This is a genomic window from Haloarcula mannanilytica, assembly GCF_005406125.1.
Classification (GTDB): domain Archaea; phylum Halobacteriota; class Halobacteria; order Halobacteriales; family Haloarculaceae; genus Haloarcula; species Haloarcula mannanilytica.
In genome coordinates, this window is the sequence record NZ_BIXZ01000010.1 from 55,794 (window position 1) to 106,269 (window position 50,476).

Sequence of the window (50,476 nt, forward strand, 5' to 3'; positions counted from 1 at the left end):
GCACCTGCGCCGCGTCGATCACGAGATCAAACGGGGCCGCGTTCCCCGACCAGACGGCCGCCTTCCCTCCCCGTAGTCGTGGTCAGACTACTCCACGGGACGGACTGTGTCGCCATCCCGACGGACCCGGTCGAACGTTGAGAGATACGCAATCCGGTCGTAAACCTCCTCGTCATCCAGCTCCAGTTCCGCGGCCAGTTCGTCGACGGTCATCGGTTCATCGAGTGCCTGGAGGACTTCGAGCCCCCGGTAGTACCTATTCGTGAGCTCTTGGACGTGGCCCTCGATCGGCGTGGTCACTCCGTACCGCTCCTCGAGTTCGACCAGGGCCTCGTTCGCGAACGTGGCGAACTGATCGTCACCTAGGCGTTCGATCTGGGCTTCGAGCTCAGCCTGGACGACGTCGTAATCGAGGCCGGCCTGCACGAGCATATTCATGTCCTCGATGTCGTCGTCGCGGCCTGCGATCGCCTTGAACAGGAAGATATCCTCGTTGCTGACCAGCCGGACCGTCAGTCGATCCGTGTCGAGGAACTGCTCGCTGCGCTGTTGCATCCCGTCGGTGAGCACGAGCTTGTTCGCGACCTGCTGGTTGAAGATGTCGAGGCGACACCCATCGTCGTTCTCGACGCAGCTCGTCGCGCCAAGCGCCCGGTAATCTGGATCCAGCGACTGGACCTCCGCATACCCGAGGTCCATCAGGACCGCCCACAGCTGACCGTACGCGTCGCCATCTGGGACGACCAGGTCGATATCTTTCGTCGCCCCCTTGAGGTCGCGCAGCGACATCGCGCCACCACCGATCAGGTAGACCGTGAGCGGTTCAGATAGCCCGTTCCCGATTCGCTGGAATTCGTTCTCGATGTACTCGCGTCCGAATGTTGGTCTCATTGTGGTAGTGGCACCTCGTAGTCAGCCGCCAGTTTCTGAAACTCGTCCCACTCCGGGAGCCGGTCGTCGTCGACCTCGCCGTGCGTCTCGAGGTAGCGGAGCAGGGCGCCGATTTCGTCTTCGAGACCATACTTCGCCGCCTGCTCTCGGAGGTCCGCCTCGTCGACGTCGACGTGGCTGAGCAGGAGGAGACAGTACGAGCGGTGGCGGCTGCCGTCGTCGATCAGTAGTGTGTGACAGCAAAGTTCCGCCGGTGAGACTGCGTCGAGATCCTCGGAGTAGAAGTAGTAGCGGTGGCCGGTGAGTAGGAACTGGAGGTCATAGGCTGCAAATCGAGCGAGGCCGGTTTCGTGGAACGCCTCCGCGTCGATCTCCGTCTCGGTCTGGGTGAGGAATTCGTCGTAGTCTTCCCAGAGAATCGTGCCCTTCGGGGCGACGGCTTCGAGGCGCTGGCGATGTAGATGGTGTGCGAGTTCACGGGCGAACTCGTGGAGGCGGTCGAAGTCGGCGTTGAAGTCATAGTGACCGTCGGCTGTCCCGACGAGACCTCGGTCGCGAAGCCGCTTGAGGACGCGGTTAACCGTGTTGCGGTAGTTGTCGCTCCGGTCGGCGAGCTCGGAGACGGTTCGCGGCTGGTCGAGGTAGTACAGCACCTCGAGTGCCTTGCCGGTCAGCAGCTCGGGGAACTCGATGTGGGAGTGCTGGCGGACGAGGTCCTGATAGAGTTCGACGGCGCGAGCATCCGACGGGACGACTCGTTTTCGCCGGCCGTCGCGTTCCGTGTAGACGAGCCCCCTCTCGACGAGGTCGGCGACGGCACGAGAGAGGTAGCTCTCGCTGTGGTCGAGCTTCGCCGCGAGTTCGGAGATCGTGTCGCCGCGGTCGACCGTGGCGAGGACCTCGAGTTCGATGCGCCGGAGCACGGTGTAACATAGTAAGAAACTTACATATAAAGAAGTTTCGAGTAGTGTTACAGACAGAGAAGAACAAGAGCTTGCTCCATCGTCTTAACCAACAAAACTATGGGAAGAGAGACCGTGTTGGTTAACACGGAGAGAGTCGATGTCCTACGAACCACCGTCCCCACCGGCGAACCTCCCGGCGGAGCTCGTCAACACGCTCAACGAAGCCACATCGGAGCATCTTCGGGACGTTGCCAGCTACGCCGAGGCGTTGGCCGAATACAAGGAGCGTGAAGCTCGTCTCGAGGAGGAAGCGGACGACGCCGACGTCGAGGAGCGCCCCGATGACCTCCCAGACGACGTGCCGGCCAAGGCGACGATCACGATCAAGGAGATCAACGACAACCGCTACTACTACTGGCAGTGGCGGGAAGGCGATTCGGTGACGTCGAAGTACAAAGGGCCGGTGAATCCCGACGAGTAGACGAGATGGAACTGTAGCCTGATGTTCGTTTCAATGTGATTCGTAGCGTAGCAGATGACACCCCCCAGAGTGTGAATGGGATTGATTTACCCGACACCCCTCGGTGTGAATGGGCTACCAACCGTCGCTCTCTGAGGAGGTTTCTCGTCGAAAGAACCCATAGAAACACATGGATAGATTACGCCTCGTTTACCCCCACACCCCTCAGTGTGAATGGTCCACCACCCAAGGTACCGCGATTAAGAAGCCCTTAACACCAGAAGTCCTCACGCCGTAGGGCGGGTTCTCGCCTCAGTGGCGAAGCTTCGGCTTCGGTACAAGGCCTCGCCTTTCAAAATACGTCTACTCGGAGGGCTGTTTCAACTGCAGTATAATAAAGATAACTACAACTGCGGTGCGGTGCAGTAGCGGAGCGGGTCAGCTACCGTGGCAGAACGTGTAAGCCGCTCTCCGTCCATGATAGGTCCTCAGACGGACGACACAGCTTCTACGGGTCGAGTCCGGCTCCGTCTTTACAACAGTCGTGACCTATGGGGGACCATTCACACCGAGGGGTGGGGGTGTCACCATCCCATCAACGTCTGGAGTTCCGGCGTCGAGTTGATCAGTCCAGTTCGTGTACTCTCGACGTCTCCTTGGAGCGAATACGACCTGAACTTCCCCTGATCTCCACCTTCCTTCTTTTTCGATTCGAGAACTCCTGTCGTCACGTGTTTGTTCAGAAGCTCAAGCGCACGATTATACCCCTTGGGCTCTACTTCGACATCCCGTGCTACTGTTTGGTATACCTCGTGAATCTCTGACGTCCGGAACCATTCTTTCTCCGGGTTATTCCGGTCAAGACGTGTGAGAGCGAACAGGAGTAATTTCCCGGACAACGGAGTCCCTTTCACCATCTCCATAAAGAGTTCAACTTCGACGAGTTCGTCAGCCTCGAGAACGTGATCCGCGGTCACGATATCGTCGCCTTCTTCGTCGGCGATCTCGCCCGCATTCCGGAACAATCGGACTGCGCGTCGAGCGTCTCCGTGTTCTTCAGCTGCGAGTTCAGCTGTAGTTGGAATCACCTCGTCATCAAGGACACCGTCGTAAAATGCGTCCCGTCGATTTTCGAGGATTGCGATGAGCTGGTCTTCTTCGTACGGTGTGAACGTTCGGTGTTCTGGCTGGAGAGTCGATTGAACCCGTGATTCGATTTCTCCTTTGAATTCGATGTCGTTCGAAATCCCGATTGTTACGACTGGGAAGTCAACGTCGTCTTTTGATTGTGTCCGGGATAGCGTGTAGAGGACTTCGTTGACTTCTCCGTGCTTGTCGATTTCATCGATGATGACGACAAGACCGCCAGAGAACTCCCTCTGAACAACGGGCCACAATTTCCGATCCCGATAATGTTCAGCTGAGAGACCTTGATAAGGGACATCGAGCGGGTTCTCTGCTTTCGCGTTCACCTGCTCTGCGATCTTTCGGAAAGTGGAGGTATACGTAGAGATGGGGTCCGGGTTAATGTAGGCAGTAACGATCGGGGAGTCCGTTCCTTCGGTTGCTGCTTCGAGCCGCTCACAGACGTGTCTTGCAACTAGTGTCTTCCCCGTCCCGGTTTCGCCCCACTCCAAGACGTTATCCGGGACGCTATTTGTCCGCATCTTTCGGAGATTCTTGGCCAGGAACGTGATATGGTCGTCTCGTCCGACAATTCGATTGGCGTCAGGAACGTTATCGATCTCGAGCAACCACGGTTTCTCAAAAATATCCGATTCGTCTTCCTCATCCCCTTCATCGACGTTTAAAATCTCGTCGACGGTTGTTTGCGTGGAATCGTCGTTTGGCATGAGCGGACCAATTCGCCCCATTCACATATAGGTTGTCCACCCTCGGTGTGATTGATTAACCTCCATTCACACTCCGGGGGGTGTTCCATTGAGCAAGGCCCCCCCAGAGTGTGAATGGGATCAACCTCGTCGCCCACTTGTGGTTTGCTCGTCTCAAGTGCCATCTGAGACTACTCATCCGTTCCGGGCTGCTGTAAACTCCGTCAGCTCCACCTCTCGTGTCTCTGCGAGTCTCCGTCGAATGTCTGTACGATCCCACCCGAGGGGCAACAGTACGCTCTCAACCGCTCTGACCAGCTGCGTCTCGTAGTAGGTAGCGTCGTAGGTCTCGATCTCCTCGTGCGCGAGGGCGACCCGGTCTCGCGAGGATTTCTCGTCGTCGACGACTACGTACTCGATATCTTGGCCCGGGTGGACTGCCAGGTCCTGCTCGCGAGCTCGCTTCAAAGCCGCCACGTTCTGGGTATTCTGTGAGTAGCCTTCCAAGGGCTTGGAGACACGATTCCGTTCGACGAGCCGCTCTACTGCTACGTTGCCCGCCTGCAGTTCGTCGATTGCTCGTTCGAGACGTCCGAGCACCGCGTCCGGTGACCGCGTAGCATCGAGCCGGTCGAGACAGTCCCGCTGGATGTCCTCGATGAACGGCGGGGTTGAGCGTTGCCGAGCTTCGATACCGCGTATCTTGAAGTCGTCGTCGCCGGCGACCTTCCCGAAGTACTTCGTCAACGCCCCGGCGTCGCTCTCGCGCTGCGGGACGAACGCGACCCAGCCGTAGTGGGCTTCGTGTTCGAGCCGAATCTCGACGGTCTCCGTGATCTCTGTCGCAAGCGCCTCGAGGTCCTCGCGATCCTCGTCGTCGACGTCAGGATCGGGCGTCACCCAGATGGAGTCGACAATACCATGGACGACGCGCCAACCGCCGGCTTCCAGCTGCTGTTTCGCAGTCAGCAGAATTTCGCGAGCATACGCGTTGATCGCCTCGTGACACTCGATGCGACCGAACTTCGCATTGCTGAACCCCTGATACCCGAAGCAGGCGACGAGGATCCACTTCAGCGCACCTGACCGCCCTTCGAGTTCGGCCAGTCGGTCCTCGTCGGGGTCGTCTCGCTCTTTCTCGCGACGGATGGCCGCCTTGATCTCGTCACGAGCGTCGATGATGGGTTGGAGGACGTCGACGAGATAGCCGCGGTCGTCGCAGATCGAGTACCCGAGGCCGGGAACATCCTCGCGGTCGTCGTGGCAGTCACATCGAATGACGTCGGGTGAGACGTTTCGCGTACAGATGATGTTCGGGTACAGCGAGGAGAAGTCGAGCTCGTGGACGTTCTCGTGGACGCCGACCTCGGGCACGAAGATGAAGCCGCCACGGTCGGCGTCGTGGAGCGTCCCCATCGGCTTGTAGCACTCGTGGCGCCAGGAGTTCCACGGTACGAGGACACCACGTTCGTGGGCTTCACAGATCTGGATCGCCGTCAGCACGTTCCCGATCGACGCCCACGCGAGCTCCTGAACGGGCTTTTTCGAGCGCGACACGAGGTCGAGGACGCCGTCGAGGTTCGTCTCCCCGTAGAAGAACGTGTTCGACTCGTCGATGATCGCCCGCCCGGGGACGTTGTACCGTGCCGGCGAGTGACCGACGCGACCGTAGCTTGCGTAGGTCGACGCACCGGCGAGTTGCTGATAATCGACGTCCGGCCACCGACTCAGCGAGAAATCGTCGACGCCGGAGTCCGTCGCCATCTCGTACAGCGTCGGGATAATCTCACTCGTCGAACAGACCAAGATGTCCGGATTGTGCTTTTCGAGCGCTGCTTGCACGGCATTCAAGAGCTCTGTCGGCGAGCCAGTTACAGTATTGCCGGCCACCGTCAGTTCTTCATAGATGTCGTTGCTCGTTTCGGTCACCGGAACGCTGAGCCGGAGCGTCGACAGTTCGCTGGCTGGCGTCGGATCGGCGCCGGTCTCCAGACAGTACCGGAACTCTCGCGAGAAGTCGACGTTGAAACAGGCGATATCCCCGACTGGATAGGCCGACAGCTGACGCGCTTGCCGGGCGAGTGGAGTGACGCGGTCGATGTGGACGACGTCGACGGCGAGGACGGCCTCCTCGTCCCGTCGAAAGCCCGGCCGTCGCGCAACCATCTCGGTCGCGACGACATCTGGGTGCTGGTCGTACACCGACTGGAATGTCGTGAGGTCGAGGTCGGACGCTGGGTCGCGAGCGGCGACGTAGAAGCGTGGGGTGTAGTCATCGCGCTCGGTCGCGACGGTGCCGTCGGCGGTTGCCTCCCACTCCAGGACGCGGCCGTCGTCCAGAAAGTCGATACTGAACGGCATCGTCACGGGTTCGCGTCCGGTGGGGCACTCTCTTGATCATCGCGTGCTGCGACCGCAGCTTCGAGCTCCTCGAGGCGTTCCTCGTGGTCGTCGAGGCGGGCCTCCTGTTCGAGATCGATGCTGAGCAGCGCCGGCAGCAGCGGATTTTGGTGGTTCAACAGCCCGCTCGCGTCGGCGTGCTCGCGGGCGTACTCGAACAGCCGGTCGAAGCGCGGCTGGTCGCGACGCCGCAGTGCCCGGCGGAACTCCGCCCACCGCTCTTCGATGGCCCGGAGCGCATCCCGGTACGTCGGGTTTGTGCGCCCCATCGCTATCGGCCTCCTGTCCCGGTCGCGGTCCACGCATCGAGCAAGGGATTCGCGGTGGCCGTCACAGTCTCACCGTCAGCGGTGACGCCCGTCCCGACACCCTCCGGCGTCGGCGTTGACGGCGCCGGTGTCGTCGGTTCCACGCCGACCTGCGTGGCGCGTGCCGCGAGCAGCTGCCGCCAGTACGCGAACGTCGTCTGGTAGTACGCGCCGTCGTCAACGGGATAGACGAGCGTCTCGAAGTCCTCACCGACGACCCGTGGCCCCATCCGCGTCTGCTCGCACTCGAGGTGGTGGTCGGCGACCGTCGCGACTGGCTCGGTGAATTCGTTTCGTTCGTTTCGCGTAACGAGTACCGGGATATCGTACCCCTCGGCGTAGGTCGCCAGCCGGGCGAGAGTTCGAGCCTGGAGAGTTTTCGCGTGGGTCTCGCTGAGGGTATCGTCGGCGCGGTACTGGGCGTCGACGGCCGGCGCGACGATGAGGGCGGGTGTATGGGGCGACGTGCCCTCGTCACGACTTGGTGCCCCTCGACCGGTCGCCCCGGCGTCGGTGGTGGACATCTGGATTGACTTGTTCACTGCCGTCGGAAGATCACAGACAGCGCCGTAGTGCTGGTAGGCGGTGAATCCGCGTGCCACGTGGATTCGGTTGAGCAACCGTTGACTGGGCGCGATCTGAGCGAGTGTCGTCGTCGTCGCGTGTCCGTTTGCGTCGACCCAGAAGGCGGGTCCGTCGTGCAGGAGGAGATGGTCGAGCACGAGCGACTGCAGGATCGGGACACCGCGGCCTCCCTCGACGTCGAGCAGCGTGATGCCGTCGCCGAGTGACGGCAACAACATCTCGTTCGTAGCTGGATCGGCCTGGTCAGCGAGGGACCGATTGCGGTCAGCACCCCGAGTTGGCTGGTCCACCGCTAATCGGTTCGACGTTGTGTGTTCTCCCATATTCGATTAGAGGTCAACGTTCCCGATAAGCCGCGGCGTGTCGCTTCCGCGTTTCAGGGAACTCGACTTGATCCCCTCCAATCCCGGTACAGTCCCGAGTAGTCTCCGTTTGGATCCTGTTTCCGAGAATAGTTCCTGAATCCAGCGTTCTCCGTGTTAACCAACAACCGCCCGATTGACGCCGGCGTGTTGGTTAAACCTCCACAGCTGTAGTCTCGAGCCTGACTGCTCGGAATGTTAATGCTCAACGCCACGTTGGAAGAGGTGCTCTATGAGCTACCCACGAACCCACGTCGACCACCGAAACCCCGATCACCACGAGTCAATGCACCCAACTCGAAATATCGTGAATGCCCACGTTGTTGCCGGGGAATTTCTCACTTCGCGGTACCACGAGGCGCTTCAAACTGTTCTCCATCCCCTCGGCGAGTCTTTGGACACCAAAGACCAACATGCGCTCAACGACCTTGGCATCGTCCATGCTACTGGTTCCTTGAACGAGCTATCCCCGATCGTTCGCACATACGTCAAACTCGAGGAGTATTGGACACGCACCCATCGTACTGCGCTCAACGAACTATTCGCTGATCGACGTGCTCACGTCCTGAGTTGCTGTACGCGGTTCCTTTCTGAGTTCCCTCGACACACTCTTGAAGCCGAATCCGGCCGTTCCGGAACTGCGCTGGATACTACCCTTGCTCCGCTTCTTGAGTGCGGATTTCTCTCACACACAGATGATGAGAAAACCCCATACTCTGTTGATGAACACCACGCGCTATATCGACCGACTGAACGGCTCTTCGACGCACTTCTTGAACAAGCAGCTGTTCTCTGTGAGCTTCTGCCGCCGACCGAGCTCTAATCGACGATTCAGAGCCGTTCACATTTCCAGATACGTTGAAGACTCTCCCGGCCGGACCCGGATGTATGTGTGGCCGGAACTCGCTCTTCATCGACCAAGCAGACCTCGAGGCCCGCTTCGACGCCGAGGTCGTCGCTGACGGCGGGTATACACCCCGATACAACATCGCGCCTGGCGACGACCTCCACATCATCACGAACGAGGCTCAAGACGAGATCGACGTCTACCACTGGGGGCTGATTCCGTTCTGGGCGGACAAGCCCGAGGAGGGCATCATCAACGCTCGCTCCGAGACTGCCGACGAGAAACGCGTCTTCGAGCGGGCGTGGGAATCACGTCCCTGCCTTGTCCCCTCGTCAGGGTTCTACGAGTGGAAATCGCCGAACGGCGGGTCGAAACAGCCCTATCGGATTTACCGGGAGGACGACCCCGCATTCGCGATGGCTGGGCTCTGGGATGTCTGGGAGGGCGACGACGAGACGATCTCGTGCGTCACGATTCTCACGACGGAGCCGAACGACTTGATGAACTCAATCCACGACCGGATGCCGGTCGTCCTCCCGCAGGACGCGGAATCCGACTGGCTCGCCGCAGATCCGGCCACCCGAAAGGAACTGTGCCAGCCGTATCCGAAGGACGATCTGGACGTCTACGAAATCTCGACGCGGGTCAACAACCCCGGCAACGACGATCCCCAGGTCATCGAGCCGCTGGACCACGAGCAATCGGGCCTCGGCGAGTTCAGTTCGGGATAGTTGACGGCGTAACGGTTACTGCATCGGCGACGCCGCTGCCGAATCGACGAGCGAATACTCTCGATCCCGACTCGTCCCTTCCGCCTCGAGGAGGTTGTACTGCTCCATCTTCGAGAGGTACGTCCGAACAGTCCGTTTGGTCCGTGGATCATCGACGGCCTCGGAATAGCGCTCGTGGATCTCGCTCGGTCCGACCGGGCCGTGCTCGCGAACGATGTCGTAGACGACGCGCTGGTGCGGCGTGAGCGAGTCGAGGCTCTTCTGCTTGATTTGGGCCCGAGCATCCTCGGCGGCGTCCAGGAGAATGTCGTCGGTGATGCGCTCGTGGTTCTCGCGATCTGCCTTGCCGGCGGCCGTTCGAAGGATGCCGATTGCGAGGCGGGCGTCGCCGGCGGCCGCGTCGGCGATCCGGTAGAGCTGGTCGTCGGTGATGACGTCCTCGTCGAGCCCCCACTTTGCCCGAGCACTCAGGATGTCGTACAGCTGCTCGTCGTGGTACTTGCCCATCCGGACATGTTCGCTGGAGCGTAGCCGGCTCACGAGGCGGTCGTCGACGCGGCTGAACAGCTCCTCTTCCTTGTTCGCGATGCAGATGATCGCGAACTGCGGGAGGCTGTGGAGGTCGTAGATGACGCTGGGGTCTTCGAGCTGGTCGACCTCGTCGAGGATGATGACGGTTCGCGGGCCGTCGTGTTGTTGGAGCCGGTCGACGAGTTCGTCGTGGGGCGTCGACTGCCGGTGGATGTCGATGGTGGCGCCGAGGTCGTCGAGGATCTGGTAGAGCGTCCGAAATCGGGTGTAGTTACGCCAGCAGTTGACGTAGGTAGCCTCGACGTCGAGAACCTCTTCTCGAAGTCGTTCCGTGACGAATTTCGAAATACACGTCTTCCCTGTCCCGCTGGGTCCGGTGACGATAGCTGTGTCGGCTGGTTCTCCGTTCGTGATGGGTTCGAGAACGCTGGAGAGGTGGTTGACTTCGGCGTCGCGATGCTCAACTTCCCGAGGGACGAACCCAGCGCGGAGTACGCGAGCATCGCGGATCATCTGTATCTGGTAGACTACTTTCTGGTCATAAAAGTGTAACTGGGGTGTTTCCGGAAACGCTCTTGCCTAGGAGATTGGTTCGAAGATTCCGTTCCATCGGTAGTTATTCGCAATTTAGGCGTTTCTCTAGTCAACACGATTTTCAGCCGACTTAAGCGGGAAATTGAGATGACACAATAAACGATGCGCCGGTCTATTGAGCACTTCGCCAGAGCGCTCGATACGGTTGCCCTCGATCTGGTTAGACCTGTCTAAATCGACGAAGTGTGCGTTTTTGTTGGGAAGAAAGGCCGCGAGCGTGAAGTTCCCACAATCACCTGTTCCAGTTAACGCCGCTGGTATCATTTTGCTGGGAGTCTGTGACTGCCAGTGTGATTCTTCCTTTACCTGGGATCCTGGGAGGCTCTTTACTGAGAGCGATCTTGCCGTCTTGCTCGAGTCCACTTACGTAACGACGGGCTGATTCGGTTGCACAAGCGAATTTGTCGGTGTTCCGGGTTACATACTGACTGAGTTCAGACTGAAGGTAATCCCAGACCTCTCTCCCATCTGAAAAACCCCAACGGTCGGATAATTGTCCGTTTGATGTGGGTTGTTGCTCTACAATATCGATTACTCGACGGTCAAAGGTATCTATACTTCTGTCCTGAATCGTGATTTCGAACGGTCGCCAAGCGGTTGATCCGCCTGGCCAAAGATTCCCGTACAGGCACCGATAGAGAACCTGTCCTCCCTGCGTAACTAACTCCCGTAGCTGACTGTCGTTCTCAATTGATGCATATTCGCTGACATCCATCAAAAATAGACTGAACGACTGAAATGCACCTAGTGAGGGATTGCGCCGGCAACGAGATTTGTGGAAGCTAATGCTCTTTTTAACGCTCTGGACTGTATGCTGTTTCCGGCGGTAACTGTCCTCAGTGCTCTGGAATCGCTCTATAACGCGTTCTGCGTCCGACAAATCGCTAATAATCGGCAAAGGTCCGAGGGTTGATTTTGCGAATCCGACTTGATCATCGAGATCCATCTTTATCTCGTCTTCTGGGATTCCCCAGTAATCGATTGCTTGATCTACGTATTTATTCCGAGAAGTAGAGTTGCGCTTCGTTGTGATTTCAGGACGGGAAATCGGACATCGATCGTTAGCGTCTAACAAGTATCCACTTAGAGTTGGGTCGATACACCGTGCCGAAAATGGTATTGCTTCTACAGTATAGACATATTCTGCACCCTCGGTATCCACGACCCTTAGTACACCGAAGTGGTCCGTAAGAAGGTCCATTGGCTCATATTTCATCCAATTGAACAAATCATCTAGCTCTTCCTTGTCGATGGGGAAGTCTGGAGCGAGTTCATTTGCGGTGTATCGGGCACCCTTGAGGCGATCGACAACGAGATCGGTGACTGGTTCCTCAAAAACGTGAATTCCGCCACGTCTGTTTGAAGGTACTGTTTCTGCAATCTTGCCGTCGGTCACGACGTGGCCCGCGTCCACAAGCTCTTGCCTTTCTACCTCGGGCTTGTCATAGAATTCGTCTGTCGGAATCATAGCTTTCGGGTGTATCGGTTGGTTATTCTCTGATCCAGTTCGTACATTATTGGTATTCGTGCCGGTAAGCGCTCAGGTAGATTCAATCAACCGGCTGATGAGTGAGTTCCGTTCCAAAGTTTCTCGATCGCCAACTAATGTAACGTCTTGTGCACAGTTGAAGCAGGTGTAGAGTTGCTCAATATCACTCACGGGCGGAGTGACCACTCGTTCTTCGCCTGTAACGGCGATACTGACTACAGCTGAGTCTACATGAGCTCCAGATAGCTGATCGGGGAGACGAACCGCTATGTCTTTCCCAATTTCTTCTAACTCTTCTTGAATGGCATTTGCATGGGCGACAAAGGGAGTAACAACCAAATCTGGAGAGACGTTTGTACAAACTTCAGCTACCTTTTCAGCTTCGGCTTTATTCTGTGTCAGGCGCTGATGAAGGTATGGTGTCGCATGTACGGGGATACTGACCTTCAGACGATGATGATCGCTATCAATAGGATTACTGGTCCGGACTTTGAATCTGATGTCCTGGATTGTGTATGTCTCGCCGAACGTTAGTGCGCTCGCGTCAAGGGTTCTAAGTTGTTGTAGAGACTGAGAGATATGGACTGCATCAACTTGTTCGACTGGTTCCAGCCGGATGAAGCGGGTTTCGTCTTCTTCAGTGGATGTTGGTACTTGATACTCTAGTGAGGTTTCACCGATGGCCGTTGCTATTGCTCCATCCGTATCTCTAAATTCGAAACTTCCGTCAATAGTCTCAGCGTCAAGTTCCAGCCCCGAAAATGCAGATTGCATTGTACGAGTGAGTTCTGCTTTCACCTGAATGCTCTGACTGTCGTCGCTCTCAACATTCGCGAACCGCCGGTATAGACGGTTAAAATACGCCTCGTCAAGACGGGCCTCTCTAGCCTCCCCACTGACAATCTCAGGACCAGACCGTCGAGTGTCACCAATTGCCGCTACTCGATCGCCGAGAATCTGGAGGAAATGGAACTGGGGTTCTGCAAGACTTTCCGCACCCACAATTACGATTGTGTCGAAGAATTTGTCAGTATGGGGCCGAACCGACTCATCACCATCTCGCATAGCGTGGAATACCTGTTCACTAAGCGCATAGCGTGCCGATGAAACCACGACAGATGCGTCGCGAAGCCCCTCATAAATCTCGTGCCCATCAGACGTTCCAGTAAGACCCGTCGTCGCTCCACCAGCGAATCCGTCCATTCTAGTCGCCCCTTCGACTGATGAAAGTCGCTCTTCGACCGAGTCGGTTATTTCAGGCCGCGTACAGAGAATTAACGCGCGTTGTTCATCGTCAGGTATCTCTTCGCCACCAGCGGGGCTTGGATACTGCTGCGTGGCAAGTTTTGTAACAATATCAGTAACGAGCGTAGTCCGCTCGCGACGGACTGGAACATCCAGATATAATTCCTTTGCGTCGGTGTACTCGGAAAGAGAATTTAGGTCCGAAGGGTCAAGACTGTCCTCGTTATCGCCGGCCTTTCCTGTCGTTTCAAGGAGGGGTGATACTTCTCCTCGCTGAGCGTAGTCCAGTTGTGACAACAGCTCACGTGGTAGAGAATCAGCGGCGACGGTACGGACGGCTTCATACGTCTCCGTAGGATCAAGGAAGGCTGAATTGGGCGTTGATTTCAGCTGGAAGACATACTTGTTCTCAACCCGGCCATAGTATGTGGCTTCTTGATAGTATTCTGTGCCGGTCTGCATGAGACGCACGCCCGAACCTGGGGTAAAGGACGGAACTAGCCCCGCATCTGACGTGAAGACCATCCTTCGTTGCCCCTCTAAGGCGTTAAGCTTGAGATCAGGGATTCGTAACCCTGCCTCTGACAGTGTTTCTGGAGCTAATTGCTCAAGTTCGTAGCCTAATCGTTTCCGATGGTCTCGCTCAGTGTTCAGTCCCTGACGAAGCCCCGTGTAATGGTCGGTGACAGCGGGATCTCGGAATTCGAGTCGTTGGTCACAATCGTCGAAAAGCGGACACTGGGATATGATGTTCCCTTCATCGTCTGATTCAAAGCACGGCCAACGGCGCTCAGACTGACAGTAGTATTGACAAGGTGATGGAAGAATCTCATTTTCCTCTTGGTCGGTTGTCGGTGACTTGAACGTACAGCCAGTACAATCCCGACCGTAAGTCGTCGGCACACCGAATCCATCGCGAAGAACAGATGCCTCATTCCGGAGAGAAAGAATGTCTTCTACATCGCGGCGCCGTAATTCGACTTCTTCCAACACGACGCTCGATTCGTTCGCAAGGTTCGGATACACGAGATAGCCGCTGACCCCTTTGTCAATTCGATCATGAAGACGCTCTCCCGTCTCAAGAGTTTCGACGAGGAATGCTAGGAGATAGACCCGGAGCTGAAATCGGTGATGATTCCGTGTTTTATCGGTCAGCTTGTAGTTGGTTTTGAGATCATAGGGGGTCCCATCGATGATTAGGTCAACGCGGCCATTAAAGCCGACAGAGGCAGATAGGCCTACTTCTGCACTAACGTTAGTCGCTGAAGCGATTCGATTTGTAAACTCGTCGTCTGTCAGAAGACGAGTAGCAGCATCTAACGCGTTCTCCCGAATTCGGTTGGGGCTCACCCATGCCAACCGACACAGAGCCATCTCGATAGAATACTCTGACTCAATTAGCTCTTCAAGAGACGCCTCAACTTGAGCTTCCGACCATCCACCTTTGAATTGACCTTTGCCCCCTTCTTCGATGGCGTGTTCTACTAATGTGTGGACAATTCTACCTTTGATTGCTCCGGGAGAAAGATCGTACCTACCGGGTGAATATACGTTCTTCTCGTAGAGAAGGTCGTAAATACGGGGGCACTCGCTAGCGGAGCGCATCTCACTTTTGCCGATTGCGGTATCCGGGTCTCGGATTATGATTCCGGTGACGTTGAAATACCACTTGCCGTTGTGTGTGTTAGGGATCCCCCTGACGACGACCGACTCGTCTTGCTGTAAAGGCACCTCGTCGATTATTTCACGAAGATACGATGCGGTTCGCCCGAACGAGTCCGTCCAAGCAGGATCCTCATGCCAGATCGAGAGGAAGGCATCACCTTCGAACTGACCAGACACCCGAACTGGATACAGTGTCTTGTCTCCGCCTTGTTGCCCTCTTCTTGGGTCACCAACGACTGTACATCGGATAGTGACTTCCTGGCCATAGTGCGTCTCGTCGTCAACGATGTCCTGAATCGGATAGATCATCTTCATTTGCCTCCATCAAGTACCGCTAGTGCGCGTGCGAGGAGACGGCGGTCGAGCATCTGTTCTTGATACCGATACTGGTGTGTGCAGGAATCCCGTTTTAGACAGTCCGGGCATGCATGAATACACTGCTTGGTTACCTCTTCTATCCGTTCAGCCAACTCACTGAGATCGCGGCGCTGGGAACGTCTATTCGCAAACCGACGATACGTTTCTCTGACCCGGGTGTCGAAGAACGTTCGGTCCTCCAAAGCAAATACTAAGTCTACCGGCCGTGGTGTGCGGTTTAGTTGTTCCTTTGTTGTCGTATATGTCTCAGCAACAACGCTATAGAAGCGGGCCATTTCCCGAGTTTCGGCAATTCGGTTAAGGCGTCGGTGAAGTAGCGGTTTGACGTCATCGTACCGAGCGTACGAGAAGTCGACTCCAAGGTCCTGAAACACATCATTGAACTCGGGTACGTCGCGCCCAGATGCAATCTCGTTCGTTTGGGCGAGGTCAAACACGTACTCTCCAGAGTATTCCTTCAGCAAGGAAACCAACGTCTCTTCTGTAGCACCAATATGGCAGCTCGACTGTTCAGCAAGCCCGCTTAGCAGTTCAGTATCGGATAGCTCGCGTAAGTCATCGAAGACTTCACGGCTCACACCAGCACCGCCTTGAATTGAATCATAGATACCGATCTCAACGGTTTCGCCGCTCGTCTCTACGAAGTTCACGTCATACCAAGCTTCGAAGTCACCACCTCCGGCACTGTATTCTGCCGCCCACGAAGCAAGTCCATGTTTGAGTGAATGGATAAAGACATGCTCAGCAAATTGCCTCACTGACTCGCCGTCAGCACACTCCTCAATGATGGATTCCAACGAATCTCCATATTCATCCAGAAGCGTCTCATAAGTCGAGATTTCCCCGTCATCGTAATCAAGCAACCCTAACCGCCGGTCCTTAGACGGTAAGAGGCTCGGAAGACGTGCTTCAATGTCGTTAACACTGGCCTCAAATAGCGAGTCTGGCCCGTCAGACCCCATCGAAAAGAGGTAGTCAACCGCAATTAGGGCACGATAGAACGGGGTAACGCTAAATGCGTGCTCGAGAGCCTCCTCTTGGAAGAACAGGCGATCCCATAATCGACGGTATAAGAGCGAAAATTGGAGGTCTCGGAAAAGTGGCGTTTCTTTCTGGAAGACTTTGTCAAGTAACTCAGTGACTATCGACCGGTCTATATCAAACATCAGAACCTGGCTTTCCTCACGGCTACCGACGAATGCAGTGGCGTCATCTTCCTCGTGACGATAGCGAATTACCTCAGAGAATGTCCTCTCTTCGCCGTATAACGTCAACAGGGTGGCATAGTACGATTTAAGAAATGTCGCGTCGCTGTTGAACTCTCCCTGCTCAATAAGGCCACCGGTCATCGTCGACAAATCCAGTGACTCTGGACTGTCACCTCGTCCAAGGGGGTGCTTAAACCAGAGGAACTGCGAGGTCGGATCACTTTTCAGCGTCGTGAGCTCCTCTTCCGGGACGTCCTCTGGTTTCTGGTTCCTTACAACCCCGTTCGCAGAATCCCAATAGTAGTGCGTATGCTCTCCGTTCTCACCCACGCTCGGATTCCAGACGATGAACTGTTGGGGAATATAGACGCTTACCTCATCTACAGGGTGCTCAAACGGTGTGTACCGCTCTTCTTCACTCTGTGGTAGAATCTCGGACAGTTGGCTGGATGTTCGAATGCGCAGCCCGTCGTTAATATCTGCAAATCCTCTTCTCGATGAAGGCCCGAAATCGCCAGTCCATAGGTCGAATTCCCATCGACGTTTGTAGCCGCCGGGCAGAAAGCTCCCCAACATAAGATCGAGCGGCTCATTCGCCAAAAAGCCGCCATTCGCGTTGACAACACTGATGTTACCGCCGACCTGCTCAGAGATGAACGTACCAGGAACGCTAAATGGCCTTGTTGCCTCTGGATCAAGTTCGAAGAGGTCTGGTATATGGCAATATGGACGGAAACGATTACGCTGGACCTTATCGAGTAGGTCAGATTGGTATTGAATCAGGCCATTAAGTCGTGCCAGCAATCGCTCTTCTTGCGTTAGGTCATCTGCTTCCGAGAGAGGAGTTTGATCGCTCATTTGTTGGAAGTGTTCTCCAAGTCGAGATTCCCCGCCGCAATCTCCTGGAAAAGCCGGCGCTTGAACTTCAGATCATCAAGGCTCTCCTCGAGATCGGCCTGACGAGTCCCTCTAGGGAAGCGTGCTGCCTCCCAGAATTCTTGGATGTCCCCTCCACCTACACTTGCAGGTGTTAACGGGGCCTGTGTTAGATTGATGTAGTCTCCAATTTCATCAATCACGGCAGTAATCTGCTCCTCGGGCACCATCGGGAACGCCTTGCGGAGCCAGTTAGCGATCTCATCCTGCTCATGTGTGAATTTCTCGTCTAACTCCTCAATGTCTAATCTTCGGTATATCTCGTCCGCGGTTTCGTTGTCAGTGACGTTCAAGTAATCGAAGATGGCAGAGACGAGGTGCTCTGTTCGAACAAACCTGTTCTCTTCATCCAGATTGATTTCGAGGTACCTCTCATCTGGGTCAGAGAGCAGGTTTTCATGGTGGAAGTAGAATGCGTCTTCAGGACGTGACCCGAGAACGACTACTGAGATTGGTTGATCATCAGGATCACGACCTCCTCTCCCTTTCCGTTGTACGAATCCGGGGATGTTCATTGGTGCTCGGTACTGGAAGGTTCCAATTATGCCGGGATGATCGAACCCAACTTCCAGTGCGCTAGTAGTGACCATAAGGTCCCAATTGTCGTCTTCAACGCGGGTCCCATCCGGAGTCTCGGTTCGGCCACTTTTGTGCAGGTAGACATCCATCGGCTCAAGGTCAAGCTCGTCGGTCATCGTCCACCAGCACTCACCTGCCTCATAGACTGGGCATGGATTCAGGTTCTTGTTCGGAGGAAGTGGTTCACAGACCGCCCGTTCATGGGATGCTGCATTCGATCTGAACTGGTGCTTGGGGCAGTCTGGATTCGTCCCTGGTTCATCTTCGTCTCGCAGGAAAGCATCAGGAGTACGGAGAGTAAATAACTCCTGACCCTCGACACCTCGTCCAGACTCTGCGTCTTGGATATAATCACCTAGTCTTTTGACGGAATCGATCGAGTCAACGAACCCCAGAATTTTGTTCTTCAGTTGACCCTCGTCAGACTCCTGTTTGAGGATCGTATGGTACATCGTGAAGGCGACCTGAATCATGGACGAGAGATTCGTTACGTTCGTCTCTTCGAAGTCCTCTGGCCCCCATTCACGCCGAGGTTTGTACTTTGCTTCACCCTGTGGAACCTGGACCTCTCGGGGGTCTGTAGCCTTTATAAATACGAGATATTCCCACCCGATTTCTTCAATCTCACTCTCTTTTCTAAATTCCTTACTCGTCTCCTTCCATGGGATGTCTTCGTTCTTCCCTCGGGGAGTGATCTCTCTAGCACTGGGTGCCCCAAATATTGCCTCCGTGAACTGTTCAGCGTTTGATATTGTTGCACTGGAGGCAACCAAGTTGGGTTGTTGGTCAGGATCGACTTCACGCATCGCAGCTTGGAACCGCCGCATTACGTTTGCGACATGCATTCCGTACTGGTTCGTATAGACGTGAACCTCGTCGAGGACAACGAACTTTGGAGGTGACGCGTGTTTCCAGAACTGATCGTAGCCCCGGTGATCCATCAACCGTCGATGAAGAGTATCGGGAGTGACTACGATGATGTCGGCTGTGGCTCCCTTATCTGATCGGGCAAAGTCAGCCTTATGCGCGGGATCCTTGTCACAGACCATTTCATCGGTCGGCATTCCCCCATCACAGCCGTCAACGGGGCAGCTGATCTCGGATTGGCTTGCACTACCGTGTTGGAGAGCAACTGTTATCGGGAGCGAATGATAGGGCAGTTCGTCGTCAGCAGCGATAATCTGTTCAATCTCGTATAGATACTCGACGATGCGCTCAAATTGGTTATCACACAGATCTTTTCGGGGGTATGCAAGAACAGCGTCAACACCGCCTACCCGAATGTTGTCATGGTTCGCCGTCAGGCTGTATGCGAGTATCGGGAACAAGAAGGCCTCTGTCTTACCACCGCCGGTGCTCGCGGTAATAACGTGGGCCCGTTCTTCGTTTCGTTCGGTAACTGCCCGGCGATAGAGTTCATCGAGGGATCTCCCCTGGAATGAAGCTAACCCGGTCATACCCCGGCGCTTACAAAGCCTGTATATCAGGGTGAGCGCATCATTCGTGGCCTCTCGCCAGTCTGTACGCCCGACAGACCCAAACTCAGAAGCAGGTTCGCCGGTGCTTGCGCGCTGTAAAATCTCTCTAATTTTGTCCCCCAAGTCAATTCCTTGGTCGCCCCATTTAGGCTTCTCACGGGACTGTATGTCCATCTTGACCATCTTCGTGAGACTGGGAGCATGCTCGAATCCACTTTGGTCAGCGAACCGCTGGCGAAGTAGTGCGAAGTACCTAGTGACTTCTGCTACACGACTCCGAACGCGTTGTTTGTCGTAGACATAGAGTAGGACATCCCTTTCGACAAGCTTGTCGATGACGTGTTGGAAGAGTAGCTGGCTGGCCGTTTTGGTAGTTAGCTGAGCAGGGAATACGTAGGTAATATCGATATTTTCGCCAGTCTCCGGTTCATTCTCACCGAGTACGAAGGTTCGGTGAAACCGATCGAACAGGTCGGACAGTGCTACCGTAGAATCGTAGTTACCGGCGTTGATCTGCTGCTTACAAGCATTATCAACCCATCTAAGGACATGCTGTTGGAGGTCATCATGGTCTTCCCCGTCAACTAGAACCTCCCACATCTCCTTGACAGCATCAAGGTGCTCATGCTGTCCCATCGCTGCATTACTCATTGGTCATCACGACCGTTATGTCCTCGATGTCACTCGTAGAGTCCGAGTAGACATCTTTGAGTTGACTAAACGCTTCTGTCTCATTGAAGTCTGTCTCAGTGACGATCTTCGTGAAACTCCCATCATACTCACGCAAGGCAGCGACAAATTGCTCACGCCGAGTCGGCCCTTTTGCGCGTTCACGAAGGTCGTCAATGAGTGTTGGCGCCGTGGCGAAGTCGCCCTTCTTTACGGTTTTCCGTGCTTCTTCAAGCAGGTCTTTCCCTTCCTCGTCGGATATTTCCGGGTCGAGGTCATCGAGCTGTTTTAGATACTGTTGTTGCTGCTGCTCAATCCCTTGTGCCTGATCTTTGAGTGACTTGAGGTCTGGTTCAATCTCTTCGAGGGTGCTGAGGGCAACCTGGAATTCGCCACTGTTGAACTGATCTCGGTAATCGTCAAATCGGGATTCAATTGTCTCAAGTTGGTCTTCTAGTTCCGCGTGCGAAGAGTTCTCTGCTGAAATAGCGTCGATATGGTCTTTCGCGCTGTCCGCTATGTCACGGAGTTGCTTGTATTTCTCAGTACATTTCGACTTGACTCCCAGAAGTTGCTCAACCTCATCGTCTATCGTATCTACCCGGTCATCGATGCTCCCAGTTCGTTTCGCAAGCCTCTCATACTGCTCGTTATCAATGAGAGACTCAAGTTCCGTATCCAGTTCTCCCAACTCGTCATCGTAGTCATCAAGCTGAGACCCAAATGAACCCTCTACATCAGATTTCGAAATTTCCCGTCGAAGATCGTCAATATCGTCCCGAACTGAAACTGCGTTACCGATGATCTTCTCTTTGCGGTCAGAGACAGTATCTTCCAGGTCTTCCTCTAGTCCCACTATATCATCAATGAGGGCCCGAACCTCGTTCAGGTCGTTGTGGGTCGGGTTGAAAACTTCATCAAACTGATCGAGTTGAGTGGTGTAGTCCTCAATTCGGTTCTTGTAGCTATTGATACTCTTGGCGTCAAGCGAAACCGCTTCTTCGTAGAGCGCCTGCGCCGCATCCAGCCTAGATTGTGCTCGGGACCTAGCTTCATTATACTGGTCCTCAACACTAACTATGTCGTACGCGTCGTGAATCTCTCCTTCCCGTTCAACTGTCGTGGGCTCAACGTAGTTCTGTCTCTGGAGATGGTCCAGATACCACTGAATCATCGCATTCTCGTCACCACGTGAACATCCAAGGGCAAAATCCGTAGTGACCTGTGCTTGGATTTCTTCCATAGTTAGCGCCCCTTGCTCATTGAGTCGTCGATAAATCTCGTACCAAGGAGGCCTATCGTTCTCAATATCTGGGTAAATCAACCGTTGACCAGATTTGGCTACTAGATTCTGATCCTTTAGACCGATCATATGGTCGGATTTTAGATTATAGCTCTGTATATCTAATTCATCTTGTAAATTCCCGATCGTAAACTCCCGGGCGTCGTTCTTTTCTAAATGATCAATCACATCTCGATGGACTTTGTCAGGAAATGGAAGGATGGTCTCAGTGAAGGTCTCTTGTAAGCCACCGATAATGCCGATCTCAGAGATCAATGTATGCCCATCGACCATTCCTTCAGCTTGAATCTCAGAATCACCGAGCGCCAGTAATCTACCATAAATGAAATTATCACGTTGTTCGGTAGAGAGATTGACCTCTATGATGCGGTCGGTGACAAACTGTCGCTCTTCGCTGTCTAGCCCGTTAACATACTTATTCGCCTCCGCGGATTGCTGCTGATTTTGCTTTACCAACGCACCGAAGGTAGCCCCCTGGGATTGGTAGGCTTCGACGTAGAGCTTGAGCAATTCTACGGGGATCTCTTGGCCGTTATAGACCCCAACGGCGACAGTTGGCTTTCCTTTTCCTGGCCCTCGATCAACATCAATTAAATAAAGAGCGTATTCGTACCGGCCGGAGGCGATGGTGACTGGATCCTTGTGCAGGCTCCCTTTACCCATCGATTGAACCGCCAGCGCTAGCCCACGTGAAAGGTATCTCTGGTATTTATCTGGGGCATTGGTTGCTTGAAGATCGAGTTTCTGTATTTCCGTACCTTCGTCACCTTTTCCGCGGAAGAGGAAGTCCTTCGCCTCTTCGCTCAGAACGTAATAGTATCGGCCGTGTCGGTCACGTTTTTCAAGGACGCGGATTTCGCCAGCATCCTCTCCCTCCACAGTAACCGGACTCATCAGAGCGCCAGGAACGCCGTCTGAGAAGGAGTTCTCTGGAATCGCATCTCCTTCTCCAATGAGGCGCCCCTCCAAACGCTCGAAGTCATCTCGTGCGTCAGGGTGTGCATCCTCGAGCGCCTTCTTGAGTGTGGTGAGGGCTTCTCCACTTAGGAGATCCTCGTCACGCACAAGAGAGGTGAAATCTCTAAGAGCGTAAACGATAGCATCGCCATCAATCCTGTCCGCATCTACCTTCGCTGCGTAGTTGAGGGCTTCAGAGTATATCTGAAGGATCGATCGTGGATGGCCGCCCGTAACCTCAGTTACAACATCGATAGTGTCCTCCACAATCGGTGAAATATCACTACGGTTGGAAGTTCGGTGTACATCCATCCGGTCAATTAGCATCTCCTTGACGTCCGATTCAGTAAGATCGCCGAGATAAATGTCGTCTCCTTGGAATCTTTGAACTAACGCATTACCAAGCGAGTCGTCGTCATCCTCGTATTGGGTAATTGCCATTCGTGCACCTTGAGAGAACCCAAGGAGAATGTGCAGGCCCGAGGTGTTCAATTCGTTAACAAAGTGGAGGAACGAGCGAATAAACCGTTGCACCTTCTGCTCGTCATTTTCTGCCTCAATATCTTCTGCTTCGTCGATGAAGAGGTAGACTGAGCGGTATCCTAGTTCTTCCCTGGCGTGTGTGACGATTTTTCGAAGGTTTGTGGCAACGTTGTCTTGCAGACGTTCATATTGATAGGCCTCGTCGACACTATTGTCCGGTTCAACATCAGGAAGTGCCTCTACGTAGTCCTGAAGTCTAGGTTCGTCTTCTAGTATCTCCTCAACAATTTTCTCATACAGCCGACGAATACTCAGGCCTAAGTTGCCGACGTATACTGCTAGTGCTTCGTACGTTTCCCCCTCGACTTCAACGCCTTCTCTTACCTCGTCCCGCAACTCGATGAGATGGTGGGATTTACCTGTCCCATATTCTCCGAAAATCAGCCGACGCTTCATAAGGTCGGGCTCACGAATGCCCGATTGGACGAATTCACGCAGGCGATACTCCTGATCATCCCTTCCAACCAAACTATACTGTGCCGCAATCTCCTCATCCGCGATAGTGGTCGAGAATGGGTCTCGTTCCAACCCTAGTTCGTCGAATTTGCTTGCTGGTTCACTCATGGATTTTGGCTCCTTCAAGTACGCTTTCGTTGAGAGTCAACTGTTTGTAGCTACCTTCAGAAACGATACCGGCAGTGTGGAGTCTTTTGATGTAGTTGTCGAATGTGCTTCGAGGGATACCGTATAATGTTTCTAATCTCTCAAAGAGTTCTGGTTCTCGAATACTACCTCCGTCTCCAATCAAATCAGAATATTCTTCGTAGATAACGTGTGCGAAGAGGCGAACAGGCCATCTTCCTTGGATGTAGCCATTATCAGCCGGTTCAATAACGTCGGCATCTTCCAGAAGATTGAGGCCCATGTCAATTGTGAATTGATTCATCTTGTCATCAATGAACGCTTCAGCATCAAATTCCCGCATTACTTCGTAATCCTTGACCGGGCCTTTTCGGTAGATGAATTTCGAGAGGACGAGCAGCATCGGGTGTTGGTACATGATATTCGCGAGGATTCGGTCTGCTTGAGACCGCTGATCTCCTGCACCAACGACTTCCTCACCTGAATAAGTTAACACGGCCCCCTTGTCGTTAAATTCCTCTTCGGATGTTAGTCGATACCCTTCTTCGCTATTTTTTATAATATTTGCATCACGAAGTTGCTCGATAATGTCGTCTGCTCCTTCTGTAGCGGTTTCATCAGCATCGATTGTTTTCCGTTGTCTCAGTGCGTCTGTAAGCTCCTCCTTGGACATCGGGCCTGATTCTGCGATCAATTGAATGCCGGCCCGTAGTTGGAAGAGACGCGCATACTGGAGGGTCATTCGAATAAGATATTGTTGGTCTCGCTCATAAGTAGATAAAGGCTTCCCTGACTACTCCCACGTTTTCCCCTGTCTCTGGAAATAATGAAATGTTGACTTCTCGTTCTTTTTGCTGATAACACCTGTATTGGCCAATCGTTCTAGAACTGCCTTGACTTCTGATTTATCCGTTCCCAATTGAATATCTCGTGGGAGTTCTTCGTATATCTCGGCAGGAGTTCGATGTTTCTCTGAGAGGATTAATTGGATTTCATCTCGAAGATTAATCTCTGTGTCCTCTGTCGAATCGTCGATGTCCTTAGTAGGTTCATCGGGATGAAGCGATCGGGCTATTTGCTCTACCCAATCGCTGATTTCGTTGTGAAGGACATAGTCACCAGACTGGTCTACATACCACTCAAAATCAGCGAAATCAATACTCATTACTTGATAAGTAGCTATTCCAGCTTGGTTCTGTTCGATACGACCTATGAATTCTTCACCGACTTCCTGGATATGATCTGACGTTCCACGAAACATACGGTAGACCCCCTCAACCTGCCTAAACCGACGAGAAACACGTTCATAGTGATCATCGTCTTCAATATATGGTAGCGGAAGTAATGATGTATCGACATATGCGCGGTCAAACTCAGTCAAGTATTCGAACACTTCCTCCGGGTCAATATTCCAGTATTCACCGATAACGAAGGCGTAGTCTTCATCCAGTTCAGTGACTTTTCCACCAGGGATATGTTCGGCAATATGAGGGAGCGTATCGACATACTCGTCCAGTCCCAATAGAGAAAACATCAACGTTGGATCTACTACACGAGCGAAGAATGGGATTGTTTGAAGCGTATAATAGAGTGACCTTCCGTCACTGTCGACACCGCGTATCACACCGTGCCGTTCCTCAAGAAGGTTCAGTTTGAAATTCTCGTTCGTAAAGTCGTCTGACCCGCGTCGGCGATACTTATGTAGTATACGTCGAACGTCCGCGGGTTGTACGCTAAAGTGGTTTGCTAATTCTTCGATAGTGTATTGACCCTGCTCCAGTTGATCCAACACTAATTGGTCGAGAGAGCGTTCAAATATTCGAACAGCAGGGTTTCCCTTTGGCAGTTCATTTAGAAGTTGGTCAGTAGTCGCAACGCGCTTATTATGGACCAAGCGTCGTTGTTTGGTTTGTGAGAGGGAGTAGAAATCGACATCGTCAGCATACATATTGATAGCCAACTCTCGGTGACAGATATTTCTGTTCCTGTCTTACTCGCACCAACAGTGAACTGGACCGGTGTTTTGCTCCTCGCCCTGTGATTCGATTTCGCAAACGAAAAACTCACCTTCCGGATACATGATGAACCGATCTTCATCGATGTTCTGAACGGAAGCCACATCCTCAATCTCCCACTCAGCGCCCTCATTGCCGTCCCACGTGTAGTAGTCGTCTTCACCATCTACTGCGAAGTCGAGTACACCGGTTCCGCTACCGATGATGTGCTGAACCTGACTTAGTCGGGTTGATTGTGTGATTCTGCCCATGAGTCAATTTCATTCGGCTACGGTAATCAATGTCCGCCACTTCAGAGGAAGGGGAGTAGTGCCAACGATGGAACTGGCATTTTCACCGCCGCGCATCCCACTACGCGGCGCTTTGTCGTCCGATTAGACGAATGAGTGAAACCACCATAGGTATTCACAAACTAGAACTGTTGGATGATTATTAGATTACTTTCTGCATCGGGCACCCTGGGATCGGTGTCTCCCGCACCGGTCCTACTCTCCGTGAGCCACACCCGCGTCGAGAAGAATTTGCGCCAGAACCGCCCTATTCGAGGATAAATCGGTTCAGCGGCGTCTATAATTCGGTATAATCGGGGCGCTCGGCGTATTCGATTGGATCGCGCTCGCCGAGATTTTGGAACGCCTGGAGACGGAACGCACACGCGTCACACGTGCCACACGCTGGTGCTTCTTCCCGGTAGCAGCTCCAGGTGTGTTCATAGGGGACGTCGAGTTCGAGACCGCGTTCGGCGATGTCTGTTTTCGACAACTCGACGAACGGCGCTTCGACGCTGATCTCCGTCTCCGGTTTCGTGCCGACGTCGACGACCTGCTGGAACGCCTCGAAGAACTCCGGTCGGCAGTCCGGATACCCCGAGAAGTCCTCGCTGTGCGCACCGATAAACACGGCCTCACAATCGTTGGCTTCTGCATACGACGTCGCCATCGACAGCAGGTTCGCGTTCCGGAACGGTACGTAGGAGCTCGGAATCTCGTCACTCTCCAAGTCTGCCTCCTCGACGTCCATCTCGTCGTCAGTGAGACTCGACGCACCGATCTTCGAGAGGTGGTCCGTCGTCAAGTGGAGGAAGTCTGCGGCGTCGAAGGCCTCGGCCTGGGCCTGCGCACATTCGTACTCCTTACTCTCGGTCTGCTGGCCGTAGGACGTGTGCAGCATGTACAACTCGTAGCCAGCATCCTGCGCGACAGCCGCTGCGGTCGCACTATCCATTCCCCCAGACGCCAGGATTACCGCTCGTTGCTCGCTCATACCTGACCCTCCGTACGGTTGACCGCTGCTTGGAACCGCTCACGTTCTGCCTCAGTCGGTTCTCCGGCAGTTGCCCTGGTGGTGGTCGTGCTTCTCGTCTCGACGCCGCGCATCGCCTCACAGAGGTGCGTTGCGTTCATTTCGACAAAGACGGTAGCTGCGTCTAGTTCCTCTTTGAGTCCCGACGCGATGTCGTTCGTCAGCTGTTCCTGCATTGTGAGTTTTCGTGACTGCCAGCGGACGTACCGAGTCAGCTTCGAGAGCCCTACCACCTCGTCTGTCGGCCGATACGCCAAATGAACTGTTCCAAAGAACGGCAACAAGTGGTGCTCACACAGCGAATACACGGGAATTGCGGTTTTGACAACGAGATCGGTCGTCTCGGCGTCGAAGGTCCGCATCGTCGGCTTCGCGGCCTCCCGTTGGCCTTCGGTGAGTGTCGCGAAGGCGTCCGGTACGCGGCGCTGCCAGGTCTCAGTCAGTGCGTTACTGTCCGGATCCTCGCCGACGGCCTCTAACAGGAGGCGAACGCCCCGCTGTGCCTTCTCGTAGTCGATGTCTGATTCTACCTCGCCAGTCGCGAATTGAGAGTGCGTCCTCGTCATGTTACGTTTCGGGGGCGTCGTTCCAGAGGTCTACGTGCAATCGGGGCGTGTACCGGTAGCCGTACTCCATCGCGAGTTCAGCTACCTCATTCCGGCGGGCATCGAGTTCGTCTCGAGTCGTCCCCTCGGGCATCAGCAGCACGTCGGAATCCGGGATACGACTCGCCGCCACCGATCGGACGTCGGCGAGGAGGGATTCGATCTCGGGCAGGTCGTCGGGGCCAGTGACGACAAACTTGAGTTGTACGTTGTAGTTGTCGACGAGCGCGCCGAGTGCATCGAGGTCGATACGTCGTTCTTCGTGCCGGTCTGCCCACTCACCATCGCCCTTGGGGTCTCTCTCAGGGGTAGGTGTACTGGAGGCGAGTTTCGGACTGATGCTCGCCAGATCGATGGGGGCGTCGCGGTGGATCGTGCCGTTTGTTTCAACGGTGGTGTGGTAGCCGAGATCGTCGAGTTGCTGGAGGAGCGTGACCGCGTCATCGTGGATAAGCGGTTCACCACCAGTTAGGACGACGTGGTCGGCATCGTCGTGTGACTGGACTTCCTCGACGATGTCGTCGACGCTCATTGTGGCGTGGGTTGGCTCCCAGGAGGTGTGGTAGGAGTCACAGAACCAACATCGGAGATTACATCCGCTGGTGCGGACGAACACCGAAGGCGTCCCGGTGAACTTCCCTTCGCCCTGGAGCGAGTAGAAGAGCTCGTTGACCGGCAGTGCTGCGCCATCGACATCGTCCGCTGGCTGCTCATCAGCTGTCGAACTGACTGGCATCAGTGTGTCGCCCCCGCACAGAGCTCCGATGTCTCCCGCACCGCTACTGAGATGTCTGAGACTGACTCTGGAAGTGTCTCGAGGAGTTTTCGTTCCAAGACGAGCCCCATTACTTCCGCGGTCGGTGGGTGTTCGAGAACGACGAGTGAATCACCGTCGCCGCTCTGCTCGAAGGCGTCGATGAGGGGGTCGTCCTTTTCGAGGAGGAAGCGGTGGTCCCAGTCATCTATTACTGAGGTAATATCTCCTTTGTCTACGACCCAGCCATCTTGGGTGAGAGAACCAGTGACCTCCACCGAGATTTCGTAGTTGTGTCCATGTGGACGACTACATTTCCCATCGTGGTGGAGGAGGCGGTGCCCGGTGCTGATTCGGATCGGATTGTCCTTTCCTATGAATAGTGTCCTCTCACCAGACTCGGAAAGGTCGGAGACCGATTCTTGTTCAAGATGCACACCAAGAGGTTCTCTCAGTATTCACTAAGTATTATCGGTAGCATACTCACTATGTCCCTAATCACGTGAGGAAATTATATTGCGGTTGGTAAATTAGAGCCAATAGTTGTGGAAACGTCGTCAGCCAGGCACCTAGAGACGGTTCAGCCGGATTGGGACGACCTTCCGCTAGCTTGCGAGTTGCTTGAGTTGCGACGGCGTGAGCCGAATGCCGATCTGCGGACATTAGCTTTCAACAGAGGTGTCGTGGGGTCAAGAAAAGTTCAGCACGTGACTCAACTCTTGGAACTGCTTGACCTTCTGGATGAGGGCGAACTAACTGAAAGAGGGCGATGGCTTACTGAAGCGTATGAACCTGCACTGCAACAGAGTCATTCTGGAGCAAAGTTAGGCATCGGAGTGAAAGATTCGCTATCGTGTACCGAACAGGCCCTTCTCTGGATGGTTATTTTTTATGAGCACCGTTTGCCAATGCTGGCAGTTCTCCATCAGCTCACAGTTGAAACCGTTCCGACAACTCAAGACACACCAGCGGCACAGAGGTTCGGTGAGCGAATCGACCATCTCTACCCCGATGTCGATAGTGACAGTTCGTGGGTACCACGTGCTAAAGTACACTACAAGTGGTTAGTCCACCTGGAACTCGCGAAGATTCGGTCAAGTAGTTACGTTCTGACCGAGATCGGCGACGGTGTTTTTGAGCAAGATGAGGCAGAGTATCCTGACCAATGGGATTCGATACAGATCCATACTGGCCCTACACTATCTGACTTCGGTTAGTTAGTGCCAGTTACAGAGTGAGGGACTTCAAACGGATTTATAGGATGCCCTCCCATCGCTACTACTGGTGACTATCTAACGTGCGGTTCTACGTACCTGAGTGGGACGACGCAGTCGACTCCCACTACGATTTCGAACACGACGAACTCTCTACCTTGAATCGTCAAGAGCGCGATCTGGACTATATCTGGGACATTTTCGAGCCCGAAACCACACCAGTAGACGGGGTTCTCATATCTCGCGAACAGGTCGAAGAGACAAACCGCAAAGCCGAGCGACTAGCCCAGTACGGTGTCTACGATGACCCCGTACTTTCTATCCCGAATTGGTTACCGACGATTAGTGACTGCGGGGCTTGGGGGTACAAGTCGCTCCCTTTCCCACCGTACGGGAACGAGGATATGCTCGACTTCTACGAGACGCTGGACGTTACTGTCGGCGTCACTATCGACCACCTCGTTCTAGGGTCAGGAAAGGACAAGGGGCGGCTTTATCTTGACGAACGCGCGTTCGACGGAGAACTCAACAAAGGCGACATCCCCGATCCCATCACCGACGTCGTTGACGTTATGATCGAGGAATGGCCAGAGGAATGGCCCTCATATGTCGACGAGTACGAGCCGACGATTCGTACTGATCCCGATATAGAAGTTGAGCCGTTCATCGCTGAGGACTTTCGGGGTGACATTGATACCGTTCTGTCCCGGCTCGCACAGGATTCACGTGCGGTCTATCGCGAACACGACGCCGAGTTCCGCTACGACCTGACGCTGCGGAACGCCCGAGAGATGTATGACCTCTACCAGCGTCGTGACTATCCGTTCCGACTGATGGTCGCTATCCAGGGATGGAACCCTGATTCATACAGTAAGGCCACCGAGGAAGTGCTTGGTATGGGTTATGACTACCTCGGAATCGGGGGAGTCGCAGGTAGCCCAGTTCACGACGTTCGTGGAATCGTCAAGAGCGTCGGGAAGACGATCAAGCAGTTCGAACGAGAAAACAACACCCGCATCGACTCTCACGTCTTCGGCTTCGCGAAGACTGAGGCGTTCGAGACGATTGGTCGGTCGGGGATGACTAGTTTCGATAGCGCGAGTATGCTTCGTTCGGCGTGGACCGGTGGACAGAATTATCGTCTTGATAACGACGAACGCTACGATGCCATTCGAGTTCGCTATCCATCGAGCCGGGACGATCTCGACGAAGCTGTTGAAACGTCCCTACGCGGTCGTGAAACATTGGTGGCACTCCGGGCATACGATACAGGAGATTCGATTCGTAATGCTCTCGAGAGTTGGTACGAACAGGCTGAGAAGGTGCTTCCAGCGACGAGAGAATATCTCCTGGAACACCGCCACGATGATCAGTATGATGAGTCGCTCCTACAGGACATAGAAAGAGCGTTCCGAGAGGATTTCGAGTATGGCCGCGAGGTTCAGGCGAGCTTCAGTGATAATCTCCGTAGTAAGTTAGTCAAACTCCTGCGGGAAGATACCCCGACTGCTCCAGTTCCGTTCGAGGAGTACGACGAACTACTGAGCACAGCGGTAGACGTATTTGAGGAGTTCCCACACGCGAAGACCGTTTTGAACGAGCCGTACGTTGTCAGTGACTATGATCGAGTCTGGGCGATTGTCCGGGATTACGCTACTTGGATCGGTGACGACGACCTGCTCCAAGAGTATCAAGACACCCTTCGAAGTCGTCCGTGGGAGAAATGTGACTGTCCAATTTGTAGAGAGTACGGTGTCGAGGTTTGCATCTTCCGGGGGAACGATCGGAATCGGAGACGAGGGTTCCACAACACACGACGCTTCTATGATGAATTCGAGGAAGACCTTCCGAAGATTCTCGTCGCGACCCAAGGGGATGCAGCCTACAGTGGCTACGAAACTGTTGAAGACTATCTGCGCGACAAACACTCCTCGTTCTGGACTCAGACGCATGACCTTCCTGTTGCAGAGATTGGTGTACTAGATGCGAACGGCGTGAGTGAGTGGTGGGAAGAAACCCCGTCGCTCGTCTCGTTCGCCCCAGATCGTATGGCAGCAAACGTCGGCGAACAAGCAGCGAGGTACCAGCACCTCTTCGTACACACATTGGATGGTGAACTTGACGAAGAAGCCGTAGCGGCTGCTCGGGAAAACGGTTGCGAGGTACACACCAATAGCAACCCTCGAGACTTGCGAGATGAAATACTCGAGGTCTGCGGGCAAAACTATGCAGCTAGTGACGACTTCGTGCCTCATCCACCTGAGATTGATACCGAAAACGGATTGGACATCCTTGTCATCGACCAATGTTCAGGATCGAAGGAGATACCAGACGACGCGCCGATTTTCGGTGAAGAGGAAACTCTCCAATTCTCTCGTGAAGACCTACTCGCTCGGGATAATGTGCCAGGTATTGCAGCACGCGACCTATACACGGGACGCCAGCAAAACCACGTCAAGAGTGCAGTTAGATGGCTTCTGCGACAAGGTCACGACGTCGACCGTTACTTCGTAAGTGCAGGATTTGGCCTTGTCGCAGAAGACGAGTATCTCCCCCCCTACGAGGTAACATTCAGCTCAATGAATGTTAGCGACATAAGAGAGCGATCTGCGAAACTCGACATTCAAAAAGACCTGCGACACCTCCTTCAAGAGGCCGATTATGATGTCGTCTTCTTTACCCTTGGGAAGGACTATTACACCAGTATCGACATCGACGAGATGGTCCAGGAGGTACGTTCAGACCGGATTGGTGTGGTCTTCAATCGCGAACTTGTCGAAGACCAATTTGACAATATCGAATCCATTCCCGCGCGGACAGAGGACGCAAAAGAACATAGCACGATCGTTGTTGGACTCAAGGGTCACTATATGAAGAATTTCGCTCGATACATCGATACTGTCGATACTCTTCGCCCGGAAACTATCGAAGAACTATGTCGGCGAGTAGAGGAAGTACCACCACAAGCGGAATTCGAGTCTGAGTGATCCTCCACTACCAAGTGGCATCGTACGTGTTCTTCCGCTCCTAAGAACCATCCCCCACCCTAGGATAAATGACATATTATTGAACGGTCCATATTGCCCCATTCACTAAATAAGAGGACAGCCTACCCGAGCGGGAGGCATGTTGTATCGACGCAGGAAACTCGACCTCCCCCGAGGGGAATTAGATACCCCTGTTCTCTTCCCCGTCAGAAACATCGGGAAGCGGTCGAGTGACAATACACCGACGTACGTCGGCACGATCCCAGAGTTCTCGGCAGCGATGATCAACGCGAGATCAATTCGCAACCGAGACCCAATGTGGCAGAGAATATCGAATGGTGTAACATTACGGGAGGAAATGGACGTCCCCGAGGACACCATCGTTTTCGCTGATAGTGGTGGGTTCGATTTCGCCAACGAAGAAGTGGACACTACCCCAGCAAAAACGCTTGATACCCAGAGACAATTGGACGCGGACATCCTCGGTACAGTCGACATTCCTCTCTCAAGGGAGAATCGGGCAGCAGAAAACCAACGGCGAATCGACCAAAGCATCGAGTACGCACTCAAAGCGAGCGACCATCACGATGGGGAGGGCCTTCTCTTCGCGAGTGTCCATGGTTACGATCCAGAGACGATCCGGAATAACATACAATACTTAGAGAAGAATGGTGAATTCGATGGCTATGCCCTCGGAAGTATGGTTCCAATACGAACCGACTATAAAAAAGTAACAAAGCTGATACTATCTGCACGAAACGCGACAGACAAGCACCTCCACGTGTATGGTCTCGGAGGTCTCGTCTATCAACCACTGCTGCTCTACTTGGGGGTCGACAGTTTCGACTCTTCGGCCTTCATTCGTAGTGCAGGCAACCGGAACTACCTAATTCCGGGATTCGGGGGAGAAGAACTACGGAATATCGAGGAACTAGACAGGCTCCCCTGTCCATGCCCAGTGTGTGGACAAAAAGCACTCGACGAGATTCGCGAAGACCGAACTGCCCTGACCCAGCATAATCTCTGGGCACTTGCGACCGAGCTGCGACGCTTCCGGTATGTCGCCGAATCTGGTCGAGATATTGAGGAGTACCTCGACTTGCGCTTCAGCGGAAACGAGGTCACTAAGCGGGCATACGAAACCGCGAAGCAACAGATGAGGAGGCTCTCATGAGCGATGAGAGACCAACTGTAAGGCCAGTCACTCTCAGCCGGATGGCTGAACTGACTCATGCCTGTGAAGCAGTTAGCAAGTCGACTGTAGATCTTGAGGACGACTTGGAGGTAAGTCACCGCCGTGCACGTGAAACAATCCTTGAAGCAAAGCGTATCTCCTTGCTCGACGAAGATGATTCTGGCGAGGAACCAGTCTATACGACGACTGATGTCGGTTTGTCATTCCTTAGTGCAATTCGCGACGAGGACTGGAGCCAAGTAAGTACGATCTTGGAGACACGTAGTCCCCACTACGGGACATTCATCGAGGTTCTCGAAAACGTCGAAAACGCTGGTTTAGACACACTCTTGACTCAATTGGAAGAGGCACAAGAGTTCAGCCCATATTCATATAATCAAACGAGTGTGGAGGTCCTTGGGGATTGGGCTGAGCGGTTGGGCCGAGTCCAACGAAACGCGTTCACAGGTAACTACTACTTGGTAGACCAGGCGGCGATATCCGCTAACTACCACTACCTGCTTTTGGACGTGTACGACGATCTTGAAGAGAGAGCAGGTGTTGACCTTCGACAACGCTACCTGTCGATTCCACGTCTCCGTGAGGAGACCTGTGAACGCCTCGGCTGCACTCGCGATGATTTCGACGCAGCGCTACTGGAGCTCTGCCGACAGAACGTCGGTAAGCTCGAGCTGTCGGGAGCGCCAATGGATACGGCTGCGAAGGATTCCGCACTCGGCATCAAGCGTATAGCGCTCTCTGAAGAGGACGGTTTAGTTAGCACATCCCAGTCCACTCAGCAGGTTATGGCTGGCGTTGAACAGTTCGGTAAGAAATACTACTACCTCGCGGTGCATGACCGCGACATCGAATACTCGCAGGAGGCTACATAATGTCCGACACATTCACGATCACCGACGAACAGCAAGACTACTCACAGTACGACCTAAACGCGAACCCCTTCCCATACAGTCCAGTTCCAGCTGAAGACCCCGAGATTTACTGTGGGCAGCAGCACGTTTCGGATAAGATCAGCTCGACGGTTTCGTCGATGTTGTCTACTGGGAAGTCGAAACATCTGGTAGTCACTGGAAAGTATGGGAATGGGAAGTCTCACACGCTCAAATACACGCGCTCGCTCCTCCGTGGTCGCGACGACGTCGTCGTGGGATATGTCGCCCAGCCTGGTGAAGGATTTCTCGACATCTACCACGAGTTTGTCTACGACCTGGGTTTCAACCGAGTCCAAGAGCTCGCGTACGAGTTTCTTGCATCTGTGGCGAGAGATGTCACCGACACAAACCCGATCGGTGCCAGTGGGATGGAATCGCTGATTGACGAAGGCGATGTGCTGCTCTCGGAAATTGTCCCCGAGGCGATTCGCCGCCTCAGCGATGTGACGAAATTCGCCGACTTTGCGCGTGCCATTATCCACATGGTGTACGAGGACACGAATCTCTACGCGTGGCAGTTGCTTACCGCAGAGGGGATTCGTTACGAGCAGCGCAAGGAGATGGAAATTCACAGCGCACTCGACGACGACACGATGGGTGTTCGGGCCTTCACTGCACTCAAAAATATGCTCCTCGAACTCGGTTATACGGGTATTTTCGTCTTCGTCGACGAGTTCGAGAGCATCGCGCGACTCTCACCAAAGGATGAACAGGCAACACTCAACAGCATTCGGCACCTGATGGATCAGAACAGTTCGGGACTGTGCATGCTGTTTGGTTGTGCTCCCGAGGTATGGCAAGATGTGATGAGTGAGTACCACGCGTTCAGTGAGCGAATTGGGGAAGAAGTTGCTCTGAAACCCCTTACAAGTGAGAACCTCTATGAGTTGGTACGTGATTATCTAGATCAAGAGAGAGTGTCTTCTGCTGATAATGAAGGGATAGAGCCATTCTCTGAGGAGGCGTTGGATTTGATTCTCCAAACATCACAGGGCAATATCCGACAGGTCCTATCTATGTGTAGTCGTATCCTCGATGATGCTGCAGAATCAAAGGAAAATAAAATCACAGCTGCTTGGGTGGAAGAGACGGTCTGATAATCAATAATTCAAGTGTTACCATTTCGGGGATCGTCAACGAATTCATAAAGCCCCTCCGTGACCTTAGTTACCCATCCAGCAGCGATGAGTTGCCTAAGTGCATAATTCACCTGCTGCTTGTTTAGGCCGGTCTGTTCCCGTAGGAATAATGGGTTTGCTCGTCCCCAGGGTTGAGATGAACCCTGCCCTTCCTTCAAAACATTCAGGATTTCTTCCTCGTTTTCACTCGGAGCGTATTCCTCATTAGTCATGTGTGGCGAATACGCATCTGTTCGTATAGTCGTATCCTTCCCCAATAGTCTAACAGAGTATATTACTACGTTAGAATTAAGGGTCTGGGAGAGTGTTGAAGGTATGAAGCGCGGCCCCTCAGAAACGAGGGCGGTGCTGGAGACACCGCGCCCGCGCTGCCTGAGACAGACAGCATGTACATTCAAACCGACAACCTGCAAAAATCCGATGGTCAGAATCGGTATGTACCGCCGAGAGGAATTCGAGGAGATCTTGTATTACGTCTACTGCTTACTACCCCAGTAGCGTTGCGAATGTCCTTGGAATACTCGGAAATGAACGGCGAGTCCTTCTATTAAATTACTTATTCCTATTCGGGTACGAACAGGATATTGATGTCCGACATCTGGCTAGGGTGATTGGAAGCGTCGAAAATGGAACTTCACCACGAGAAGTCACTTCCCAAGATTATGAATCAATATATAATGGGTTGATTCAGAACCACCTGCCAAAGCTCGCCAAATACGATATTATTGATTACGACGATCGCGCTAAAGTCGTAACAGTCACTCCTCGTATTGAGGAGTATGTGATCCTGATTGTGATTGCTCGAATGATCGACTGACACGGTCATTTTATTCCGCCTCACTATGGGCGGAGGCGAGATCCAATGAGACTCTCGATACGAGTTATCGATCAAGAAGAGAACGAGCAGACAATTTCCGGCGTCAAGCGGGATGACTGGGAAAGCATGAATGATCCCTGTCCGGAGTGTGGAGGGCTTGAGTTCAACCATTTTTCAGTATCTGGCGGGCATTACGGAGCACGTGATTCTGCTGTCGTAATGCGTTCTGATTTTTGGGATGCTGAGCAATCCCTATTCACACGATGCCGTGAGTGCCGTGAGATTCTCTACAAGCATCCTGCATTTGAGCTCCTCTTTCCCTCGGATGATAGTGAGAAAATCTCTTTAGACTTCTAATCTCCCCTCACTAATGCTAAAGTCGTTGTATATCCGGTTAAGCTTCGCCAGCGGCCACTGGAACTGGGCGTAGTTATTGCTAATGTACTCGATGGTGCTGGAATGACCGGGTACACCTAGACATATTCGATGTCGAGGGAAGGACAGAGGCCGGTCTTTGGCACCCCGCCCTGATTTCCCTGCGGCTGTCGCTCGAATCCTGTGGGGAGGCCGAACGATTCGGAAAAATCCCTGTACTCAACGAACAAAATGAGCAGAACGAGTAAAACGAACGTAACGAATAGAACGAATTAGTTGATGGCAACGAGTGTGTTTATCTCCACGAGCGAAACGAACAGTTGGTTTTAACATCGTAGTAATCCTCTCACCGAGTGAAACACCCTCACCGAACGCACCGAACTAAACGACCAAAACGAACGAAACGAACACAACGAGAGAAACGAAGATAATGACCGACACCAACACCGCACGAATCACGGTGGCGAATCAGAAGGGAGGCGCGGGGAAGACAACCGACGTCATTCATACTGGCGGCGCACTCGCTGCCCGAGGCCACGACGTCCTCCTGGTCGATATCGACTACCACGGAGGGCTCACCTGCTCGCTTGGCTACAACGATCTGTACTACGACACCGACCGTACGACGCTGTTCGACGTCCTCGACTTCGACCAGATGGAGTCGGTGAACGACATCATCGTCGAGCACGAGGAATTCGACATCCTTCCCGCCAGCGAGAAACTCGCGAACAACAAGAACATCCAGACGCTGCTTGAGGCGCCGAAGAGTCGCGAGCGGTTGGAGATGACTCTCGACGAACTCGAGAAGGACTACGACTACATCATCGTCGACACGCCGCCATCCCTGAACGTCCTCACCGACAACGCCCTCGTCGCAACCGGCAACGTCGCCATCCCCGTCATTCCCGAGAAGCTCAACGCCAACAGCCTCCAGATTTTCGCAAAGCAGCTGAGCTCCCTCGAACAGGCGTACGGAGACATCAATCGGCTTGCGATTGTCTGTAACCGTGTCGAGCAGAACGCCGAGCACCGCGATACCATTGAGGAGATAAAGTCAGCGTACTCCCTCCCAGTGTTCGAGATCCCGAAGCGGACCGACCTCTCTCAGTCGATTGGCGAGGGGGTGTCCGTCTTCGGATTCGGCAAAGAGAACCAGCGCGTCGAGGATGCACGCGACCTGTTCAACGAGATTGCCGACCTGTTCGACGAGACGTTTGAGAAGACCGCGCCTGAGGAGGTGGAAGCATGAGCGAAGGCTGGGGCGATGCTTCCGGCATCGAGGGCAACTACGAAGAGGAGGACGACGAGGCTGATTCCAGCGAAACGAGTGAGGTAAGTGAAACGGTGGAAACCAGTTCATCGACCGAAACGACCGAATCGACTTCAACGAATGAAACGAACAAAACGAGCAAAACGAAGACAAACATCAAGGACGAGTGGAATGGGCGGACGATCTACATTCCCGACGATGTCCTCGACGGGATGGAGGATACCTACCTCGAGTCCCAGCTGAAGCTCCGCAAGGCGGGCCAGGACGAGTTCAAGAAGAACCGCCACTTCTACCCACTACTCGTTCAGTTCGGTATTGAGGCGCTCTCTGAGGCGGATGCCGAGGAAATCCAGGCTCGGCTCTCGGAACTCGGCGACAAATGACCTCGCGCAGAACGAGGACCGACAGTAGTTGAGACCGGTTCTCTCAATGCATACGGTTTCGATTGGTTCTGCCGGGGTCCGATTCCATCAGGTGCTGACCAGAGTGGACCGGTGTTAGATAGGAGTACGAGTATAACAGTCGAGTGGCCACAACCTCAGAGGACAGAACTGTTGTGTGACCACTGTCGCCACCATTCCAACAAAACCCGTCACAAGCTTCTGACTAACCCTGAAAAACCGTCTTAGCAACACTCAGCAATTTCGAAGCAACTTGATGTCTCTCAGAGTACCGGTATCCCATGATCGTGAGAGGGCAGATCCACAATCACTATAACACCGACTCTGAATATAACAATCCTTAATATTTTGTGGGGGCAATATTGTTATATGAGTGTGGTGAGCGTCTCGATGCCGGAAGAGTTGCTTGATCGAATTGACCAGTTCGCGGACGATCACGGCTATACTGGTCGCAGTGAAGTACTTCGTGAGGCGAGCCGAAACCTCCTCGGTGAGTTCGAGGATAAGAAACTCGAAGATCGAGACTTGATGGGCGTCGTTACAGTGGTTTTCGATTACGAAACGACCAGCGTCGAGGAGAAGATGATGCACCTTCGACACGAGCACGAAGACCTCGTTGCTTCGAACTTCCACAGCCACGTCGGCGGACACCATTGCATGGAACTGTTCGTCCTTGAGGGGTCGCTCGAAGACATCTCCACGTTCGTCGGGAAGATCAGAGCGACGAAAGACACGCTCACAATCGACTATTCTGTCCTGCCCGTCGACGACTTCGGACCGCTCGCGGACGTCAGCTGATTCTATTCTCGAACTCACGGAGGCCTCCATTTCTACCGGTTAGGCCGTGCATCGTTGGGGTCAGCGTTCTAACTCCCGACCGTCTTCCCCAAATCACTCCACGGAATTCAGCTTCGTCTCGCCAGCTACTGCTGTGACGAGCGATCGGTCAAAGCCAACTCGAGGAGTTAATAATAACTACCCAGACGAGAATCACAGATATTATTATATTTGGATACAGATTTAACAACATCGATGGTCCAACTCACGCGGCGACGATTGCTCCAAGGCGCAGGCACAACTGCAGTTGCTGCAACGGGACTCACCGGCTGTCTCGGGCGAGGGAGTGGCTCACTCAACTCCCTGACCGTCGCCTACGTCCCGATCTACCCGAACATGCAACACTATGTGATGGAACAGGAGGGCTACTACGAGAACGTCGCCGCGGACGTCACTATCGAGCGATTCAGCTCGGGGCCGAGCGTCGTCAAGGCCTTCGCGAGCGGCGACGTCGATGTCGCGCTCTTTGGCATTACCCCGGCGATGGCCCTCGTCGACAAGGGCACGGACGCAGGCGTCCTCGCGGCGAATTCGAGAAACGGCTTCAAGATCATGGGGACAACCGAACTCGCCGACCGCTACGAACAGGAGGGGGCAGCCACGTTCGAACACTTCGAGGAAGAGCATGGTCGGAAGGTCCAGTTCGGTGCACCACCGGACGGAAGCGTTCCCGATATCGTCCTCCGGTACTGGCTTCAGGAGGATCTCGCAGTCGGTAAGATGAAGTCCGTCATCAACAAGTCGAAGGTCCCGCCGGCGAAGGCGGTCCAGACGATCCAGTCGGGTGACATCGACGCGACGATCATCCAGGAACCGTTCGCAACCATCATCGACCGAGAGGACGGCTTCGGCGAACTTGCCTGGTCCGGGAACATCTTGGAGAATCACCCGGTCACGGTGCTGTTCGCGAACCAGCAGGTACTCGACGACAGTGAGGTCGCGCAATCACTGGTCGAACAGCACGTAGCCGCGACCGAGTTCACCGAATCCTCGCCGGATGCAGCCGCAGCCCACGCCGCGTCCGTAATCGGCTCCGGCGTGAGCGAGGACCTCGCGACGGCCGCCATGGACTCGAAGGCATCCGAGTTCATCTCGAACCCACACGCAATCACCGACCAGGCCGCGACGATGGGCGAGTTCGTCTCGAACGCCAGCAACATCGAGGAACCGATTGCGACCGAGAACCTGTTCGCGATCGACCCCTACGACGCGAGTCAGAAATGACCACGCGTACTAACACCCGTTCCGACACCGTCTTTACCGGCAGCTTCGAGGGTGACCTGCGGCGGTATCTGCGCGGCCTGGGCGGACTCCTTGCGTTCCTCCTCGTGTGGTGGGTCGGCGCAGTGACGACCCAGCCCACGTATCTGGTCCCGGGACCCCTCGAGTCGGCGTATGCCTTCGTCGACCTGTTCGCAACTTCGACTGCGATTGTCGTCCCCATCTTGGGGTCAAGTCTAGTACTACCGACTGGGCTCGCACACCTCGCACAGACGCTGTTCCACTACGTGCCGGGGCTCCTTCTCGGCGCACTCTGTGGCATCAGTCTCGGCCTTGCGATGGGCTGGAACGGTGCACTTGAAGACTGGTTGCGGCCGCTCGTCCGGGTACTGCGGCCGATTCCGCCGCTCGCGTGGGTTGTCTTCGCCATCGTCTGGTTCGGCATCCATCACACCGGCGCAGCGTTCATCGTCTTCGTCGGCGCGTTCTGGATTAACTTCTACGGCGCCTACGGTGGTGTGGAGGGGGTTTCGAGCGACCTGACCGACGCCGCGTCGACGCTCGGTGTGGAACGCGATTTCTCAATGCTGAAACTCGTCGCGCTCCCCAGCGCCGCGCCCCAGGTGTTGACGGGATTCCGAACGAGCATCGGCCGGTGCTGGATGATCGTCGTGGGCGCCGAGCTGTTCGGCGCACCAGGCGTCGGCTACGAGATTATCAACGCCTCGAACAACCTCGCGATGGCCACCAGTGTCGCGTATATGTTCGTGATCAGCCTCGCGTTCCTCTGTATGGACGTTGGATTTCGATTCGTCGAACGGAGGATGCTCGCGTGGCGATGAGTGAGCAATCATCCACGGAGCCCGAGGAGGCGCCCAGCGAGAAGATCACTGTTCGGAACGTCAGCAAGGCGTACGAGTCGACGCAAGCGCTCTATGACATATCGTTCTCGGTGTCGGAGGGCGAGTTCTGCTGTGTCGTCGGACCGTCCGGCTGTGGAAAGACCACGCTGTTGCGAGCGATTGCGGGACTCGACGACCCGGACAGTGGGTCGGTCCTTGTCGGTGAAGAACCGGTCACTGCACCGGGTCTCGACCGGGGCATGGTCTTCCAGGAGTACGCCCTGTTCCCGTGGCGAACCGTCCGCGGGAACGTCCGGTTCGGCCTCGACCGACCCGCGTGTGAGTGCGCGGACTGCGAGGCGCGAGTTCGGGAGCTGGTCGACCTCGTCGGACTCGAGGAGTTCGAGGATGCGTATCCGAAGGAGCTGTCCGGCGGCATGAAACAGCGCGTCGGCATCGCTCGCGCACTCGCCCCGGACCCGGAGATTCTCCTGATGGACGAGCCGTTCGGGAGCGTGGACGCGCGGACCCGCGACCGCTTGCACGCCGAACTACTGGATATCTGGGCGCAGACCGAACAGACGGTCGTGTTCGTCACGCACGACATCGACGAGGCGGTGACGCTGGCCGACCGGGTCGTCGTGATGGACGCCGACCCGGGAACCGTACAGTCGACCATCTCTATCGACCTAGAGCGGCCGCGCGAGCGAACAGCCCACGAGTTCGTCGACTACGTGGCCCGCATCAGAGACGAACTCGGGAGCCCGGTCGATGGGAGATACTGACGAGGTCCACCGAGAATGCCGATAGTGAGCGCATCCATGACGGAGCGACTCCGGGACGACCTCGATACACTTGCGGAAGCACACGGGTACAGCGGTCGAAGCGAAGTGATTCGCGACGCGTGCCAGTCGCTGATCGAAGCGTACCGGGAAACGGAGTACGAGGGGAAGCGGGTATTGGCAACCGTGACCGCGGTCTTCGGGTACGACAATCCGACGGTAGAGGGACAGATGGTGGAGATTCGCCGCGAGTTCGAGGCGTCGATTCGCTCGAATTCGCACAACTGCCTTGAGGACAACGCAGGGTGCGTCGAGACGTTCGTCCTCGAAGCCGGCTACAGCGACTTCCTCCGGTTTATCGGGCTAGTTCGAGGTGCGGGCGAGTCAGTCTCGGTCGAGTACACGGTTGTCCCCGTCGATACGATGCAACCGGAGAGCGGCGAGCACTGAGTACGTCGTCACTGGCGGGTTCGACAAGAACACGACCAGTCTATATTAATTCTTGCCGAGAATAACCCATTAGTTATTATCTGCTATGTTCTAGTATGGCAAGTTTATTATAACCTTGGACAGAATTGTTAAACCAGAGATGGCACACATTCACCTCGGAGAAGGCTCGTTCCCACTATGGGCACTGGTACTCTGGACGCTGCTCGGCGTCGGACTGATCAGTGCCGTAGTCTACCGAGTCCGGAAAGGCGGCATCAAGACACACCAGATCGCGCTCGCCGGCATCGGCGCGGCCGCGAGCTTCGCGATCTTCCAGTTGAACATCCCCGTCTGGGGTGGCATCCATATGAACCTCACCGGACTCGTAGGGATTCTTGCTGGGCCGCTGCTCGGAGCGCTCATCGCACTGGTCGTCAACATCTTCTCGGCAGCACTCGGCCACGGTGCAGTCGGCCTCCTCGGCGCGAATACGCTCGTCAACGCGAGCGAAGCAATCGTCGCCTACTACGCGTTCAAGACCCTGATGGGGATGGACTGGGACGTCTTCCCCGCCAGCGCCAGTGCTGCGACACTCGGCCTCTCGGCAGGCGCGTTCCTGATGGGAGCGATCATCGTCATCAGCGGCGTGAACGGGAGCGCGCTGCCGCGTGGTGACCTGACGATCGCGGTCGCTGGTCTCGTCGGGCTCAACCTCGGCGTCGCCGTCATCGAGGGCATCCTGACGGGATTCATCGTTCAGTTCCTCGCCTCCGTCCGCCCCGACCTCGTCGGTCTCGCCGACCGTGACACCCAGGAGGAGCCGACGGGGGTGACCGCCTGATGCAGCGCTGGAAGCAGTACGGTGGCCTTGCCGGCCTCTTCGCTGCCTTTCTCGCCGCCGGCTACTGGGGTTTCACCGCGACGGGCGGTGCCCTGCCGTGGGCCAAACGCTCAGCGAAAGCCCTCCAGCGCGGTGTGCAGGAGGGCGGCGGTTCGCTTGTCGACTTCGGCCGCGGTATCGTGGTGGCCGGCCCCATTCGGAAGGGCGGACTGATTCTCGAATTCAGCGCGCTCGTCTTCGTGCTGGTTGTCCTCGGTATCGGACTGTACGTGTACGTCGACCGCTACGGCGGCTTCGAGGACGGGGAACGCCCGGCTCGGTAACCGTGACGACACTCTCGAACCACGTTCCCGACCCGCGACTCATCACGGCGTTCGCCGAACGGCGAGACGGACCATTGCACCGCGTCAATCCATGGACGAAGGTCGGCGTCGTCGGTGCACTCGTCCTCGCCGTCACGGTGTTCGACCGCCTCGCGCTCTTGGCCGGACTGTACGGAGCCGTGCTGGTGGTCTACGGGCTGGCGGGCCTTCCGTATCGACGGTTAGCTGGCTGGTACACGCTCCCGATGCTGTTCATCGTCTCCGTCGCCGGGCCGCTGGCGTTTCTCGAACCGGGCACACCCATCGGTGGCGCGCTCCCGACGCCGCTCGGTGAGCTTTCGGTCACGTGGGCGGGGCTCGTCCTCTTCGCGGAGCTCAGCTGTCGATCACTCACAGTCGTCACATTTGCCCTGACGGCGTCGATGACGACCAAATATACCGATGTCGCGTACATGCTCGGGCGATTGCTCCCGCGGCCGATCGACCAGATCGCCTTGCTCACCTACCGGTTCACGTTCGTGATGATCGAAACACTGGAGGACCTCGTGAAAGCCGCGCTGTCCCGCGGTGCGAACTTCTCGGAGTTCTGGTCGAACAAGCGACTGTACGCGAGAATCCTCGGTATGACGATGCTGTCGGCAATCGAGCAGTCCGAACGACTCGTCAAGTCGATGGAAGCCCGTGGCTACAACGGTGACATCACGCTGTACGGCGACGTCTCGCGGCCACCGATCCACGAACTGTTCGTCGTGATCGGGTCGTACGTCGCTGTCGTCGGCTACGCAGCGGTCGCGGTCTACGGGGTGGGACTGTGAGTCGAGACGATTCACCGCTGGTCGATCTTCAGTGTGAGGCCCACACCTACCCCGACGGGACGGTCGGGATGCACGACGTCGACTTCTCGGTGTACCCCGACGAAGTCGTCGCACTCGTCGGCGGCAACGGTGCCGGGAAGTCGACACTCCTCGAACACCTGAACGGGACGCTCGTTCCCGACGACGGCGAACTCGTCGTCGACAGCACGCCGATCACCAAAGACAACACGGCACACGCACGGAGGGAAGTCGGCTTCGTCTTCCAGGATGCCGATACGCAACTCGTCGCCCCCACGGTCCTCGATGACGTGATGTTCGGCCTCCAGAACTACGGCGTCCCCGGTGAGGAAGCGAGAGCGCGCGCTCGCGAGGCGCTCGCGACCGTCGACGCGAGTCATCTCGAAGACCGAATCCCCCACTACCTGAGCGGTGGCGAGAAACGCCTCGTCGGCCTCGCCGGTGTGCTCGTCCTCGAACCGAGCGTTGTCGTGCTGGACGAACCACTCGCGGGCCTCGACCCCGAGCGGTCCCAACTGGTCGCCGACCGGATCGAGCAGATTCACGAGGACGGTATCAGCGTCGTTCTGTCGACGCACGACCTCGAATTTGCCGCTGAAGTCGCAGACCGAGTCTGCGTGATGGCCGACGGCAACGTCGTTGGAAGCGGAACGCCCCGAGCGGTGTTCTACGACGACGCGCTGTTGTCGGAAGCGAACCTGCACCCGCCGAGTGCGGTCCGTGTAGCTCGCGAGGCAGGGCTTGGGACGACCGCACAGCCAGTTACGGAAGCGGATCTCGTGTCGCTCCTCACAGAAGCCAGCAACTTGGAAACCACACAGACACCCTCTCCAGATGGGCGCGGACACAACTGAGGCCCACCCCCGGTATCTTGTGCCGCTTCCTCGGCAGATCGAGACCGGTGCGTTGAGGCACGCGTACTCCACCAGTTCTCATGGGAGTAAATGAGTTGTCTCATCGAACTGTTTTCCGAAGAATTGCGCGTCGGTCCAATGTTGAGTGGCCGGTATATAATTCGACACCGCTGTACGATCGAACGTCGCTCGCTGGACTGGAATCAGATATGCGGACAGTCTCAGAGGCGTGGTTTGACCACGAGAGCCACCACTCCGTTGAGAAGTTCGTCTGCGTACTCCCGCTAGCCTACTTCAGATTCGAGGCCCACGACTGTTATGGAAGGTCGACACGCTACGAGATGGACACTCTCTTTCGCGTGTTCGTGCTGAAAGAACTCCACGGATGGGAGCACGAAACAGAACTCCTCGACTACCTCGATAGTCATCCCGCACTCCGAGAACGCTTAGAGTTGGCGACGGTGCCCGATCAATCGACACTGTGGCGCATCTGGAACGAGCGCTTCACGCGAGATATCCGCGAGACGATCCAGAAAGCGGCTCGAACGATCCTCATCAAAGCGCAAAACGCAGATGTCGCCGTACCACGCGAACCAGAACGAAACCTTCCGGATCGAGGCCACAACGCTACTGAATCGGACCCTGACAATCAGGCCCTCCTCGACAAGACAGGGAGGATCACCGACCACGTCAGTCGCCTCGTGTTCCCCGTGTTCTCGCTCAATCGTGGCGAGGGCTGTGAGATTCCCGAGAACGCCTACTGGGGCTTACAGACCTACTTGGGACTCCGTGAGAACTTAGCGGCTAACGAGGGCGCTCGGAGCTTCATTCACGAATCGACACGTGATCGAACTCCACTCGGGCACGGCCATCGCGACCAGATTCGTGATTTCTCTATCGAGCAGATTCGCGAGATGTACCGACAGGCAGTCCGACAACTCATTAACGAGCTCGCGGGGACAGAGGAGTTCTTCCGCGCAGGAATCGTCGCTATCGACATCACCGAGGATGACCCCTTTACGGGCGATCGCACCGGCCACGAGGACGAGATTATTGGGACGAAGGAGAGGACCGACGAGTACGCCTACCAGTGGGCGACGGTCCAGATAGTCGGTAACGCACTCCCGCTCGTCCTTGATGCCCGCCCAGTACGGAAAGGCCAGTCACGGAAGGAGATCGTCGAGGATCTGCTCAACTCTGCCGAGGATCTCATTCACATCGATAACATCCTAATGGACCGGGAGTTCGACAGCCAGCACATCCTGGAGATGATCAGCCAGCGGGGACTTTCCTACGTCGTGCCGAAGCGGATGCAGACCAGCGAGAAAGCCCAGGCCAAGCGGTTGCTCCAGCGCGATCAAGATCGATACGAGACCGACCGCAAACTCCATCTCGGGAAGAACGAGTGGCACGAGACTACGCTAATCTACCGTCGGAAAGAGGACTCAGAGCACGACGACCATCGACAGTATTCGGTGTTCATGACGAATGGAGGGAGTGGTCACCTCACGGAGTACGGGTATCGCTGGGAGATAGAGAGTGGCTACAGGTCGATCAAACGTTTCATGGCCGCCACGACGTCGAAGCATTTCGGGTTGCGGTTTTTCTATTTCGCGTTTGCGTGTCTGCTGTACTCGATCTGGCGAGCTGTGGATTTGCTCGTGCAGGTCGAGTTGACCGGAGAGTATGAGCACTCACCGGTGATTACAGCGGACAACACGCTGACGCTGCTGAAGAAGGAAACAGGAATCGGGTAGATAACTGTTCAGTCCGGGCTAACGCCGATTTTCTGAGTGGCAACGCTGTCGGCAATCCCAGAGATTCACCGATATAGTTGAACGTATGATAGGAGAGGCCGCTTGAGAGGCGATCCGAAGCCGTTTCTGATCGTGGACTCGGTTGAAACCACGCATCACAGCCCCGCTATCCCCGGTGTAGTCTCAACTTCCCAGGACCGAGATTTTGTATAGCGATATACGATATACATTTTCCTGTAGTGCGGAATTCCGGCGCTAAGAGACTCTAGACACCCGAATTCTCTCGATGGCTCGAAAACAACAAGTGGTCCGGATTATGCCAATAATCACGACCAGTTTCAAGTATCCCGACGCCGTCGGTGAAGCACGAATGCTGGAACCGCCTCACGACGACGCTTCCCCTGGGGTAGAGCCACCGAGACCAGGCCCGCAGGATGGTGGAGGGCCGGTGAATGCCTGACAGGGCTCTATCGACGACCCTCGACGACAGCTTCGAGCGGTACCTCCAGGACAAGGGGAAAGGCCGTGGTGGCGACGGCGGGAATTACCGACGCAACGCAGCCCGCGAGCTCGAGCGATTCGCTGAATGGGCCGCCGGTGAGGGTGGTGACGACGACTGGACCGGCGTCGTCCCCGACGACGTCGACAGAGAGCCCACCTTCGAGGACCTTGATGAACGGGTCTTTCGGGAGTACGCACGGCATCTCGCCGGCGATCGGGGCCTCAAGCAGAATACTGTACAAACCTACTACCGCTATATCTCTGCCTGGTGCGGATGGTGCGTCAACGAGGGGTATCTTGAGGCCCATTACGCGCAGCGGGCGAGTGCGATGGCACCGCTCCCCGAGGACGACGGCCGCAAGCCCGGCGACCAGCAGGCCTGGACGTCCGAGCAGCGCCACGCGATCACCCGCCACGTCGATGAACGGGCCCGTGACGCCGTCGAGGCGTACACGACACTTCCAGAGGATACTGATCCCCTCGACAAGCAGCGAGCGCGCTACGGAGCGCTGAAGGCGGCTCGTGACCGGGCTCTGGTGTTCGTCCTCGCGTACACCGCAGTTCGGGTCGGGGAGCTACTCCGGGATCCCAACGACCCACGCCGGCGCGGCGTCCGCTGGGAGGACCTCTCCCTTGACGACGGGAGTATGGACGTCTACCGGAAGAAACAGCAATGGGATGCCGCGAGCCTCCCCGATCCGGTGATCTCGCCGTTGCGAAGCTATCGCCAGCTGATGGACCCACCAACGGAGCGCTGGCCGGTGTTTCCGACATTCGACCAACGGACGCTCGCAGAGCTCGTCCGGGAAGAGCTAGCCGAACGAGGGGAACGCCCAGAAGCAATCGCTGAACGCCGTGCGGAGTACGCTCGCGACCTGTTGCTGGCGCTCGATGAGGATATGCGGCCGCCGTCGATCACGACGGACGGCGCACGGTCGATTCTCCAACAGCTATCGGAGACCGCAGAGATCGACATCGACCATCCGAAACACGATTATCTTGCTCCACACGGTGGTCGACGTGGGATGGGGGAGGTACTTGTCCGCGCGTTTGGGTACACGGTGGCGGCCCGGTATCTCGATAATTCCGAGGAGATGGTGCGTGAGAGGTACTCACATATCGAAGCGGGAGAGCTGGGAGATGTGGCGACGGAAGCTCTCGATGAAATCGATTCTTAGGTTGGTATCCCGTCTCTCTCAATAACCAACATTTCTATTCAACACCCTGCTCGAATAAGAACAGATGGATTGTCCCCAGTGCTCAAAATCCTTCTCGAATTCAGATGGGCTGGTAACTCACCTGACGAACGCCCACAATATTTCAAGAATTGAGGCTAGAAAGAGGGTAATAGAAATTCCTGATTCTAGAGATTCTGACCAGGAGGAAACTCCAGCAAATTCGCCTGGAAAGGATGCTGCGTCCAACTCGGACCGCCAGGTGATGCTCAATCGTTTCCGCCGACAATATGACGCACTCGGACGAATGCCGACGCCTTACGAATTAGATGAGATAGATGGATACAGTCGCGAAGACTATATCAATGAGTTCGGCTCCGTGTACGGTACAGCCGTCTTCGCTGGGTTGACTGATCTTGAACCCGGAAGGTACGATCGCGATGCGGATGGATCGAAACAATACAGCGAGTGGGATCTAATTAGTGAGCTCTGGCGAGTCTTTGAGTTGACAGGCAAAGCGTCGGTTCGAATGATGGATCACGCCGGCAAGTACAGTAGTCAAACCTACCAGTACCGATTTGGGAGCTGGTCGGAAGCCCTGAATAGAGCGAATATTGACGGCCCAGACCCGTCCATTCCGGCAAGTCGTGACTCTCGGCAGAAGCACTACGCAAGCGCAGAGTGGAAAGAACTCCGTACACAGGCACTAAAACGAGATGACTATGAGTGCCAATCGTGTGGGATCTCTGAAGAGAAGCATCAAGAGAAATTTGGTGTCGGATTGAACGTGCATCATTTGACTGATATTGCAGAATTTGAGGACCCGGCTGATGCTGATGTTGTAGAGAACTTAGAGACACTTTGTGCAGAATGCCACGGAGAACACCATCCGTTCTCTGAAAAATAGAATCCTCATACCCATTTTATCTCGACATATTCTCTTGTCATCTGTAATTCGGAACAGCGGAACGTTCAAGCAGACCACGTATTTTGTTTCAGTTGACTGTGCCGTTCAGAGCACTCGACGACGGGAGGATTGTCACACCCACACAGGTCGATGACCAGCAGCCCGTCGAATGTCCTGAGTGCCGAGGTATCCTTTATCCTCGCGACGGAGACTACCGTGCCCGCCACTTCTTTCACGCTGCCGACGACGCAGACGAGGCCTGTTCAAAGGCGAGCCAGGGGGAATCAGATACCCACGCTCGCTGTACGGCACTGGCGGTCGCTACCCTTGCTGACCAATATCCGAATGCAGCACGCGTCGGGGCTGAAATCACAATCGACGCGACAGGGACGCCGACAACTCCCAAGACCCGACGGGCCGACGCCCTCGTTGAGTTCGATGAGGAAAACCCCTTCGAGGCGGCCTCGTCATCGAGGTTCAACACAAGCACCACAGCAAGGACATCGAAGGAACCACCCACGATTACCTTTCAGCGGGGTACTCAGTCGCGTGGTTAGAGTCTGATAGTGATTAAGTCGAATCTTTACCGATAAGATACGGCCAAATGTTTGGTTCGCTGATCGTGTTCACTCCTCGTAAGATGTAGTCTTTCAGCGACGAGAGATCAGGCACAAGCCGGTACTTGAACCA

Annotated in this window: 45 protein-coding genes (1 of these 45 running past the window's edge); 25 read left to right on the forward strand and 20 right to left on the reverse strand. The window is 55.1% G+C overall.

The annotated features are described in order from the left end of the window. On the forward strand, positions 1 to 76 hold the end of the coding sequence (locus Harman_RS18570) for a hypothetical protein (protein WP_137685194.1). It extends 740 nt beyond the left edge of the window; only the last 76 of its 816 coding nucleotides appear in the window; its start codon lies off the left edge, out of view; the stop codon is at positions 74 to 76. Positions 77 to 87: 11 nt separating this feature from the next. Here Harman_RS18570 and Harman_RS18575 read toward each other — a convergent pair whose 3' ends face one another. Together Harman_RS18575 and Harman_RS18580 are read right to left on the reverse strand one after the other, a co-directional pair. Then, positions 88 to 891: a DUF6036 family nucleotidyltransferase gene (locus tag Harman_RS18575; RefSeq protein WP_137685195.1), complete on the reverse strand. Its 804-nt coding sequence runs from the start codon at positions 889 to 891 to the stop codon at positions 88 to 90. Beyond that, positions 888 to 1,814 (reverse strand): MarR family transcriptional regulator, encoded by a 927-nt coding sequence (locus Harman_RS18580; protein ID WP_137685196.1) that lies wholly within the window; start codon positions 1,812 to 1,814, stop codon positions 888 to 890. The genes Harman_RS18575 and Harman_RS18580 overlap by 4 nt, the downstream gene beginning before the upstream one ends. A gap of 139 nt (positions 1,815 to 1,953) precedes the next feature. Here Harman_RS18580 and Harman_RS18585 point away from each other — a divergent pair, with 139 nt between their 5' ends. Continuing rightward, positions 1,954 to 2,277 carry a hypothetical protein gene (locus Harman_RS18585; RefSeq protein WP_137685197.1) on the forward strand — a complete coding sequence of 108 codons (324 nt, stop codon included), beginning with the start codon at positions 1,954 to 1,956 and terminating at the stop codon, positions 2,275 to 2,277. Positions 2,278 to 2,840: 563 nt separating this feature from the next. Here the strand turns inward: Harman_RS18585 and Harman_RS18590 are convergent. From Harman_RS18590 to Harman_RS18605, 4 genes are all read right to left on the reverse strand, one after another. Beyond that, positions 2,841 to 4,109, reverse strand: coding sequence for an orc1/cdc6 family replication initiation protein (locus tag Harman_RS18590; RefSeq protein WP_137685198.1), 1,269 nt, complete (start codon positions 4,107 to 4,109; stop codon positions 2,841 to 2,843). A 174-nt stretch (positions 4,110 to 4,283) separates the two neighbouring features. Continuing rightward, a complete protein-coding gene (locus Harman_RS18595; protein WP_200830985.1) occupies positions 4,284 to 6,449 on the reverse strand; it encodes a type B DNA-directed DNA polymerase in 2,166 nt (721 codons plus the stop codon). Between the two features lie 2 nt (positions 6,450 to 6,451). Further along, positions 6,452 to 6,757, reverse strand: coding sequence for a hypothetical protein (locus Harman_RS18600; protein WP_014053335.1), 306 nt, complete (start codon positions 6,755 to 6,757; stop codon positions 6,452 to 6,454). A 2-nt stretch (positions 6,758 to 6,759) separates the two neighbouring features. Continuing rightward, positions 6,760 to 7,704 (reverse strand): hypothetical protein, encoded by a 945-nt coding sequence (locus tag Harman_RS18605; RefSeq protein WP_394347832.1) that lies wholly within the window; start codon positions 7,702 to 7,704, stop codon positions 6,760 to 6,762. A 271-nt stretch (positions 7,705 to 7,975) separates the two neighbouring features. Between Harman_RS18605 and Harman_RS21670 the strand changes: the two genes are divergently transcribed. Continuing rightward, a complete protein-coding gene (locus Harman_RS21670) occupies positions 7,976 to 8,566 on the forward strand; it encodes a hypothetical protein (RefSeq protein WP_200830987.1) in 591 nt (196 codons plus the stop codon). Positions 8,567 to 8,631: 65 nt separating this feature from the next. Then, positions 8,632 to 9,321 carry an SOS response-associated peptidase gene (locus tag Harman_RS18615; protein WP_137685200.1) on the forward strand — a complete coding sequence of 230 codons (690 nt, stop codon included), beginning with the start codon at positions 8,632 to 8,634 and terminating at the stop codon, positions 9,319 to 9,321. A gap of 15 nt (positions 9,322 to 9,336) precedes the next feature. On the opposite strand, the gene Harman_RS18620 is transcribed toward Harman_RS18615, so the two are convergent. From Harman_RS18620 to Harman_RS18680, 13 genes are all read right to left on the reverse strand, one after another. After that, positions 9,337 to 10,365 carry a Cdc6/Cdc18 family protein gene (locus tag Harman_RS18620; RefSeq protein WP_137685201.1) on the reverse strand — a complete coding sequence of 343 codons (1,029 nt, stop codon included), beginning with the start codon at positions 10,363 to 10,365 and terminating at the stop codon, positions 9,337 to 9,339. 313 nt (positions 10,366 to 10,678) lie between these two features. After that, positions 10,679 to 11,914, reverse strand: a complete 1,236-nt coding sequence (locus Harman_RS18625) for a DUF5797 family protein (RefSeq protein WP_137685202.1) — start codon at positions 11,912 to 11,914, stop codon at positions 10,679 to 10,681. A gap of 72 nt (positions 11,915 to 11,986) precedes the next feature. Beyond that, complete coding sequence (locus Harman_RS18630) at positions 11,987 to 15,154, reverse strand: PD-(D/E)XK nuclease family protein (protein WP_160140711.1); 3,168 nt, start codon at positions 15,152 to 15,154, stop codon at positions 11,987 to 11,989. A 2-nt stretch (positions 15,155 to 15,156) separates the two neighbouring features. After that, the gene (locus tag Harman_RS18635) at positions 15,157 to 17,289 is read right to left on the reverse strand and encodes a hypothetical protein (protein ID WP_137685204.1); all 2,133 of its coding nucleotides are present in this window, start codon (positions 17,287 to 17,289) and stop codon (positions 15,157 to 15,159) included. Further along, positions 17,286 to 20,075 carry a DEAD/DEAH box helicase gene (locus tag Harman_RS18640; protein WP_137685205.1) on the reverse strand — a complete coding sequence of 930 codons (2,790 nt, stop codon included), beginning with the start codon at positions 20,073 to 20,075 and terminating at the stop codon, positions 17,286 to 17,288. The genes Harman_RS18635 and Harman_RS18640 overlap by 4 nt, the downstream gene beginning before the upstream one ends. Continuing rightward, positions 20,068 to 23,460: a hypothetical protein gene (locus Harman_RS18645; protein ID WP_137685206.1), complete on the reverse strand. Its 3,393-nt coding sequence runs from the start codon at positions 23,458 to 23,460 to the stop codon at positions 20,068 to 20,070. The genes Harman_RS18640 and Harman_RS18645 overlap by 8 nt, the downstream gene beginning before the upstream one ends. Then, a complete protein-coding gene (locus Harman_RS18650) occupies positions 23,453 to 24,151 on the reverse strand; it encodes a hypothetical protein (RefSeq protein ID WP_137685207.1) in 699 nt (232 codons plus the stop codon). Before Harman_RS18650 ends, Harman_RS18645 begins: the two co-directional genes overlap by 8 nt. Positions 24,152 to 24,271: 120 nt before the next feature. After that, positions 24,272 to 25,426: a hypothetical protein gene (locus Harman_RS18655; RefSeq protein WP_137685208.1), complete on the reverse strand. Its 1,155-nt coding sequence runs from the start codon at positions 25,424 to 25,426 to the stop codon at positions 24,272 to 24,274. 42 nt (positions 25,427 to 25,468) lie between these two features. Continuing rightward, positions 25,469 to 25,744 carry a hypothetical protein gene (locus Harman_RS18660; protein WP_137685209.1) on the reverse strand — a complete coding sequence of 92 codons (276 nt, stop codon included), beginning with the start codon at positions 25,742 to 25,744 and terminating at the stop codon, positions 25,469 to 25,471. Between the two features lie 316 nt (positions 25,745 to 26,060). Beyond that, positions 26,061 to 26,756 (reverse strand): 7-cyano-7-deazaguanine synthase QueC, encoded by a 696-nt coding sequence (queC, locus tag Harman_RS18665; protein WP_137685210.1) that lies wholly within the window; start codon positions 26,754 to 26,756, stop codon positions 26,061 to 26,063. Next, complete coding sequence (gene folE / locus Harman_RS18670) at positions 26,753 to 27,361, reverse strand: GTP cyclohydrolase I (protein WP_200830989.1); 609 nt, start codon at positions 27,359 to 27,361, stop codon at positions 26,753 to 26,755. The genes queC and folE overlap by 4 nt, the downstream gene beginning before the upstream one ends. Position 27,362: 1 nt before the next feature. Next, positions 27,363 to 28,136, reverse strand: a complete 774-nt coding sequence (locus tag Harman_RS18675; protein WP_137685211.1) for a 7-carboxy-7-deazaguanine synthase QueE — start codon at positions 28,134 to 28,136, stop codon at positions 27,363 to 27,365. Then, on the reverse strand, positions 28,136 to 28,591 hold the full coding sequence (locus Harman_RS18680; protein ID WP_137685212.1) for a 6-pyruvoyl trahydropterin synthase family protein: 456 nt from the start codon (positions 28,589 to 28,591) through the stop codon (positions 28,136 to 28,138). Before Harman_RS18680 ends, Harman_RS18675 begins: the two co-directional genes overlap by 1 nt. A gap of 860 nt (positions 28,592 to 29,451) precedes the next feature. Between Harman_RS18680 and Harman_RS18685 the strand changes: the two genes are divergently transcribed. The 4 genes from Harman_RS18685 to Harman_RS18700 all read left to right on the forward strand — a co-directional run bounded on the left by Harman_RS18685 (position 29,452) and on the right by Harman_RS18700 (position 35,579). Then, a complete protein-coding gene (locus Harman_RS18685) occupies positions 29,452 to 32,355 on the forward strand; it encodes a DUF6884 domain-containing protein (protein WP_137685213.1) in 2,904 nt (967 codons plus the stop codon). Between the two features lie 139 nt (positions 32,356 to 32,494). Beyond that, positions 32,495 to 33,529 carry a tRNA-guanine transglycosylase gene (locus Harman_RS18690; RefSeq protein WP_160140712.1) on the forward strand — a complete coding sequence of 345 codons (1,035 nt, stop codon included), beginning with the start codon at positions 32,495 to 32,497 and terminating at the stop codon, positions 33,527 to 33,529. Beyond that, positions 33,526 to 34,422, forward strand: a complete 897-nt coding sequence (locus Harman_RS18695; RefSeq protein WP_137685215.1) for a hypothetical protein — start codon at positions 33,526 to 33,528, stop codon at positions 34,420 to 34,422. The genes Harman_RS18690 and Harman_RS18695 overlap by 4 nt, the downstream gene beginning before the upstream one ends. Continuing rightward, positions 34,422 to 35,579, forward strand: coding sequence for a BREX system ATP-binding domain-containing protein (locus tag Harman_RS18700; protein WP_137685216.1), 1,158 nt, complete (start codon positions 34,422 to 34,424; stop codon positions 35,577 to 35,579). Before Harman_RS18695 ends, Harman_RS18700 begins: the two co-directional genes overlap by 1 nt. 11 nt (positions 35,580 to 35,590) lie before the next feature. Here Harman_RS18700 and Harman_RS18705 read toward each other — a convergent pair whose 3' ends face one another. Beyond that, positions 35,591 to 35,833, reverse strand: a complete 243-nt coding sequence (locus Harman_RS18705) for a winged helix-turn-helix domain-containing protein (protein WP_004514820.1) — start codon at positions 35,831 to 35,833, stop codon at positions 35,591 to 35,593. Between the two features lie 305 nt (positions 35,834 to 36,138). Here Harman_RS18705 and Harman_RS22280 point away from each other — a divergent pair, with 305 nt between their 5' ends. From Harman_RS22280 to Harman_RS18785, 17 genes are all read left to right on the forward strand, one after another. Continuing rightward, positions 36,139 to 36,438, forward strand: a complete 300-nt coding sequence (locus Harman_RS22280) for a DUF7344 domain-containing protein (protein WP_449271444.1) — start codon at positions 36,139 to 36,141, stop codon at positions 36,436 to 36,438. A gap of 45 nt (positions 36,439 to 36,483) precedes the next feature. Then, positions 36,484 to 36,795, forward strand: coding sequence for a hypothetical protein (locus tag Harman_RS18710; protein WP_137685217.1), 312 nt, complete (start codon positions 36,484 to 36,486; stop codon positions 36,793 to 36,795). A 448-nt stretch (positions 36,796 to 37,243) separates the two neighbouring features. Next, a complete protein-coding gene (locus Harman_RS18715; protein WP_137685218.1) occupies positions 37,244 to 38,062 on the forward strand; it encodes a ParA family protein in 819 nt (272 codons plus the stop codon). Next, entirely contained in the window at positions 38,059 to 38,466 is a 408-nt protein-coding gene (locus tag Harman_RS18720) for a hypothetical protein (protein WP_137685219.1), read from the forward strand. The genes Harman_RS18715 and Harman_RS18720 overlap by 4 nt, the downstream gene beginning before the upstream one ends. A 387-nt stretch (positions 38,467 to 38,853) precedes the next feature. Next, positions 38,854 to 39,282, forward strand: coding sequence for a nickel-responsive transcriptional regulator NikR (gene nikR, locus Harman_RS18725; protein ID WP_137685220.1), 429 nt, complete (start codon positions 38,854 to 38,856; stop codon positions 39,280 to 39,282). A gap of 234 nt (positions 39,283 to 39,516) precedes the next feature. Beyond that, the gene (locus Harman_RS18730) at positions 39,517 to 40,545 is read left to right on the forward strand and encodes an ABC transporter substrate-binding protein (RefSeq protein ID WP_200830991.1); all 1,029 of its coding nucleotides are present in this window, start codon (positions 39,517 to 39,519) and stop codon (positions 40,543 to 40,545) included. Then, positions 40,542 to 41,384, forward strand: a complete 843-nt coding sequence (locus tag Harman_RS18735) for an ABC transporter permease (protein ID WP_137685221.1) — start codon at positions 40,542 to 40,544, stop codon at positions 41,382 to 41,384. The genes Harman_RS18730 and Harman_RS18735 overlap by 4 nt, the downstream gene beginning before the upstream one ends. Beyond that, entirely contained in the window at positions 41,375 to 42,169 is a 795-nt protein-coding gene (locus Harman_RS18740; RefSeq protein ID WP_137685222.1) for an ABC transporter ATP-binding protein, read from the forward strand. Before Harman_RS18735 ends, Harman_RS18740 begins: the two co-directional genes overlap by 10 nt. Before the next feature lie 36 nt (positions 42,170 to 42,205). Next, positions 42,206 to 42,616 (forward strand): CopG family ribbon-helix-helix protein, encoded by a 411-nt coding sequence (locus Harman_RS18745; RefSeq protein ID WP_137685236.1) that lies wholly within the window; start codon positions 42,206 to 42,208, stop codon positions 42,614 to 42,616. A 139-nt stretch (positions 42,617 to 42,755) separates the two neighbouring features. Then, positions 42,756 to 43,436 (forward strand): energy-coupling factor ABC transporter permease, encoded by a 681-nt coding sequence (locus Harman_RS18750; protein WP_137685223.1) that lies wholly within the window; start codon positions 42,756 to 42,758, stop codon positions 43,434 to 43,436. Next, entirely contained in the window at positions 43,436 to 43,759 is a 324-nt protein-coding gene (locus Harman_RS18755; RefSeq protein WP_137685224.1) for a cobalamin transport operon protein, read from the forward strand. The genes Harman_RS18750 and Harman_RS18755 overlap by 1 nt, the downstream gene beginning before the upstream one ends. A gap of 2 nt (positions 43,760 to 43,761) precedes the next feature. Continuing rightward, positions 43,762 to 44,574 carry an energy-coupling factor transporter transmembrane component T family protein gene (locus Harman_RS18760; RefSeq protein WP_137685225.1) on the forward strand — a complete coding sequence of 271 codons (813 nt, stop codon included), beginning with the start codon at positions 43,762 to 43,764 and terminating at the stop codon, positions 44,572 to 44,574. 68 nt (positions 44,575 to 44,642) lie between these two features. Further along, positions 44,643 to 45,446 (forward strand): energy-coupling factor ABC transporter ATP-binding protein, encoded by an 804-nt coding sequence (locus Harman_RS18765; RefSeq protein WP_394347834.1) that lies wholly within the window; start codon positions 44,643 to 44,645, stop codon positions 45,444 to 45,446. 80 nt (positions 45,447 to 45,526) lie between these two features. Then, positions 45,527 to 47,203 carry a transposase gene (locus Harman_RS18770; RefSeq protein ID WP_137685227.1) on the forward strand — a complete coding sequence of 559 codons (1,677 nt, stop codon included), beginning with the start codon at positions 45,527 to 45,529 and terminating at the stop codon, positions 47,201 to 47,203. A 452-nt stretch (positions 47,204 to 47,655) separates the two neighbouring features. Then, positions 47,656 to 48,882: a tyrosine-type recombinase/integrase gene (locus Harman_RS18775; protein WP_137685228.1), complete on the forward strand. Its 1,227-nt coding sequence runs from the start codon at positions 47,656 to 47,658 to the stop codon at positions 48,880 to 48,882. Between the two features lie 64 nt (positions 48,883 to 48,946). Next, positions 48,947 to 49,786 carry a homing endonuclease associated repeat-containing protein gene (locus tag Harman_RS18780; protein ID WP_137685229.1) on the forward strand — a complete coding sequence of 280 codons (840 nt, stop codon included), beginning with the start codon at positions 48,947 to 48,949 and terminating at the stop codon, positions 49,784 to 49,786. 98 nt (positions 49,787 to 49,884) lie between these two features. Then, entirely contained in the window at positions 49,885 to 50,343 is a 459-nt protein-coding gene (locus Harman_RS18785; RefSeq protein ID WP_235007266.1) for a hypothetical protein, read from the forward strand. Positions 50,344 to 50,476 lie beyond the last annotated feature (133 nt).

What these genes read in the sequence shown, in the direction of transcription:
- Harman_RS18575 (WP_137685195.1), bottom strand. Translation starts at nt 891, where the DNA reads ATGAGACCAACATTCGGACGCGAGTACATCGAGAACGAATTCCAGCGA.
- Harman_RS18585 (WP_137685197.1), top strand. Translation starts at nt 1,954, where the DNA reads ATGTCCTACGAACCACCGTCCCCACCGGCGAACCTCCCGGCGGAGCTC.
- Harman_RS18590 (WP_137685198.1), bottom strand. Translation starts at nt 4,109, where the DNA reads ATGCCAAACGACGATTCCACGCAAACAACCGTCGACGAGATTTTAAAC.
- Harman_RS18595 (WP_200830985.1), bottom strand. Translation starts at nt 6,449, where the DNA reads ATGCCGTTCAGTATCGACTTTCTGGACGACGGCCGCGTCCTGGAGTGG.
- Harman_RS18600 (WP_014053335.1), bottom strand. Translation starts at nt 6,757, where the DNA reads ATGGGGCGCACAAACCCGACGTACCGGGATGCGCTCCGGGCCATCGAA.
- Harman_RS18605 (WP_394347832.1), bottom strand. Translation starts at nt 7,704, where the DNA reads ATGGGAGAACACACAACGTCGAACCGATTAGCGGTGGACCAGCCAACT.
- Harman_RS21670 (WP_200830987.1), top strand. Translation starts at nt 7,976, where the DNA reads ATGAGCTACCCACGAACCCACGTCGACCACCGAAACCCCGATCACCAC.
- Harman_RS18615 (WP_137685200.1), top strand. Translation starts at nt 8,632, where the DNA reads ATGTGTGGCCGGAACTCGCTCTTCATCGACCAAGCAGACCTCGAGGCC.
- Harman_RS18620 (WP_137685201.1), bottom strand. Translation starts at nt 10,365, where the DNA reads ATGATCCGCGATGCTCGCGTACTCCGCGCTGGGTTCGTCCCTCGGGAA.
- Harman_RS18625 (WP_137685202.1), bottom strand. Translation starts at nt 11,914, where the DNA reads ATGATTCCGACAGACGAATTCTATGACAAGCCCGAGGTAGAAAGGCAA.
- Harman_RS18630 (WP_160140711.1), bottom strand. Translation starts at nt 15,154, where the DNA reads ATGATCTATCCGATTCAGGACATCGTTGACGACGAGACGCACTATGGC.
- Harman_RS18635 (WP_137685204.1), bottom strand. Translation starts at nt 17,289, where the DNA reads ATGAGCGATCAAACTCCTCTCTCGGAAGCAGATGACCTAACGCAAGAA.
- Harman_RS18640 (WP_137685205.1), bottom strand. Translation starts at nt 20,075, where the DNA reads ATGAGTAATGCAGCGATGGGACAGCATGAGCACCTTGATGCTGTCAAG.
- Harman_RS18645 (WP_137685206.1), bottom strand. Translation starts at nt 23,460, where the DNA reads ATGAGTGAACCAGCAAGCAAATTCGACGAACTAGGGTTGGAACGAGAC.
- Harman_RS18650 (WP_137685207.1), bottom strand. Translation starts at nt 24,151, where the DNA reads ATGTCCAAGGAGGAGCTTACAGACGCACTGAGACAACGGAAAACAATC.
- Harman_RS18655 (WP_137685208.1), bottom strand. Translation starts at nt 25,426, where the DNA reads ATGTATGCTGACGATGTCGATTTCTACTCCCTCTCACAAACCAAACAA.
- Harman_RS18660 (WP_137685209.1), bottom strand. Translation starts at nt 25,744, where the DNA reads ATGGGCAGAATCACACAATCAACCCGACTAAGTCAGGTTCAGCACATC.
- queC (WP_137685210.1), bottom strand. Translation starts at nt 26,756, where the DNA reads ATGAGCGAGCAACGAGCGGTAATCCTGGCGTCTGGGGGAATGGATAGT.
- folE (WP_200830989.1), bottom strand. Translation starts at nt 27,361, where the DNA reads ATGACGAGGACGCACTCTCAATTCGCGACTGGCGAGGTAGAATCAGAC.
- Harman_RS18675 (WP_137685211.1), bottom strand. Translation starts at nt 28,136, where the DNA reads ATGCCAGTCAGTTCGACAGCTGATGAGCAGCCAGCGGACGATGTCGAT.
- Harman_RS18690 (WP_160140712.1), top strand. Translation starts at nt 32,495, where the DNA reads ATGTTGTATCGACGCAGGAAACTCGACCTCCCCCGAGGGGAATTAGAT.
- Harman_RS18695 (WP_137685215.1), top strand. Translation starts at nt 33,526, where the DNA reads ATGAGCGATGAGAGACCAACTGTAAGGCCAGTCACTCTCAGCCGGATG.
- Harman_RS18700 (WP_137685216.1), top strand. Translation starts at nt 34,422, where the DNA reads ATGTCCGACACATTCACGATCACCGACGAACAGCAAGACTACTCACAG.
- Harman_RS18705 (WP_004514820.1), bottom strand. Translation starts at nt 35,833, where the DNA reads ATGACTAATGAGGAATACGCTCCGAGTGAAAACGAGGAAGAAATCCTG.
- Harman_RS18710 (WP_137685217.1), top strand. Translation starts at nt 36,484, where the DNA reads ATGAGACTCTCGATACGAGTTATCGATCAAGAAGAGAACGAGCAGACA.
- Harman_RS18715 (WP_137685218.1), top strand. Translation starts at nt 37,244, where the DNA reads ATGACCGACACCAACACCGCACGAATCACGGTGGCGAATCAGAAGGGA.
- Harman_RS18720 (WP_137685219.1), top strand. Translation starts at nt 38,059, where the DNA reads ATGAGCGAAGGCTGGGGCGATGCTTCCGGCATCGAGGGCAACTACGAA.
- nikR (WP_137685220.1), top strand. Translation starts at nt 38,854, where the DNA reads ATGAGTGTGGTGAGCGTCTCGATGCCGGAAGAGTTGCTTGATCGAATT.
- Harman_RS18730 (WP_200830991.1), top strand. Translation starts at nt 39,517, where the DNA reads ATGGTCCAACTCACGCGGCGACGATTGCTCCAAGGCGCAGGCACAACT.
- Harman_RS18735 (WP_137685221.1), top strand. Translation starts at nt 40,542, where the DNA reads ATGACCACGCGTACTAACACCCGTTCCGACACCGTCTTTACCGGCAGC.
- Harman_RS18745 (WP_137685236.1), top strand. Translation starts at nt 42,206, where the DNA reads ATGACGGAGCGACTCCGGGACGACCTCGATACACTTGCGGAAGCACAC.
- Harman_RS18750 (WP_137685223.1), top strand. Translation starts at nt 42,756, where the DNA reads ATGGCACACATTCACCTCGGAGAAGGCTCGTTCCCACTATGGGCACTG.
- Harman_RS18755 (WP_137685224.1), top strand. Translation starts at nt 43,436, where the DNA reads ATGCAGCGCTGGAAGCAGTACGGTGGCCTTGCCGGCCTCTTCGCTGCC.
- Harman_RS18765 (WP_394347834.1), top strand. Translation starts at nt 44,643, where the DNA reads ATGCACGACGTCGACTTCTCGGTGTACCCCGACGAAGTCGTCGCACTC.
- Harman_RS18770 (WP_137685227.1), top strand. Translation starts at nt 45,527, where the DNA reads ATGGGAGTAAATGAGTTGTCTCATCGAACTGTTTTCCGAAGAATTGCG.
- Harman_RS18775 (WP_137685228.1), top strand. Translation starts at nt 47,656, where the DNA reads ATGCCTGACAGGGCTCTATCGACGACCCTCGACGACAGCTTCGAGCGG.
- Harman_RS18780 (WP_137685229.1), top strand. Translation starts at nt 48,947, where the DNA reads ATGGATTGTCCCCAGTGCTCAAAATCCTTCTCGAATTCAGATGGGCTG.